51 protein-coding genes and 2 riboswitches (1 of these 53 running past the window's edge) are annotated in these 57671 nt (G+C 42.0%); of the genes, 42 read left to right on the top strand and 9 right to left on the bottom strand.

The genetic code is table 11. The annotated features are described in order from the left end of the window. From AB4Z50_RS11550 to AB4Z50_RS11490, 13 genes are all read left to right on the top strand, one after another. Positions 1 to 444 carry the 3' end of a DegT/DnrJ/EryC1/StrS family aminotransferase gene (locus tag AB4Z50_RS11550; RefSeq protein WP_441878968.1) on the top strand. Its footprint begins 747 nt before the window's first position, so 444 of the gene's 1191 nt are visible here — the last part of the coding sequence; the start codon falls outside the window, past its left edge; it ends in the stop codon at positions 442 to 444. Positions 445 to 574: 130 nt separating this feature from the next. Beyond that, entirely contained in the window at positions 575 to 1789 is a 1215-nt protein-coding gene (locus tag AB4Z50_RS11545) for a nucleotidyltransferase domain-containing protein (protein ID WP_441878966.1), read from the top strand. Next, positions 1786 to 3003: a glycosyltransferase gene (locus AB4Z50_RS11540; protein WP_441878964.1), complete on the top strand. Its 1218-nt coding sequence runs from the start codon at positions 1786 to 1788 to the stop codon at positions 3001 to 3003. The genes AB4Z50_RS11545 and AB4Z50_RS11540 overlap by 4 nt, the downstream gene beginning before the upstream one ends. Further along, complete coding sequence (locus tag AB4Z50_RS11535) at positions 3000 to 4034, top strand: glycosyltransferase (protein ID WP_441878962.1); 1035 nt, start codon at positions 3000 to 3002, stop codon at positions 4032 to 4034. Before AB4Z50_RS11540 ends, AB4Z50_RS11535 begins: the two co-directional genes overlap by 4 nt. Before the next feature lie 13 nt (positions 4035 to 4047). Next, positions 4048 to 5205, top strand: coding sequence for a polysaccharide pyruvyl transferase family protein (locus AB4Z50_RS11530; RefSeq protein WP_441878960.1), 1158 nt, complete (start codon positions 4048 to 4050; stop codon positions 5203 to 5205). Between the two features lie 7 nt (positions 5206 to 5212). Further along, positions 5213 to 6406 (top strand): glycosyltransferase, encoded by a 1194-nt coding sequence (locus AB4Z50_RS11525; protein WP_441878958.1) that lies wholly within the window; start codon positions 5213 to 5215, stop codon positions 6404 to 6406. Positions 6407 to 6415: 9 nt separating this feature from the next. Beyond that, entirely contained in the window at positions 6416 to 7597 is a 1182-nt protein-coding gene (locus tag AB4Z50_RS11520) for a glycosyltransferase (RefSeq protein ID WP_441878956.1), read from the top strand. A gap of 23 nt (positions 7598 to 7620) precedes the next feature. Beyond that, a complete protein-coding gene (locus AB4Z50_RS11515) occupies positions 7621 to 8814 on the top strand; it encodes a glycoside hydrolase family 88 protein (protein ID WP_441878954.1) in 1194 nt (397 codons plus the stop codon). Positions 8815 to 8915: 101 nt separating this feature from the next. Beyond that, a complete protein-coding gene (locus tag AB4Z50_RS11510) occupies positions 8916 to 10496 on the top strand; it encodes a lipopolysaccharide biosynthesis protein (protein WP_441878952.1) in 1581 nt (526 codons plus the stop codon). Between the two features lie 50 nt (positions 10497 to 10546). Further along, the gene (locus AB4Z50_RS11505; protein ID WP_441878950.1) at positions 10547 to 12853 is read left to right on the top strand and encodes a right-handed parallel beta-helix repeat-containing protein; all 2307 of its coding nucleotides are present in this window, start codon (positions 10547 to 10549) and stop codon (positions 12851 to 12853) included. A 103-nt stretch (positions 12854 to 12956) separates the two neighbouring features. Further along, a complete protein-coding gene (locus AB4Z50_RS11500; RefSeq protein WP_441878948.1) occupies positions 12957 to 13859 on the top strand; it encodes a beta-1,6-N-acetylglucosaminyltransferase in 903 nt (300 codons plus the stop codon). Positions 13860 to 13930: 71 nt separating this feature from the next. Continuing rightward, entirely contained in the window at positions 13931 to 14977 is a 1047-nt protein-coding gene (gene galE, locus AB4Z50_RS11495) for a UDP-glucose 4-epimerase GalE (protein ID WP_441878946.1), read from the top strand. 198 nt (positions 14978 to 15175) lie between these two features. Continuing rightward, positions 15176 to 15257, top strand: a riboswitch (cyclic di-GMP riboswitch). A gap of 18 nt (positions 15258 to 15275) precedes the next feature. Further along, positions 15276 to 15437 (top strand): anti-repressor SinI family protein, encoded by a 162-nt coding sequence (locus AB4Z50_RS11490; RefSeq protein WP_339207751.1) that lies wholly within the window; start codon positions 15276 to 15278, stop codon positions 15435 to 15437. A gap of 14 nt (positions 15438 to 15451) precedes the next feature. Here the strand turns inward: AB4Z50_RS11490 and AB4Z50_RS11485 are convergent, their stop codons facing one another. Then, positions 15452 to 15784, bottom strand: a complete 333-nt coding sequence (locus AB4Z50_RS11485) for a helix-turn-helix domain-containing protein (RefSeq protein ID WP_441878944.1) — start codon at positions 15782 to 15784, stop codon at positions 15452 to 15454. Between the two features lie 330 nt (positions 15785 to 16114). Between AB4Z50_RS11485 and AB4Z50_RS11480 the strand changes: the two genes are divergently transcribed. The 7 genes from AB4Z50_RS11480 to AB4Z50_RS11450 all read left to right on the top strand — a co-directional run bounded on the left by AB4Z50_RS11480 (position 16115) and on the right by AB4Z50_RS11450 (position 22787). Next, positions 16115 to 18052, top strand: a complete 1938-nt coding sequence (locus tag AB4Z50_RS11480) for an asparagine synthase-related protein (RefSeq protein WP_441878942.1) — start codon at positions 16115 to 16117, stop codon at positions 18050 to 18052. A 93-nt stretch (positions 18053 to 18145) separates the two neighbouring features. Further along, on the top strand, positions 18146 to 18283 hold the full coding sequence (locus AB4Z50_RS11475) for a paeninodin family lasso peptide (protein ID WP_339207755.1): 138 nt from the start codon (positions 18146 to 18148) through the stop codon (positions 18281 to 18283). Positions 18284 to 18373: 90 nt separating this feature from the next. After that, on the top strand, positions 18374 to 19294 hold the full coding sequence (locus AB4Z50_RS11470) for an aldolase (protein ID WP_441878940.1): 921 nt from the start codon (positions 18374 to 18376) through the stop codon (positions 19292 to 19294). A gap of 3 nt (positions 19295 to 19297) precedes the next feature. Next, a complete protein-coding gene (locus AB4Z50_RS11465; protein WP_441878938.1) occupies positions 19298 to 19612 on the top strand; it encodes a lasso peptide biosynthesis PqqD family chaperone in 315 nt (104 codons plus the stop codon). Between the two features lie 15 nt (positions 19613 to 19627). Further along, entirely contained in the window at positions 19628 to 20083 is a 456-nt protein-coding gene (locus tag AB4Z50_RS11460; RefSeq protein ID WP_339207758.1) for a lasso peptide biosynthesis B2 protein, read from the top strand. Between the two features lie 24 nt (positions 20084 to 20107). After that, on the top strand, positions 20108 to 21913 hold the full coding sequence (locus AB4Z50_RS11455; protein WP_441878935.1) for an ABC transporter ATP-binding protein: 1806 nt from the start codon (positions 20108 to 20110) through the stop codon (positions 21911 to 21913). A gap of 109 nt (positions 21914 to 22022) precedes the next feature. Further along, a complete protein-coding gene (locus AB4Z50_RS11450) occupies positions 22023 to 22787 on the top strand; it encodes a metallophosphoesterase (protein WP_441878933.1) in 765 nt (254 codons plus the stop codon). A gap of 20 nt (positions 22788 to 22807) precedes the next feature. Here AB4Z50_RS11450 and AB4Z50_RS11445 read toward each other — a convergent pair whose 3' ends face one another. After that, positions 22808 to 23695 carry a helix-turn-helix domain-containing protein gene (locus AB4Z50_RS11445; RefSeq protein ID WP_441878931.1) on the bottom strand — a complete coding sequence of 296 codons (888 nt, stop codon included), beginning with the start codon at positions 23693 to 23695 and terminating at the stop codon, positions 22808 to 22810. Between the two features lie 125 nt (positions 23696 to 23820). On the opposite strand from AB4Z50_RS11445, the gene AB4Z50_RS11440 reads away from it, so the two are divergent. Together AB4Z50_RS11440 and AB4Z50_RS11435 are read left to right on the top strand one after the other, a co-directional pair. Next, the gene (locus AB4Z50_RS11440; RefSeq protein WP_441878929.1) at positions 23821 to 24597 is read left to right on the top strand and encodes a phytanoyl-CoA dioxygenase family protein; all 777 of its coding nucleotides are present in this window, start codon (positions 23821 to 23823) and stop codon (positions 24595 to 24597) included. Positions 24598 to 24906: 309 nt separating this feature from the next. Beyond that, complete coding sequence (locus tag AB4Z50_RS11435) at positions 24907 to 26262, top strand: dicarboxylate/amino acid:cation symporter (RefSeq protein ID WP_076267838.1); 1356 nt, start codon at positions 24907 to 24909, stop codon at positions 26260 to 26262. A gap of 171 nt (positions 26263 to 26433) precedes the next feature. Here the strand turns inward: AB4Z50_RS11435 and AB4Z50_RS11430 are convergent, their stop codons facing one another. After that, a complete protein-coding gene (locus AB4Z50_RS11430; protein WP_339207766.1) occupies positions 26434 to 26712 on the bottom strand; it encodes a hypothetical protein in 279 nt (92 codons plus the stop codon). Positions 26713 to 26762: 50 nt separating this feature from the next. Next, entirely contained in the window at positions 26763 to 27059 is a 297-nt protein-coding gene (locus AB4Z50_RS11425) for a DUF3055 domain-containing protein (protein ID WP_179089790.1), read from the bottom strand. 125 nt (positions 27060 to 27184) lie between these two features. Here AB4Z50_RS11425 and AB4Z50_RS11420 point away from each other — a divergent pair, with 125 nt between their 5' ends. From AB4Z50_RS11420 to AB4Z50_RS11390, 7 genes are all read left to right on the top strand, one after another. Beyond that, positions 27185 to 27871: a GntR family transcriptional regulator gene (locus AB4Z50_RS11420; protein ID WP_441878926.1), complete on the top strand. Its 687-nt coding sequence runs from the start codon at positions 27185 to 27187 to the stop codon at positions 27869 to 27871. 156 nt (positions 27872 to 28027) lie between these two features. Continuing rightward, positions 28028 to 29182 carry a Gfo/Idh/MocA family protein gene (locus AB4Z50_RS11415; RefSeq protein WP_441878924.1) on the top strand — a complete coding sequence of 385 codons (1155 nt, stop codon included), beginning with the start codon at positions 28028 to 28030 and terminating at the stop codon, positions 29180 to 29182. A gap of 13 nt (positions 29183 to 29195) precedes the next feature. Then, complete coding sequence (locus AB4Z50_RS11410) at positions 29196 to 30437, top strand: PmoA family protein (protein ID WP_441878922.1); 1242 nt, start codon at positions 29196 to 29198, stop codon at positions 30435 to 30437. Between the two features lie 137 nt (positions 30438 to 30574). After that, positions 30575 to 32791, top strand: a complete 2217-nt coding sequence (locus AB4Z50_RS11405; protein WP_441879428.1) for a helix-turn-helix domain-containing protein — start codon at positions 30575 to 30577, stop codon at positions 32789 to 32791. Positions 32792 to 33053: 262 nt separating this feature from the next. Continuing rightward, positions 33054 to 33947: an ABC transporter permease gene (locus AB4Z50_RS11400; RefSeq protein ID WP_441879426.1), complete on the top strand. Its 894-nt coding sequence runs from the start codon at positions 33054 to 33056 to the stop codon at positions 33945 to 33947. A 10-nt stretch (positions 33948 to 33957) separates the two neighbouring features. Then, complete coding sequence (locus AB4Z50_RS11395) at positions 33958 to 34830, top strand: carbohydrate ABC transporter permease (protein WP_430057668.1); 873 nt, start codon at positions 33958 to 33960, stop codon at positions 34828 to 34830. 88 nt (positions 34831 to 34918) lie between these two features. Further along, positions 34919 to 36541, top strand: coding sequence for an extracellular solute-binding protein (locus AB4Z50_RS11390; RefSeq protein ID WP_441878920.1), 1623 nt, complete (start codon positions 34919 to 34921; stop codon positions 36539 to 36541). Between the two features lie 72 nt (positions 36542 to 36613). Here AB4Z50_RS11390 and AB4Z50_RS11385 read toward each other — a convergent pair whose 3' ends face one another. Continuing rightward, positions 36614 to 37765, bottom strand: a complete 1152-nt coding sequence (locus AB4Z50_RS11385; RefSeq protein WP_441878918.1) for a glycosyl hydrolase family 8 — start codon at positions 37763 to 37765, stop codon at positions 36614 to 36616. 371 nt (positions 37766 to 38136) lie between these two features. Here AB4Z50_RS11385 and AB4Z50_RS11380 point away from each other — a divergent pair, with 371 nt between their 5' ends. Further along, complete coding sequence (locus AB4Z50_RS11380) at positions 38137 to 39135, top strand: HRDC domain-containing protein (RefSeq protein ID WP_430057671.1); 999 nt, start codon at positions 38137 to 38139, stop codon at positions 39133 to 39135. A gap of 43 nt (positions 39136 to 39178) precedes the next feature. On the opposite strand, the gene AB4Z50_RS11375 is transcribed toward AB4Z50_RS11380, so the two are convergent. Further along, complete coding sequence (locus AB4Z50_RS11375; RefSeq protein WP_441878915.1) at positions 39179 to 40189, bottom strand: zinc dependent phospholipase C family protein; 1011 nt, start codon at positions 40187 to 40189, stop codon at positions 39179 to 39181. 166 nt (positions 40190 to 40355) lie between these two features. Here AB4Z50_RS11375 and AB4Z50_RS11370 point away from each other — a divergent pair, with 166 nt between their 5' ends. From AB4Z50_RS11370 to AB4Z50_RS11330, 9 genes are all read left to right on the top strand, one after another. Further along, the gene (locus AB4Z50_RS11370; RefSeq protein ID WP_054028542.1) at positions 40356 to 40817 is read left to right on the top strand and encodes a chemotaxis protein CheX; all 462 of its coding nucleotides are present in this window, start codon (positions 40356 to 40358) and stop codon (positions 40815 to 40817) included. 77 nt (positions 40818 to 40894) lie between these two features. Continuing rightward, entirely contained in the window at positions 40895 to 41668 is a 774-nt protein-coding gene (locus tag AB4Z50_RS11365; RefSeq protein WP_076267828.1) for an SDR family NAD(P)-dependent oxidoreductase, read from the top strand. 25 nt (positions 41669 to 41693) lie between these two features. Beyond that, entirely contained in the window at positions 41694 to 43112 is a 1419-nt protein-coding gene (locus tag AB4Z50_RS11360) for a DEAD/DEAH box helicase (protein WP_441878912.1), read from the top strand. A gap of 112 nt (positions 43113 to 43224) precedes the next feature. Next, positions 43225 to 44463, top strand: coding sequence for an S-layer homology domain-containing protein (locus AB4Z50_RS11355; protein WP_441879424.1), 1239 nt, complete (start codon positions 43225 to 43227; stop codon positions 44461 to 44463). 229 nt (positions 44464 to 44692) lie between these two features. Further along, a riboswitch (ZMP/ZTP riboswitch) is annotated at positions 44693 to 44772 on the top strand. 59 nt (positions 44773 to 44831) lie between these two features. Then, a complete protein-coding gene (locus AB4Z50_RS11350; protein ID WP_441878910.1) occupies positions 44832 to 45545 on the top strand; it encodes an IMP cyclohydrolase in 714 nt (237 codons plus the stop codon). Between the two features lie 254 nt (positions 45546 to 45799). After that, entirely contained in the window at positions 45800 to 46531 is a 732-nt protein-coding gene (locus AB4Z50_RS11345; protein ID WP_441878908.1) for a hypothetical protein, read from the top strand. Between the two features lie 163 nt (positions 46532 to 46694). Further along, entirely contained in the window at positions 46695 to 50369 is a 3675-nt protein-coding gene (locus AB4Z50_RS11340) for an S-layer homology domain-containing protein (protein ID WP_441878906.1), read from the top strand. A gap of 179 nt (positions 50370 to 50548) precedes the next feature. Next, positions 50549 to 51298, top strand: a complete 750-nt coding sequence (locus AB4Z50_RS11335) for an ABC transporter ATP-binding protein (RefSeq protein ID WP_339207781.1) — start codon at positions 50549 to 50551, stop codon at positions 51296 to 51298. After that, complete coding sequence (locus AB4Z50_RS11330) at positions 51298 to 52548, top strand: ABC transporter permease (protein ID WP_441878904.1); 1251 nt, start codon at positions 51298 to 51300, stop codon at positions 52546 to 52548. Before AB4Z50_RS11335 ends, AB4Z50_RS11330 begins: the two co-directional genes overlap by 1 nt. 104 nt (positions 52549 to 52652) lie before the next feature. Here AB4Z50_RS11330 and AB4Z50_RS11325 read toward each other — a convergent pair whose 3' ends face one another. After that, positions 52653 to 53957 (bottom strand): aminotransferase class I/II-fold pyridoxal phosphate-dependent enzyme, encoded by a 1305-nt coding sequence (locus AB4Z50_RS11325; RefSeq protein ID WP_441878902.1) that lies wholly within the window; start codon positions 53955 to 53957, stop codon positions 52653 to 52655. Between the two features lie 206 nt (positions 53958 to 54163). Here AB4Z50_RS11325 and AB4Z50_RS11320 point away from each other — a divergent pair, with 206 nt between their 5' ends. Next, the gene (locus AB4Z50_RS11320) at positions 54164 to 54949 is read left to right on the top strand and encodes a helix-turn-helix domain-containing protein (protein WP_076267819.1); all 786 of its coding nucleotides are present in this window, start codon (positions 54164 to 54166) and stop codon (positions 54947 to 54949) included. A 78-nt stretch (positions 54950 to 55027) separates the two neighbouring features. On the opposite strand, the gene asd is transcribed toward AB4Z50_RS11320, so the two are convergent. After that, complete coding sequence (asd, locus tag AB4Z50_RS11315) at positions 55028 to 55816, bottom strand: archaetidylserine decarboxylase (RefSeq protein WP_441878900.1); 789 nt, start codon at positions 55814 to 55816, stop codon at positions 55028 to 55030. Between the two features lie 75 nt (positions 55817 to 55891). After that, positions 55892 to 56662: a tryptophan-rich sensory protein gene (locus tag AB4Z50_RS11310; RefSeq protein WP_441878898.1), complete on the bottom strand. Its 771-nt coding sequence runs from the start codon at positions 56660 to 56662 to the stop codon at positions 55892 to 55894. 153 nt (positions 56663 to 56815) lie between these two features. Here AB4Z50_RS11310 and AB4Z50_RS11305 point away from each other — a divergent pair, with 153 nt between their 5' ends. Together AB4Z50_RS11305 and AB4Z50_RS11300 are read left to right on the top strand one after the other, a co-directional pair. Beyond that, positions 56816 to 57112 carry a hypothetical protein gene (locus AB4Z50_RS11305; RefSeq protein WP_441878896.1) on the top strand — a complete coding sequence of 99 codons (297 nt, stop codon included), beginning with the start codon at positions 56816 to 56818 and terminating at the stop codon, positions 57110 to 57112. A gap of 116 nt (positions 57113 to 57228) precedes the next feature. Further along, on the top strand, positions 57229 to 57671 hold a 443-nt coding region (locus AB4Z50_RS11300; protein WP_441878894.1), incomplete at its 3' end, for an HAD family hydrolase.

Below are 57671 nucleotides of genomic sequence, written 5' to 3'. Positions count from 1 at the left end.
CAATTAGAAGTTCTGGATGAAAGAGTAATAGCGAGGAGAAACATTTTTGACTGTTATAAAAGAGAATTGGGCCATTTGCCAGGGCTTCAGTTTATGCCTGAGTTAGAGAACACCAGGTCAAATAGATGGCTTACTACGATAACCTTGAATTTGCAAGAATCAGGTATTTCCGTGCATTATTTACTAGAGGCATTTGGTAAAGCGAAGATTGAAGCGCGTCATGTATGGAAACCGTTGCACTTGCAGCCTTTATTCAAAGAAAACACTTATTACTCCCATGAAGAAGGCATTAACGTGTCGGAGCAGCTATTTGAAACAGGTATTTGTTTACCTTCAGGTTCCAGTATGTCGGAGGACGAACAATCGCGAGTGATCAATTGTATTCAATCTGTATATGCTGAAGCTTCTATTCCCTATCAACATAGCAATGTTAACGTTTCATAATTTCACAGTGCCAGGCGGTAAATAGATTGACAACCGACTGTAGAGGTGATAATCTGTACTTGTGTTCGTTTTATAGAACAAAAACGAGTTCTTTGTTCGCTGTGAGTTCATCAATATGAAGGAGAAATTCATGAATAACGACGTCTCACTCCAAAAGGAAGAACTGTCTGACGAATTGAGACTGCTTCTTTCGATCCTTGTTATGGATCATGGAGCTAAAATAACTTTTGATATACAGGAGCTGCTCCATAAGACGGATTGGGACAAATTTATTGAGTTAGCAAGACATCATCGTGTTTTTCCCACTCTCAATCTCAAGCTGCAAAAAATGAAGTCAACCGATATCCCTACTTTTGTAACTCAAATGTTTCATCGTGACTATTATCGCAACACTCTACAGATGTTGGCACTCAGCGGAGAGATGGAACAGCTGGCTAAGGTGTTCTCTGAGAACGGCATTCGTTCGCTCTTTCTTAAAGGGCCAGTCATTGCTGCTGACTTATATGGAGACGTATCACTTCGCACATCGTGTGATCTGGATTTCCTAATTCCAATCAAGGATCTAGAACGTGCTGAAGCTCTACTCGTATCGCTTGGGTATGTAAAAGATGATTATATCGAATCAGTCTTAAATGACTGGAAATGGCGTCATCATCATACGGCCTTTGTCCATCCAGACAAAGCGATCAAGGTTGAGGTTCATTGGCGACTTAATCCTGCACCTGCAAAGGAACCGAAATTTGATGATTTATGGGAGCGTAGAAGACAGAGCTCACTCATTTCAAGACCAATCTATTATCTCGGTAGAGAAGATTTATTTATGTTTCTCGTTTCTCACGGCGCTCGCCATGGTTGGTCCAGACTTCGTTGGTTGCTAGATATTAAACAACTAGTAAATCAAAAAGTAGATTGGCCGAAATTAATTCGATTGCTGAGGAAACATCAATTTGCTCATATCGGGGGGCAAGCACTTCTATTAGTAGCTAGATTAATGGCAACTCCCTTACGTGAAGAAATGAAGCCGCTAATAACGGATAGAAAAGCAGAATGGTCAGCAGAGGACGCAATGTATTATGTTCATCGAATCATAAACTTACATACTCCGCCCATACCGGAGGAAGTAGATCGCTATCATAAAAAATATTTGTTTGGGCTACTTACAACGAGACAAAAGTTTTTTTTTATAGCGAGTTTCCTTTATCCCTACCCAGAAGATGCAAAAACGCTTCCGCTGCCTAAACCGCTGCACTTTCTTTATTTTCCGCTTCGTCCACTTATATGGGGTTGGCGAATGTTGAAAAGGCGCCGCGAGAAAAAGCTGCTATTGAATAGGAGAACGAGATGAGAAATGTATTGATTGCCTCCTATGATATGGAGGTTGGAGGGGTAGAAAGAAGCCTTGCCGGTATGTTGGATGAGTTCGATTATAGCCTATATGATATTGATCTTATGCTGTACCGTCATAAAGGGGATTTTATGAGCTTGCTGTCAGATAAACCTAATTTACTCCGTGAGATTCCTCAATATGCGACATTTCGTAAATCAATAAATGAAACAATCAAGGAAAAACAGCTGAGAATAAGCGCTTCGCGCTTACTTGCTAAAGTGCATTCGACCGTAGTAAGCAAAGTTAAAGGAATACCTGAAATGGGCTATTTCCAGATGCAGCTTATGTGGAAGTATGCTCTTCCTTTTCTGCCTGAATGTAACAAGCAATACGACGTTGCAATAAGTTACTTATGGCCGCATTACTATGTAGCTGATAAGGTGAGGGCGGAAAAGAAGGTAGCTTGGATTCATACCGATTATTCGACAGTTGTAACCAATCGTCAGCAGGATTTGAAGATGTGGGATAAATTTGACTACATAATCGCGGTTTCGGACGCATGCAGAGACTCATTTCTAGAAAGTTATAAGTCTTTAAAAAATAAAGTAAAAGTTATAGAAAATATGATCTCTCCTGATTTTGTCAGAGCATTGGCAAAAGAAGAAGTGATAGGTAATCCAATGGATAATGATTCGAGGTTCAAGCTGCTTTCTGTAGGCAGATTGTGTCATCCAAAAGGGTTTGACCAGGCAATAATGGCATTTAAGCAGCTTGTAGATAGAGGCTATAACAATCTGGTTTGGTATGTGATTGGTTATGGTGATGATGAAGCAATGCTTAGAGCGCTTATCGCTGAAAACAAACTTGAAGATCAGTTTGTTTTACTTGGGAAGCAAACCAATCCCTATCCCTATATGAACAAATGCGATTTGTATATACAACCATCTAGGTATGAAGGCAAAGCGGTTACAGTTACGGAAGCCAAAATTCTTGGTAAACCGATTGTCATTACGAATTATCCAACAGCTCCGAGCCAAGTTCAGCATGAGGTTGATGGATACATTACGGACTTGTCGATTTTAGGCATTGCGACAGGTATTGAAAAGTTATTTCATGATACAACGCTCAGAGAGAGACTGGCCGCTAACTGCGTACAGACAGATTATAGTAATGGAAATGAGATGGAGAAGCTGTATGATCTCATCTCGACTGGAGGGAGGAGCAGTAGGTGAACGTAAAGGTAAGCATAATTGTACCTGTATTCAATGCAGAACCTTATTTAAGGGAATGTATTGATTCCCTGCTGACTCAGACAATTAAAGAAGTTGAGCTCATTTTTATAGATGATGGGTCTACGGATAACAGCGCAGCTATTATAGAAAGCTATCAAAACTTAGAATCACGTATTAGCCTCATTCAACAACAAAACCAAGGTGTCAGTATTGCACGTAATGTTGGTTTAGAGGCTGCAAAGGGACAATTTATCGGATTTGTCGACGCTGATGATTACATTGATCCAGATATGTATAAACGACTCTATACATCAGCTGTTCAGGACAATTGTGATGTCGTGTTATCCAATTTCGAGAGTGAGATTGAAGGCGCTCATGTTATAACGAGATATTCTTTCCCGACAGATATAGTACTAACAACGGAATTTATTCAAAAAGAGGTTTTACCCGCTTTTCTGAAAACAGAAACGTTGAATACAGCATGCAATAAGCTCTACCGAAATGCATTAATTAAAGAGCATGCTATACGTTTTCCTGAACGAGTAGCTCTCGGTGAAGATGGCATGTTTAATATGATATTTTTCAGTTTTGCGGTCAGTATGAAATATCTCGATTATACCGGCTATCATTACCGTGAAGTCAGCGGAAGTGCAACTAGAAATGTGATTCAAAAGGATTATTTTCAGAGAGCATTGGAGGTTTTTGTCTCTGACCCTCCAGTATATTATGCGAAAATATTAGACCGAAACACGATTAAACAACTGAAGTCGATTAAATTAATACATAGTGTAATGGCATATATCCATATTTACTTAAGGCCAACAGAAGATCTAAGCATTAATAAACAGTTTAGCTATGTTCGTAAAATGATAGCAAATGATGATGTAAGAAATGCATTGCCAGTTTACAAGAAGGAAATGGAGCTTGTACTCGGACGCTATCAGAAACTAATTCTTCATCTAATGAATAAGCAATCGATATTAGGCTTGTATTGTCTTACGTCCTACAGCAGATTCAGAAATAAGAAGTAGCGGGGGATTTATTATGAAGATTATGATGTTTGCCCATGAGAGCAGTCTCAATCGAGGGTGTGAAGCGATTGTTCGTTCATCAACAGCCATTTTAAAGGAGAAAATAGGAGGTGCTAAAGTATATTTAGCCTCATCGCAGCCGGAAACTGATACGGTGATTTCCAAGCTGGACGGCATTTATGATGGTTCTACACGTTCCATAAAAAGATACTCATATGATTGGTTACTATCTTCTCTAAAAATAAAGCTGTTTCAAGATGAGTCTTATGCACTTGGAGTCATTCATCATAATATTATTGAAAAAATAAAAGATATGGATGTTTGTCTATCTATCGGTGGTGATAATTATTGCTACGGCGAGCAGCCAGGCTGGTATGAAATAGATAAGCGCGTTAAAGCTCAAGGTAAGAAATTGGTTCTTTGGGGATGCTCGATCGGAGAAGAAGATATGACTCCCAGAAAATTGGAGGATTTGCAGCTGTTTGACTTAATTCTTTCACGGGAGTCGCTAACCTACAACATGCTGGTCAGCAAGGGACTGAAGAATGTTAAGTTATGTGCTGATCCTGCCTTCACAATGGAGAAGGAAGAGCTTGCACTCCCTAAGGGCTGGCAGGAGGGAAATACGCTGGGACTAAACTTTAGTCCATTAGTGTGGAAGAGAAATAAGCAGTCTCAAGCTGCAGTTGATGAGCTGATTCAGCATATTTTGAAAACAACAGACATGACGATCGCTTTAACCCCACATGTCATTATTCAAGGTAATAATGATTACGAGGTGCTTAGCAGCTACTACGAAACTTATAAGCACACTGGGAGAGTGGTGCTTTTGCCAGACAACCTAACAGCTATTCAATATAAAGGGTATATTGCTAGGATGAGATTTTTCATTGGTGCAAGGACTCATGCAACGATTGCAGCATACTCCAATTACGTACCAACGATGGTGCTTGGCTACAGTGTTAAATCAAAAGGCATCGCTCGCGATATTTTTGGAGAAGAAAAGCTCGTTTTAGGCATCGAAGAAATTTCGGATAGCCATCGTTTGATTGGGAAATTCGATGAAATGGTTAGAGAAGAGATAGAACTGAAAAATAGACTTAAACAAGCAATTCCTGAAATTAAGAAAATGTCTTATAAAGCAGCAAATTATCTAAGCGAATTAGCATGAGGTGAAAATGAAAAAAAAACTATTGTTTATAATACCTAGCTTATCTGCCGGAGGAGCCGAGCGAAGCCTGATTAATCTGCTAGCAATCTTAGACTTTAAAAAATATGAGGTTGATTTATTTATGTTTAATCATGAAGGTCTATTTATGGAGTTAATTCCGGAAGACGTTCATGTTCTTCCTTTACCGGAGAGCTACAATCGTTTTGTCATGCCAATACGTTACTCTGTATCAAAATTTTTAATGGATAAAAAAGCTGTACTTGCTTACAACAGAATTATGTTTAGCTACAAAAATAAAGTTTCCAATAACGTAAGCATCGGAGAACAAAAGAGCTGGAAATACATGGCTAGCGCCATTGGGAAAATGAATACGAAGTATGACGCTGCTATTGCTTTTTTGGAGAAAACATCAATATATTTCTGCGCAGAAAAGGTTGATGCTGTCAAAAAAATAGGCTGGGTACATAATGATTACGACAAATTAGGAATGGATCCGTTTTTCGATTTGAATTATTTTGAGGAGCTGGATCATATTGTTACCGTTTCTGAAGAGTGCGGACATATTTTGAAACGCAGATTTCCAAATCAAGATAAGAAAATTGAGGTTATTCACAATATCGTTTCTCCAAAGGTAATTAAACAGCTATCGGAGAAGGGAACCCATGATGTATTCGGACGGAGAGGAAAAGAGACCGTCATTCTTTCTATTGGAAGGCTTCATACGCAGAAGGGATTTGAACTTGCTATTGAAGCCTGTAGTCTATTGAAAGACATGGGCATTCAATTTCAATGGAATATTATTGGTGAAGGGGAAGAGCGACAGCGTCTTACAGAGCTTATTAAAGCAGCCGGGTTGCAGCAGTATGTTAGGCTTTTAGGACTGAAATCAAATCCATACCCCTATGTTAAGCAAGCGGATATTTATGCTCAGACTTCGAGGTTTGAGGGTAAGTCCATTGCGATTGATGAGGCCAAAATATTAAATAAACCTATCTTGATTACTAATTTTAGCACTGCAAAGGATCAAATTGTGGATGGTGTAGAAGGACTAATTGTAGAAATGAATGCAGAAGCAGTCGCGCTTGGAATATCCGAGCTTATTCACAATCAGAGAATAAGCAAACAGATGAGCGAACATTTATCACAGCTGCAATTAGGCACAGAAGAGGAAATAAATAAGCTATATAGCTTGCTTGGATAGGTGGTTGGCATGAAGAAAAAACTATTGTTTATTATGAACAATTTGAATTGCGGCGGAGCAGAGAAGTCACTGCTGTCTTTGCTGCAAACGATAGATTACTCGAAATACGACGTTGATCTATTTTTATTCAAGCATGAGGGGATTTTTCTGAGCAAGCTTCCCGAGCAAGTGAATCTGTTGAAGGAACCGCCCTACTATCAATACTTTGATATGCCCTTAAAAGCTGCTCTTATCGATTGCATATCGAAAGGTATATTTTCTGTTGCAATGTTCAGACTGTTTGCAGGTTACATTTTTTATACAGAGAAAAATGCTTCAAGGCGGGAGCAACGCGTATGGAAGTATTTATCTTACACGCTGCCATCATTATCAGGAACATATGATGCTGCCATAGGTTATTTGGAGAAAAACCCAGTTTATTTTGGAATAGAAAAAGTGAAGGCTACTAAGAAGCTAGGTTATATTCATAATGATTACAATAAGCTTCAAATGGATCCAAGTATTGATAATAAATTTTTTAAGTTTTTGGATCATATTGTAACAGTTTCGGATATTTGCGGTGATGTTTTGGAGCAAAAATTTCCTCAATATAAGAGTAAGGTGCAAGTTATCCAAAATATTGTGTCACCTACGCTTATCCACCAAATGTCTGTTGAGAGCAGCAATTTATACGACAGTAAGAGTACGACAATTGTCTCAATAGGTAGACTGAACAAACAGAAAGGTTTTGAAATGGCTATAGAAGCCTGTAAAAGCTTAGTAGACAAAAACTATGATATTCGATGGTATGTGATTGGCGAAGGTGAGGAGCGAAATAGGCTTGAGCAAATGATTAACGATTACCAACTTCATGATCATTTTTATCTAATTGGGATTAAGGATAATCCATATCCTTATATCAGAGAAGCAGACATTTATGTCCAGCCTTCTCGTTTTGAAGGGAAATCAATAGCAATAGATGAAGCGAAAATCTTGAATAAACCAATTGTAGTTACAAACTTCAGTACAGCAAAAGACCAAATTACACATTATAAGAATGGATTAATTGTAGAAATGAATTCAGCTGCAATATCCGAAGGCATCATTGAAATAATGGAGAGCGATGCTTTAAGACTCTCATTAAAAGAATGTTTGTCGAAGGAAAGTTTAGGAACAGAATCGGAGATAGAGAAATTTTATGCATTAACTTAGGTTAGTACGAAGGAGAGTATAAGATGTTAGAAATTATAGCTATTGTGTTCATCGTTGTAACAATAATCATCGTAGCCATAGATATCATGCCGATCAGCAAGGATTGGATAAGTAGAATTTATATCGGCAGGTATACGAATAAACAGGAATGGAATCAATCCATTACGCAAGTGGGCGTAAAATGGCTTAATCATACACCGAAAATAAAAGTAACCGACAATACAAGGCTAATTGCGATTGACATGCTAAAAGGGAATTATTCCAAGAGTGTGATCCAGCATTGGCAAGAGGCATCGTTATTACTCGGCTTGAATGAGTGTCTAAAAAATGGCGCGGATAAAGACTTGATAATCGGTATTGAGCAATTTTTAAATGCAAAGTTTGATACAAGCGGTAATTGGAAGAACGTACCTTCTAATATTGACTCTGCTATTCTTGCGTATGGTGTCATGAAGCTTGAAGGTATTAATACCGAGAGGTTCAAGCCAGCATATGACAGTACTTGGTCACTAATACAGTCCCATCTTGGTGAGGATGGCACTGTTCAATATCGAAAGTTTATGAAAAATTATCGTTATGTTGATACGATTGGATTTATTTGCCCATTCTTAGTTTCATACGGCTTAAAATACAATAAACCGGAATGCGTCGAGCTTGCAGTAAAACAGATAGAGCAATATCAACAAAATGGCATGCTTGATGAACACTATATCCCAAGTCATGCTTACCATATGGATAATGCAATGCCTCTTGGACTTTATGGTTGGGGAAGAGGTCTTGGTTGGCTAGCAATTGGGCTTATCGATGCTTGGCATGAACTTCCAGAAACACATCAGTATAAGCCTAGACTAGAGCATTTTGTAACAAAGTTTGCTAAGTCCATTCTAACTTTTCAAGGAAAAGATGGGAATTGGAACTGGACAGTTACACGCCGTGAGACACGAGCAGATTCCTCCGCAACAGCAACATTAGGGTGGTTTTTGCTACAAGCCTCCCAAATTGAGGAGATTTCAGAGGAATGTATCGAAGGTACAGAACGAGCGATTCAATATTTAATGAAGGTAACTCGAAGAAATGGTGCTGTGGATTTCTCACAAGGGGATACAAAGGATATTGGTGTTTATTCCATGCTATTTAATGTTCTGCCGTTTACACAAGGGTTTTGTATTCGGATTATAAACCATTATAAACATTCGAGGGTTGTATACAAAGGATGAAAAATGGATATCAACAAAACAGAAACATATCAGCCGTGCAAAGAGATGTTTTGTATCATGTTTTGCTTGGCACAATGGGCTTTGTAAGATAGGAGATACAAATGAGAATAAAAAGTTCACTGCTTAATATTTCTGCTGGCTTAGGTAATCAAATAATTATAACTGCATTAAGTTTTATTTCGCGTACAGTCTTTATTCACAGCTTAGGAGTAGAATATTTAGGCATCAACGGATTATTCACAAGCATTCTCTCTATGCTTACATTAGCTGAGGCGGGTATAGGTTCAAGCATTATTTATAATCTATACAAGCCGGTAGCGGATAATGATCGTCCCAAAATATTAGCATTAATGCAATTGTATAAAAAAGCCTATCAGATTATCGCGGGCGTTGTCTTGCTACTGGGCCTAGGTCTCATGCCATTCCTCCATCTATTTATTAAGGAAACAAACGTTGAAAACATCAGCTTTATTTATGTGCTTTTTCTTATTAATACAGCTGCCCCTTATTTGTTTGTGTACAAGAATTCTTTTTTGAACGTAAACCAGAAAAACTATATCGTAACGATTGTTTTCTCGATTTCTGCTATTATTTCGACTTGTATGAAAATTGCAATCCTCTATTTCACAGAAAACTACATACTCTATTTAATAGTTGAGAGTATACTGTCTATAATTACCTCCATAATAGTAGCCTATATCGTTGATAAAATGTATCCTTTCCTTAAAGAGAAGATAAAAAGCAAGTTGGATTATGAAACTAAAGCTAGTTTTATAAAAAATATGAAAGCTATCGTTCTCCAAAATGTAGGCAATTACTTTATTTTTGGCGTGGATAGTATCCTTATTTCCTCATTTATCAGTATTGCTGCTGTAGGTTTATATTCCAATTATAAAATGCTTATAGATATATGCCGTACATTTTTGAATCAGGTATTTAGCAATATGTATCACAGCCTAGGCAATTTAGTAGCGAAGGAAAGTGCAGAAGCAATTTATCGTATTTTCAAAGTCACCTATTTGCTTAATTTCTGGTTATATTCATTATTATCAATCATGCTTTATTTATTGGTTGAGCCCTTTATTGATATTTGGATTGGTTCTGAATACAAAATGACCAATACTGTACTTCTTGTTCTTGTTATCGCATTCTATGAAAGAGGTATGCGCAATTCATTAAGCGCAGTTAAAACGACAGCTGGGATTTTTCACGAGGATCGGTTTTCTCCTTTGTTTCAAGCCGTAATCAATTTAGGAATTTCACTGGTTTTCGTAAAGTTCTGGGGGATTGCCGGTATTTTTGCAGGATCAGTGTTAAGTGCATTAGCGATCCCTTTTTGGTATACACCTATGTTAGTTTATAAGAAGGTATTCAATCAGCCTATAAGAAGATACTACAGTAGTTATGTTTACTATACATGTATTGGTGTGATTTCATGTTTGATTGCTAGTAGAGCTATTATTATTGTACCTTCAAATACCATAATAGGTTTAATTATTCAGAGTTTCATTTGCTTCGTACTTGTAAATATAATATACATTGTGTTTTTTCACCGTACCGCTGAGTTTAAATATTTGTATGGCGTCGTACTTGCTTTGCTGCATAAGCTCCCTCACTTCACCAGTGTTTACCATAAGACAATTAAGCGCAAGCGTCATATGGAAGTTGGCGGAACTAAGTAACCGTTCTCTGACAAGCTACATATGTTAAGAGTAAAACGGAGGTGAAAGTTATGCAGCAATATGGGTCATACCGAATTGAGCTTGACCGTTTTAATATAAGCAACGATAATTCGAATGCTGCAACAACGACTAAAGGCATAAATGATGCTATAGTATGGGCCAATTCTGAGGGGTATCAGCATATCGTGCTTCCTAGTGGGACTTATTGCGTCAGAATGGATCCTAGTTCCTTAGTTGCTATTAAACTAGTAAGCGGTATTCATCTAGAGTTGGAACAAGGCTGCGCCATTGTAATGGAAACGAATTCATCACCGAATTACTCAATTATTGAAATGAAGGCGATTAGTGATGCCAAGTTGTCAGGTGGGCAACTAATTGGTGACAAGAAGACACATTTATATGAAATTTATGTGAATTTTACTAGAGGCGGCATTAATGCTGACGGTTCATTGAACGATAATCCTAATTGGATCAGAAGCGATGTACTAGATCGTTACGAGCATCCAGGACTTCTAACTAATTTTAGATTATGGAGCATGACTGGTGTAAATGCATCCAGCTATCAGTTTTATCAATATAAAGATACCGTTTCCAAGGTAACTTTTGTTGGTTCTAGGACAAATGGCGCTTTTGCTCCAGCAAATCCAGCCGGAAGAGGTTGGCTTTTAAATGAGGATAAGGATGTAAGTAAAAACAACAAAATGGTATTTGCCATCTTATTACCTACCCCATTGACGGATAGTCAGATTAGCGCGCTTCGAGGTAAGGTTGACAATGTAGCTTATACTCATGAGAAGGGTTACGGGGTTAGTGTTCTCGGTTCTAATCAAATAGAGATAAGCAATATTGAAATTTCTAATTGTACAGGTGATGGGATTTATTCAAGCTGGGAGCAATATTATGATGATCCATCATTGTACACGCAGGAGCAGATGGGTTACCAAATCCTTATTCATGATACCAATATCCATCATTGCCGAAGGCAAGGGATTTCATTGTGCGGTTCAAACGATGTGCATGTTTATCGCAACCATATTCATCATATTGGTATTGATGATGATGGGGTAACGTCAAATTTCCGAACTGGAACATCTCCTATGTTCGGAATTGACATTGAATCGCAGGTAAGTGAAACCAATATACCAGTTAAGTCTGCGACTAATCCGTCAGGATTTGAATTGAATTATAGAATTTATATTACAGACAATTATATCTACAGCAACGCAAGAGGACATTTTGTTAATGTTGATGGTACTGAGATTAACTTGGTTGGAAATAACTTTGAAGGCAAAAACGTTGGTGGAGTAAGCTCATATTCAAATTACCCATTAGTAGCATATATAAACAACTCATTTACGGATTGTGATTTAAGTGTGCAAGGTGATAATTTCGTGAATGGCGCTGTATTTGTTAGGGGTAATTTAAAGCTTAATGATGTCAGAGGGGCAGTCGTACAAAATTGTGTCATTAAAGATGGAATGGTTAGTGGCTCCAGTGTCTATGGCTATTTCGGGACACCTGCAGTTAATGTGACTACAGGAACTTTTACGTATAGTACTCCACATGGCATGGGCAACGGTGCACAAATATCATTTGAACAATGGGTAGGCAAGGTTCCGACAGGAATTAGCATTGATAAATTATATTACACAGTAAATATCTCTTCCGTAGCATTTCAGGTATCTGAAACGAAGGGAGGTCCACCGGTTGTTATTAAAGACGCTGGGCAGCCTGGATTTAACATTAGCAGATTTAATTACGGAAGATGTTATTTGTCCTACATCACAATAGAACGAGACTGGCGCAATGATAATGCTTTAGCACGAAATTTCAATATTTTAGCAGCTGGTGCTGTCATTAGAAATGTTACGGTAAAGAATTACGATGTTTTAATAAACGTACCTCAAGATTATGTAGGACGCCCAAACATGATTAACGGCATGACGGTTATTGAAGGCTCCGCAAAATTTGAGGCTTCTCACATTAGCAATAGTGAATTTATTAGAGCTAAAAGTACAGTTATGGGAGCAAGTGACGTTCAGCTTGGTTCGACCGATGCAAAGTTCACTCGGCAAGTTACGCTGAGATCATCGTTGCTACAAAATTCTGGTATCGCGGTGGATGGCAATTCAATCGTTTCAGGCACTACCTTTTTAAATTCAGCTATTGGCAAGTCGGACAATATGAACAAAGCTGTATTTTCACAATCTTATCTTGAAAACACGAAAGTAAATTTAAATTGGATTCGGCAAAATCAATCCGTAACTATCGCTAAATCTACATTTAGCGGTGTAACAGTAACAGGAACCGCCCCATATGTCCGATTGATTGACAACACTGATCTTAGCAGCAGCTAGCTTTTAACCTTAAAAAAAGAATAGATCCCTGTCACTTACAAGTTGAGGCAGGGACTATTTTAAAATATAATGTTCGTTATTGAGAATTAAGGGGAGTGAACTAATGAAATCAGCTTTACCCTCAACTGCCTACATATTGCAAATTCATAAAAACCCAGCCCAAGTAAATACGTTTATTAGTCAATTGACTGCAACCGATACGGCAGATGTATATGTTCATATTGATAAAAAAAATTACGATGAGGTATCACCTAAAATTAATAGATCCCCACGCATTAACGTGTTGGAAGAAAGCTGTAATGTGAAATGGGGAGATATTAGCCAAGTGGATGCAACGATCATGCTGCTAAGGAAGGTATTAACCTCAAAAGTAGATTATGACTTTGTATGCTTAAGGAGCGGTCAGGATTTACTCGTTAAAAATGGTCTTAAAGTTCATTTAATGGAAAATCCCAATAAAATATTTATGTCTGCGAAATTTATTCATGATCGTGATATTTCTGCTGCACATGTAAATATGAAATGGTTTGATTCAGCAAGAAGACAATACAATACATTCCACCCGCTTAGAGTTTTCAGAAGCATAATGCTGAAACTGTATAAGAAAGGTTTAGTTCTTTTCCCTAACCGCCAGTTAATGCCTAACAATTATTTGTTGTATCATGGCTCCTCATGGTTCTGCATACCAATTGAAGTTGCAAGATTTATCATAGATTTTCTTGACCAGAACAAATGGTATTATCAATATTTCAAAAACGCTCTGTGCCCAGATGAATGGTTTTTTCAAACCTTAGTTATGAACTCGAAATATGCGGATCAGGTCACTAATGATAATTTAACTTATTTAAAATGGGGAGAAGAATATAACAATAGTAATCACCCCATAAACCTAAGCTTTAATGATATTGATTCTATTGAAAAATCGAATAAATACTTTGCGAGAAAATTCGATGAAAGAGAAGATGTAGCAATGATAAATTATTACAGCGAAAAGGTATGCATGTGAGCTTAGCATCGGAGAGGTATTTTTTTGATTTAATTGTTCTTTATTAAGAATAATTGAGAGGGGTAAATAAAATGGCAATCTTAGTAACAGGCGGAGCGGGGTACATAGGCAGTCATACTTGCATTGAGCTTCTTGAAGCGGGATATGAATTAGTGGTTGTTGATAATTTGTCTAATAGCAGCTATATCGCTTTAGAAAGGGTAAAAGAGATTACAAATAAATCCTTTACCTTTTATCAAATGGATCTTATGGATCAAAAGGGACTCGACCATGTATTTTCAAATCATGCTATTGATGCCGTTATTCACTTCGCTGGGTTAAAGGCTGTCGGAGAGTCTGTACAAATGCCTTTATCTTATTATCATACCAATATAACGAGCACTTTAATTCTCTGTGGAGTCATGAAGAAATTTGGTGTTCATAAATTAGTGTTTAGTTCCTCGGCTACTGTTTATGGACGGCCCGAACAAGTTCCGATTATTGAGGATTCACCGCTCTCAGCAACAAATCCATATGGCCGGACTAAGCTCATGCTAGAACAAATCTTACTGGATCTAGCTAGTTCAGATAACAGCTGGGGAATAACGATCCTGAGGTATTTCAACCCTATTGGCGCCCATAAAAGTGGTCGAATTGGAGAAAATCCAAATGGAGTGCCAAACAACTTAATGCCTTACATATCGCAGGTAGCTGTTGGCAAGCTTAAGCAGTTACATGTGTTTGGAAATGATTATCCAACTGTGGATGGCACTGGAGTGAGAGACTACATTCATGTAGTAGATCTAGCAAAGGGGCATGTAAAGGCACTGGAAAACAGGAGTAGAAAATCAAATGTGAATATATATAATCTTGGCACTGGAAATGGCTACAGTGTGTTAGAGATGATTGCAGCCTTCGAGAAGGTAACTGGTCAAAGCATTCCATACGAGGTCGTTAGCCGCAGACCTGGCGATATTGCTGTTTGTTATGCAGATACACTGAAGGCAAATGAAGAATTGAATTGGTTTGCAACAAAAGGAATAGAAGAAATGTGCAGCGATACGTGGAGATGGCAATTTTCAAATCCGAATGGATATGAAGAAGATACACTGTTGAAATCTGAACTTGCAGCAAAATAATATACCGGATAACTCTGTTAATGAAGCAACATTTTAGAGCTCCTAATTTGATCTAGTGGGCTCTGTTTCCTTCCCCTGATCCCTTTAACAATCATTAAATAAATTCGACAAAAAATGTAATTATCTTTCAATTTTGTGAGACAGGAAGCGACAGCATACGCAATTAGAGTGATTTATAATACATCTATAAACGAATGACAAGCATAGGGAGACGTTGAAATGCGTTTAGTATCTGGGCACCTTAAACGCATGGAGTCAGTGGTGCAACCGTCCCAAATTGAATGGGGGACATGGGAAAATGGTACTTACAAAATCAGAGGATAATCAGGATTTAGATATGGAATGGGTAGCATTAATCATGAATGCACGTTCTTTGGGGTTTAGCAAGGAAGATGTTAGAAAGGTATTACTATGTCTTGAAGAAAGCAAGAAAGATGATATACAAGAAACAGCCGTATAAAAGAGAATAAAGCGCTACTCGCGCTTTATTTTCCATTTATTGAATTCTAAAAATTCTTTAAATTGATCTTTGCTTACGCCAGAAGCCATTGCTTCTCGAACTAGATCGGCCCACTCGGTGTCTAGATTGCTAGTTTTATGATCATTATTTTCATCGCTATTTAAAAATTCTTCAACCGTTACGTTTAATACTGCGCCTACCTTTTCGAGAAATTGAATCGAAGGATTTTGCTGGAGCCCTCGTTCAATAGAGCTTAAGTAAGATTTTGCGACGCCTGCCCGTTGCGACAACTCCGTTAGGGATAGGCCTTTTCTCTTGCGCAGCATCTGAATACGTTCTCCGATCATAGCAAACTCCCCCGTTATCTCTTCGTTGTAGACTAACACTATTATAACGAATAATTCTTAATTGCGAAAGCTTGTAAGTTTTAACGAATAAAAAATAAAATGACGTCTAAATTAGAAAAAAATAAGGTTAAACCCATTTCGAAATGTTGTTCTTATAAAAGAACGATGTTTCGTTTTATTTTGTGATATTTTGGTGAAAAAACGATTGACAACGTCTGTTTTCAAGTGTATTATTCAAATATGTTCTTTATTAAGAACTAAAAGACATTCAATGATGCTCGCATCTCGTTCGATTGAAGAACACGCTGGCTATCTAAATCGGAGGCACGAATGAGCGCAATAGCAGTCGTTTATGAAGTTGATCAGACAGCCCATGTGTTAGATCAGGGGAATAGACTGATGCAGCAATTATCTCGGTTTCCTTGCAATACAGCTCAAGCATGGAATAAGAACAATGTGTTTGTTGGATGCCATAATCAATGGATTACACCAGAATCTGTCGGGGAATGCAATCCATACTATGATTCGGAAAGACGTTTAGTCATAAGTGCAGATGCAATTATTGATAACCGTAATGAATTATTTGAATCACTAAACGTACACCTTGATCGTAGAATGCAAATGACTGATGCAGAGCTCATTTTACTCTCCTATGCAAAATGGGGTGTTGAATCACCCAAGTATCTAATCGGTGATTTTGCTTTTGTAATATGGGATGAAAGAGAGCAAAGAGTATTTGCTGCTAGAGATTTTTCTGGTTGCAGAACTTTGTATTATCACTGGAATGGAAATCGGTTAGCGATGTGTACGACGATGAAACCACTGTTAGAGCTGCCAGATGTTCATAAACGTCTGAATGAGCAATGGATGGCACAGTTTTTAGCTATCAGCACAGTAATTGATGTTGTTGACGTTACACAAAATGTGTATAAGGATATTTTGCAATTGCCGCCATCTCATTGCATGACATTGGTTAATGGTCAAGTAAAGGTCATGCGATATTTTAAGCTAACGGCAAATAAGAAACTTCGCTTCAAAACGGACGAACAATATGTTGAAGCATTCAGGGATGTATTTCAACAGTCAGTAAATGCACGATTGCGCACTTACAAACAAATAGGTTCACAATTAAGTGGGGGGTTGGATTCAGGAGCAGTAGTTAGTTTTGCAGTTAAAGCCCTTCGTCCAATAAATAAAGAAATACATACATTCAGTTATGTTCCTCCAAGCGATTTTGACGATTATACCTCTCGTCAAACGATTGCTAATGAATCACCCTATATTAATTCAACTGTCCAGTATGTTGGTGGGTTTCAAGCGAACTATCTTGACTTTAAAGATAGAAATTCGTTTTCAGATATTGATCCATTTCTGGAGACATTAGAAATGCCTTATAAATTTTTTGAGAACTCTTTTTGGATAAGAGGCATATTCGAACAAGCTGCGGCGAAAGACATTGGCATATTACTAACAGGTGCGCGAGGTAACTTGTCCATTTCTTGGGGTGATGCCCTCGAAAACTACTCTCGTCTCTTAAAACGTTTCAGATGGATTCATTTACATAACGAAGTAAAGGCATTTAGTAGAAATATGGGGACTGGGCGTGGACGAGTACTTTCTGTTTTGAGTAAAATGGCTTTTCCAGCACTTAACAGATTACATATCAATCAAGAGCCTTCTATTGGACCTATTATAAATAGCGATTTTGCAACGAAAACTAAAGTTTTTGATCAACTTCGCGAGCATGGAATGGACCAGACAGGTTGGCTAGTCGAGCAGAACATTTATAAAATAAGAAGAGAACATTTTGAGAATCCATTATACTGGAATGCTACCAATACAGTTACATCAAAATTTTCGTTACCTAATGCTTTATGGAGTCGTGATCCGTCAAATGATAGTAGAGTTATCCAGTTTTGCTTATCGGTACCAGAGGATCAATATGTTCATAAGGGATTAGATCGAGCTCTTATTCGAAGAGCAACTGAAAATTATTTACCGGATGACGTAAGGCTCAACCAGCGTGTTCGCGGCGTTCAAGGTTTGGATTGGCTTCATCGTATAAGACCAGATTGGCATTTGTTTATCGAAGAGGCAGAGTCTATGAGCAAAGATGATAGAATGATGTCTCTTGTAGATGGCAACCTGGTTAAAGGAGCATTGTTACGTTTTAAAAAAAAGGCGGATTCAAATCTAGCAGAGGATGAAGGTTTGCGAGCCCTTATGAGAAGTGTAATTGTGTATCGATTCCTTAAACGACATTTTTAACCATCTACTCATAGCATCACTCTAATTTACTAGGAAAGCTAGATTGGTTTCATGGATACAAAAGTGATAAACATCATTAAGGAGGTGATACATATGTCAAAGAAGCAATGGATCAAGCCAGAACTACAAGTTCTGGAAGTCAAAATGACTGAAGCTAGTCCTAAAGTGGGTACTCGTTTGGATGCAACATTCCCAACTGGAACTCCCGTTCCAGACCTCCGTTATAGCTAATCGCAATTGTGTAAGTTAAACTTCAAGCCCTTGTATGTTTGTTATATAAGGGCTTGAATGTTAATTATCTTTTTATGGAGTGGATGTCTGTTGATTACAAAGGTCAGGGAAGGTTATAAAGCATTTGGTTTGAACATATCTAGTGAAATTCCATTTCCTGAACTACTTAGGATGAATGATCTTCAAGTGTGTAATGATGTTGAAGTTGTGATAGACCCCAGCTTTAAGGAAGCGTTTAATTTATCGCCTTATGAAGTTATTGTTGATGGAGAAGCAGTAACGATGAGACTACCTGATGCCGGTGTTTTTAGTATTCAAAATGGCAATAAGATCATTGTGTCTCCATGCGCTGAAGCAGACGAGGATGTAATTCGATTGTACCTTCTTGGTACCTGTATGGGGATCATACTTATACAAAGATCGATTTATCCACTTCATGGGAGTGCAGTTGTTATTAATGGTAATGCCTATGCTTTTATAGGTGAATCAGGGGCCGGCAAGTCAACCCTCGCTTCTGCTTTTGTAGGACGGGGACATAAGCTTGTAACAGATGATATTGTTCCTATTTCATTCTTACCAGCAGAGCATCGCCCTATCGTTACTCCCTCCTATCCGCAGCAGAAGCTATGGCAGCAGAGCTTGGATGCTTTCGGAATGAATAACGCTGAGCTTCGTTCCATTCATGGTCGGGAAACGAAGTTCTGCATCTCGGTTGAAGATAAATATTATACGGATCCTATACCACTAGCAGGGATTTTCTTATTAGAAAAATCAGATGTAGACGGAATAAATATTCAAGCAGTTAAGAAGCTGGAAAGACTGCCTTTATTATTTCAACATACATATAGACATTTTTTAATTCCAAAAATGAACCTTATGAGCTGGCATTTCGGTTTCTCCTCAAAGTTGGGAGAGAGACTGCCTATCTATCATTTACGGCGTTCGGAAAATGGATTTTCGGCTCCACAATTAGTCGATCTTATATTAAAAACCATTTCGTTGGAGGAATAAATGATGACAATAGAAACGAACAGCCTAACATTGAATCAGGCAAATCTAGCACAAGCGAGTATTGTTCGAGACCAGGAGAATATCGTTAGTGATATGGGCGGTGAAAAAGTTATTTTAAGTATCAGAAACGGGAACTATTATAATCTTGGCATTATGGGGAGTCAGATTTGGGAGCTAATACAGGAGCCTATTCCTGTCATGCAACTAATTGATAAGTTGATAGAACAATATGATGTCGATCGGATTACTTGTGAAGAGCAACTGCTGCCGTTCCTGCTTCATCTGTCAGAAGAAAAATTAATTCACTACAGTCTATAACGTTAAGGTGAGAAAATGGGGATTATAGGAAAATGTAAAACAGTTTTTTCTTTGGATATGAAGACGCTGCTCCTCTTTATCGAGACAGGTTTATATTTGGGAAGGATAAGAATGCAGCTGCTTTATTTTCCATTCTCACGGATAGCTCCTACACTGGGCGTTTATTTGAAGGAAACCGACTCTGAATATAGTCAGCAAAATCACGAGATAATTTTCAATGTTTATCAATCGATAGAAATAATGGGAAGAAATACGTTTTGGGAGACAAAATGTTTAGTTCGAGCGATTACTGCTATGAAGATGCTGGAAAGACGTCAAATTGAAAGCACCTTGTATTTAGGAACAGCAAAGGACGAGAACGGGAAGTTAATCGCTCATGCTTGGCTTCGGAGCGGTTCTTTGGTTGTCTCAGGTGCTGAAGAAATGAACAGATTTACCGTAACGGGTATGTTCGCTAAGTTCATTCAATGAAAAAGAATGGAAAGTGATGAGGTAATGAGTCACATTATATATTTCACTAAGAAGCTACATAGTTACTCTGGCAAGGTGCTTTATTTCAATTTATTCGGCATGATGCTCATTGGTTTGTTAGAGGGCGCTGGAATGTTATTATTAATCCCTTTATTATCTATTATCGGTATTATTGATTTTCAAATCCACGCTATACCTGGCCTCGCCTTTTTTGAATTTTTGCAAGTTATGCCTAAACTGCAAGCCTTATTGATCATCCTTTCCGTATATTTAACATTAGTTATCGGTCAAAGTTTTGTAACTCGAAATCTTAGCATACGCGAAACGCGAATTTTGACAGGGTATGTTAATAGTGTGAGATTAGAAATATATCGAACATTATTGCAAACACAGTGGGCTTTCTTTTTAAAAAAACGAAAAACAGATCTCATCTCATCTTTGACCGATCAATTATGGCGTGTGACTAATGGCGCTTACCTTATTCTTCAACTTTTGACATCAATCATTTTTACAATGATTCAAATAGGTATTGCATTTGTAATTTCGGCTAAGATGACGCTTTTTGTGCTTGGCTTTGGTTTAATTGTCATTTTTATATCTCGTCGATTTATTAAACAATCAAAAGAGCTTGGAAGTGAAGCTATTGAACTTTATCAAGGTTATATGGCAGGCATTACGGATCAGTTCAATGGAATGAAGGATATTAAGAGTAACTCTTTAGAGACATCACGTTATCGTTGGATGCTGGGCTGGACTCGAAAACAAGCGGAAGAGCGGAATAGCAATAGTATTGTTAGTAATAATTCTCAGCTTGTTTACAAGTTGACTTCTTCGCTTATGATCGCTGTATTTATTTTGTTCTCGGCGACAATGTTCCAACAAGAAGGCGGGTATTTATTGCTTATCATTGCTATTTTCGCTCGTCTATGGCCACGATTCACAGGAATTCAGTCCAATGTTGAACTAATTGCTTCCTCCATACCCGCTTTCAAAACATTGATGAACCTTCAAGAAGAATGCATGCAAGTTCAGGAAGTAACAGATATCATTCAATACGAAGATGAGAATGTTGGCAGCATGAAGTTCGAGCATCAGCTTGAATGCCGTCAAGTATATTTCCGTTACGATCAAGATCAGGTAGACTATACATTAGAAGCTATTAATCTTCGTATTCCTGCTAATGGTATGACTGCAATTGTTGGTCAATCAGGTGCAGGTAAAAGTACATTAATTGATATGATTATGGGCATGTTGAAGCCTGATCAAGGTTCTGTGCTCATTGACGGCAAGACGCTTACAGATGAGGATCTGTTGTCGTTAAGAAGATCAATCAGTTATGTCCCGCAGGAGCCGTTTCTGTTCCATGGGACGATTAGAGATAACTTAATATTAATCGATCCGAATGCGACGGAAGATCAAATATGGGAAGCGATGGAGTTCTCTTCTGCGGCTGAATTTGTTCGCAAGCTTCCGGATGGCATCGATACGATTATTGGTGATCGTGGAATACGTTTATCAGGCGGGGAGCGTCAGAGACTCGTTTTGGCTAGAGCAATATTAAGAAAGCCATCTATCCTTATTTTGGATGAGGCTACAAGCGCACTAGACAGCTTGAACGAGACAAAAATTCAAGAAGCCATAGAGCGGCTTAAGGGAAAAATGACCGTTATCGTCGTTGCTCATCGCCTATCGACCATTCGGAATGCAGATCAGGTTATCGTGTTGGAAAATGGGAAAATCGTGCAAACGGGCCATTTTATCATGCTCGCTGAGGATAAAAAAGGACTGTTCAGCCGTTTGTTAGGCAACCAGCTGCAAGTAGCTTTATAGTCGTAACTTTACTATACTAATTAGAGTAGTAAAGTTCATGACAGGGACAGGCATTTACTCCTTTGGATAGATTAACTCAGAATTGGTTTCAATGATTAGGAGGACACATTTGGCTATTATACTAACGCTCGGAATAACCGTGCTTCTCTTGTACCTGCTCTTTATCTTCCCAACCCAGTGGTTGAAAATCGAAAAAATTACACATCCCATTGGCATTAACAAATGCATATTGCAAATAAGCGATTTGCATGTAGACAGGCTGCGCATAAGCACAAAGCGAATTCAGCATGTCATTGCCTCCGTGCAGCCTGACTACATTTTTCTGACCGGCGATTATACGTATAAAGAACACTATTTGACGCGGGTAGGCTATTATCTTAAAGCTATAGCAGACAGCGGAATACCTGTCTATGCAGTGCTCGGAAACCATGATTATGAGCTTCCGCGTTTAAAGAAATTGCTCGATCTATTTGGCGTTTATGGGATTAAGGTGCTGCGTAACGAGAATGTCATGCTCGATGATTTTCAGCTTGTCGGAATCGACGATGACTGCTCTCATCATAGCCGAATCTTACCTTCATTTAGAGGTATGGATGATAGCAAGCCTGTCGTCATTATGACGCATGATCCTAATGTCGTTCTAAAAATTAATCGTCCTTTTCAATATTTGATGGCCGGTCATCTGCATGGGAAGCAGCTGAACGTGCCGTTCTTTTTTGCATTAAAGCCAAAGGGCCCGTTGTCCGTGAAAGGAATCTATAAAGGCCTTCATCACAATAAGGATGGCACCTTTTACATTTCCAAAGGCATTGGTCAAGCAGGCGTTAACGCAAGGTTTATGGTCAGAAGCGAGATTACGATTCATGACCTATAATCAATGAACTAGAGTTACAACTAGTCATCATCGGTATTTCTGCGGCTGGCTTCTCGAAAGGCAGCTGGAGGAATGCCTTTTGCTTCGGCAAACGTTCGGGAAAAATAATGTACGGATGAGAAGCCGCAGCGCTCAGCGATGGTTTTAATCGGCGTTGCTGTTTGTGATAGCAGCTGCTCCGCCACGCGGACTCGCTCATGTCTAACAAGCATGGAGAACGATTCATGAACGCTTTGCGAAAAAAGCCTAGATAGATGGCGCTCCGACACATTAATGTAGCGGGCAACCTCCGATAAGCTCAAATTAGCGCCTAAATTATCGCGTATGTACAGCTTTGCGCGGCTAATGAGGATAGCTGCATTGGATGCGGGCAAAATGATTTCTGTATTTTTGTTCCTCCCACCTACAATTGTAGGAAACGTTAGGATCAAGGCATGTGCCAGCTGATTCAGCAAGGCGATTGGCACAGCGAACATTTCTTCGCTTGGAATGAGCAGCGATTTCCAAATTTGAGCTGTTGGAGAATGCTGCTGGTTTTCAATCCAAATCGTGCCGCTGTTTAAAGACTGATTGTAATATTCGAATTCATCCGGCTTAGAAAGCTTCTCATCGAGCTCGTAGGCAACATATAATAAATCCAATTGATCTACATCTCTTATTTGATGACGGATATTTGGCCGCGAGCAAAAAAGCACGCCTTCATGCAGAGGATAAGCCGTTCCGCCTTCCTCATAAATACCGGTACCTCCAGCCACGTAACAAACCTCAAAAAAAGAATGCTTATGAACAGCATTTGCAACAAGCTTTGGTACCGCTCCCCAATAATAAACATGGATGGTCAAGCTCTCACCTTGCAGCAATCTTGCATATCTATTTAAGCGTTCTTCGCTTTTTGACCAAACGTACATATGAACGATCAGCTCCTATGGCGTAATAATGCAAAATTATGTCGTTAACAGGTAAATACGATTGCACTATATCCTATCTATAATTAAACCATATTCACATTAATTATACGATAAGGGGAATGAACATGATCACTAATGAAGATGTGCAATTTTATAAAGAAAATGGTTACTTGCTTGTTAGAGGCGTGTTTAACAATGAAGAGGTAGTAGAGATGAGAGCGGCTGTTGAGCGGGTTATTCAACGAGCGGCGCTTGCTCAGGCAGATCATAACCACGCATGGCAAGGAGATTTCCTCCCGCCAGAGCAGCTTAAGAAGCTCGTTCTGAAAGGCTTCCATGATGTGCATTATCATGATGCCTCCTTTACTAAGGCAGTCATTCATCCGAATATGGTATCCGTACTGAATGGAATCATCGGTCCCAATGTACAGCTTCATCACTCCAAAATGCTTGTGAAGCCGCCTGCGAATGGAGCAGCATTTCCTATGCATCAAGATTATCCATATTTCCCTCATAACGACCATTCGATGCTTGCTGCAAGCGTTCATCTTGATGATGCCGATTCAGAAAATGGCTGTTTAGCGGTTATCCCAGGTTCTCATTTGGAAGGACCGCTGAATCATGTGGGAAGACATTATCTCAACCATAAGGAATATCCAATTTCATCTGGAACGCTTTGCCCGGCGAAAGCAGGGGATGTGCTGTTCTTCAACTATTTGACGATTCATGGATCGGATGTTAACCGCAGTGACAGAACGAGAAGAAACGTTTTGTTCCAATATCGTGATGCAGCCGACAAGCCTTCTGTAAATACTCATTTTGATTGGGGCATGGGCCTTATGGTTAGTGGAGAAAATCTTGATTTCAACAATGTTAAACCAAAATTTGAAATTACGGAGTAACTAATTATACTGAAGTTACGCCACTAAGAGACGTATACAACCGGATGCAAAAGGTTGTTATACGTCTCTTTTTTGTGCGAAGTAATACTTGAAAGAGCTCTACATATTTATAGTATCGAAACTCCAAAAAGCTAAACGAATATTTCTCTGGAAGCTGTGGAAAAATCATATTGACATAAGTTTGAGAACGATGATATATTTGTTTCTGCAAAGTAGAGTATTCTTATCGGAATTAAAACGAAATTGATTTTAAGAGTTAATTTTTGCTATTAATCATAATGTGTAGACAGAAAGGATGATTGTTGTATTATGGAAAATAATTTATTGACAGCAATTGAAACGAACTGGATCAGTTTAGTTGTATCAGCAATAATACTTGGCGGTCTTTATTTTATGGCCAAAAAACGTGTAAGCTTCGGAACGAGGGTATTGGTCGCACTTGGCCTTGGCCTTGTAGCAGGTATCATTTTTAACAACTTTAAACTAGATACTGAGGGCGTAGGTACGATCGGCTCCATCTACATTAATTTAATTAAGATGATCGTTATTCCGCTCGTATTTGTTCTCGTTATTAACAGTATTATCTCGATTACGAATCTTGAGTTTCTACGCAAGCTTAGCGTTAAGACGATCAGTTGGTTTCTTGCAACGACAGGTGTAGCCGCAATTATCGGACTTCTAGTAGCATCTGCTATTAATCCGGGTGCAGGCTTCGAGCTTAAAACACCTGAAAATTTTGAAGCGCGTGAAGTTCCAAGCTTTTTCAAAGTGATATTGGATCAAGTGCCTTCGAATCCGATTAACGATGCTGCAGAGGGTAAAGTAGTGCCAATTCTTATTTTCGCACTATTCATTGCTATCGCAATCGTTAAGGTAGGAGCAAAAAATCCGGATTCTGTTCAACCGTTCAAAGCGTTCATTCAATCGGCAACAGTGATTATGCACCAGGTTGTTAAGTTCGTTCTTCGCTTTACACCGTATGGTGTGTATGCCTTGATTGCAGTTATGGCTGCTAGATATGGTTGGGAAACACTCGAACCGCTTGCCATGTTAATTCTTGTAACTTATATCGCATTGCTCTTGCATTTTGTATTCGTCTTTGGCGGCCTTGTATCTTTTGTCGCTAAGGTTAATCCTTTGAAATTTTTCAAAAAAGCATATCCTACGGTAGCGGTAGCGTTCACAACACGCAGCAGCTTTGCAACGCTTCCGGTCAATCTTGAAGTCATTACGAAGCGCCTTCGCATTTCACCAAAAATCGCGAGCTTTGTAGCACCGCTTGGCGCTACAATGAACTTTAACGGCTGCGGCGGGGTTTGGCCGGCTGTTGTAGCAGTATTTATCTCACAAGTTTACGGTGTATCGCTTACTGCAACAGATTATGTACTTATCGTACTTGTTAGTGTAATTTCATCAATTGGTGTAGCAGGCGTACCAGGTCCAGCTTCCATTTCGACAACAGTTGTATTGACAGCAGTTGGCTTACCACTAGAAGGTATTGCACTCGTTGTTGCTGTTGAATCTCTAATTGATATGGGTCGTACGGCTGTTAATGCTACGGGTACTACGGTTACTGCATTGCTTGTAGCAGATTCCGAAGGCGAATTCGATCGTGAAGCATTCAACCGCGGTGACGAAGATGACCTAGAGCTTAATCCTGCATAAATCAACGTATAAATAAGATTGGAAAAAAGCCCTTGGAAACACGTGATATGACGTGTTATCCAAGGGCTTTGTTTAAATATAAGAAAGTATATAATTTTCTCATACTTATCTTATATTTCACCGTCAAAGCTACTTCAGCGTCTAAGGACGCCGAAGGCGTTTTTGCTTGGTTTAAGGTTCATCATGTACTTCAGGAAAATCATGGTCGTATTCATCTTCACCTGGATAGTCACGAGGCATTCCTGCATGAAGCGCTCGATTCTCATAAGCGAAGCGATTGGATGGTCGCTGATCCACTCTCCAAGGCGTACTTTTTCCTAGCGATTCCATCAGCAGATCAGAGCCATACGGTCCATCCGGAAACTCCTCCGGAATGAGATCGTTGCGCTGCGATTCTACTGTTGATACATCTGTATAGGGCTGGCGATTTTCAGGAACAAATCGATCCATCAGCAGACTCCTCTCAAATGGTATTAGTTTACCATTTCAGTGTACCCTGATTAATCGGTAAAATGCACCGTTCCAACAACAAAGTATAAGAATTGAGCGAGCTCAGCCGCTTCTTCTTCTGTCAGCTTAAACGTATGTTCAAGATAACCTTCCTCTTCAAGGTCATCAGGACCGATAATCGCTGTTTTGCCAAACTGAAGGTCAGTAATTAGTTTTTTGCCGTAAAAACGGCTAGTGGAAGTAATAGCAAGGTCGAATCGCTTCAAGCTAGGTCCAATAAAAGTGACGTATCTTGTAGACGTTTCTTCCGTGGAATCGGACATAAAATCAAAATCAGGCAACAGCATAAAGTATAGCCTCCAATTCATTAATACAATCATTATACAATATTATGTTCTGCTTTGGCTTATTGCAGTTTATACAAGCTATGGTACATTAGTAATAGCAGTGCCATCAGGAGGGATACAATGATATGAACTACAATTCCGAATCGTCGCGTGATGCAAAAGGATCTATTCGTGACTATGTATATGATAAGTTGAAATCAGATATATTGGATTTGAAACTGGAGCCGGGTCGTTTTATTTCAGAAAAAGATATAATCGAGATGCTGAAGGTGAGCAGAACACCCATTAGAGAGGCATTCGTTAAGCTTTCGCAAGAGGGACTTATTGAAACGATACCCCAGCGAGGTTCATTTATTTCTCTTATTGATCTGGATATGGTGGAAGAGTCACGCTTCGTGCGGGAAACGCTGGAAAGTACAATCGTCAGGCTGGCATGCGAGCAGCTTAAGGCTGAACAAGTGCTGCAGCTGCTAAATTTGATTGCCCTGCAAGAGCTCTGTATCGAAGAAAAAAACTATAAGCGATTGTTTGAGCTCGACGATGAGTTTCACAAAACGATTATCATCGGATGTGGGAAGCTCCGCACATGGAAGCTGCTTCAAGAGCTTAGCGCCCATTACCAGAGGGTGAGGATGCTGCGCCTTGCTGCAAACGATGATTGGCACATCATTTTGAGCCAGCACCGTGCAATCGTAACGGCAATTAAGGACAAGGACGCAGATGCGGCGGAAAAAGTGATGCATGAGCATTTGAATCGTTTTCAACTGGAGAAGGATGAGCTGAAAGAGAAACACCCCGCGTATTTTAAGTAATCATGTACAATGAAACGGCAGGCATCCTCATAGGAGGTGTCGGCTGTTTTTTTGATTTTGCTATATATATTCATATAAAAAAGGCATATGCACTTGTCTGAATTAATTGTATACTAGTATTATCAGTTAAGAAAATGACTAAGGAGATGGAATTATATGATTCGTGTTGCGATTATTGGAACCGGCTCAATATCGTCTGCTCATATCGAAGCTTATCTGGCACTTGGGAACCGCTGCAGTATTGTTGCTTTATACGATATTAATGATGCAAGCGCGCAGGACAAAAAAAAGAAGTTTCAATTGAATTGTGAAATTGTAAACGATTACAAAAATTTGCTGTCGCGTGATGATATCGATTTGGTTTCGATTTGCACGCCGCCCTATACACACGCTGATCTTTCCGTAGACTTCCTGCAAGCAGGAAAACATGTCATTGTCGAGAAGCCAATGGCATCTTCACTGGCTGAATGCGATAGAATGAACGAAGCCGCTGCCGCATCAGGAAAAATTCTTTCTGTCATAAGCCAGAATCGATTTGGCGATGCGGTCATGAAGCTTAAGAGCGTGCTTGATTCTGGGCTTGCAGGACGAATCGTGCATGCGCAGGTTGATTCCTTTTGGTGGCGAGGATATACATATTACGATTTGTGGTGGCGCGGAACTTGGGAGAAGGAAGGCGGAGGCTGTACGCTCAACCATGCCGTACATCACATCGATATGTTCCAATGGATGATGGGTATGCCTGATAAAGTGACGGCCATTATGGCTAATACTTCCCATGATAATGCGGAAGTTGAGGATTTGTCGGTAGCGATTTTGTCCTATCCGCGAGCGATTGCTCAAATCACAAGCTCCGTCGTTCATCACGGACAAGAGCAAAAGCTTATTTTCCAAGGTGAGAAAGCGCGGGTATCGATGCCATGGCAGGTGACCGCTTCATCTGCACAGGAAAACGGTTTTCCTATTGAAAACCCGGAATTGGAGCGGCAAATTGCAGCTGTTGCAGATGGTACAGCTTCCTTAACCTATGTAGGGCACAAAGGTCAGCTGGATAATGTTATAACCGCGATAGAAAACGGCAGCGGTGAAGTACTCGTAACGGGAGTGGAAGGAAGAAAAACGCTTGAGCTTATTACTGCTATTTATCAAGCTTCCAGCACAGGGACAACTGTTGAGCTGCCTATTCGACCAGACAGCCCTTTTTATACACGGGAAGGGATTATGGCGTCAGCGACTCACTTCTATGAGAAGAAAAACTCCGTTGCAGCGTTCAGCAGCAATCAAATTACGGTAAGCGGAGAAAGCAAATAGGAGGGGATCCGATATGACGTTCGACGAATCGCTGGAGCTTTCCATTCATGCAGGCACTCCGCTGCCAGCCGTTGTTCGAGTAGAAATGGAAGAAACAATGTTTAAGCGGCTTTTGGAATGGTCAGGAAATTGTAATCTATTCGCAGTTAATCATTCGGCAGGTCTTTCGTTTGCATGTCAGTTAAGCCCGTATGCCATGTCAGCAGGGCCGCAAGGTGCAATTGCTGAATGTGCGCTTTATATACTGGTACAGGACGTTTCATTGCCGCTGGAGACCCATTTGTTATTTGAATTAAAAGCTGCTTCAACTGCTGCTCCAGTAGACCTGAAGCATAATCCTTGGAGCGAGCTGCCTGGGGTGTATCTCGATCATCAGGAAGATAATGCGAGAGTTGTCGTAAGCATTGAGGGTAAACTTTTTACTCGGTACCTATATGCGGCTACGAGTGCGAAACCTTACTTTTACCCCTTAATCGGACCGCATGGAAAGACACTGATCCATGATGGGCCGGACGATCATCTTCATCATCACGGGTTATGGTGGGGACACGATGATGTGAACAGTCATAAGCTGTATCACGAGTTTCGCGGTGAAGGCAGGCAGGTGCACCGGACATTTGTTGTGCTTGCAAGCGGTCCTGTTTTTGGGCAAATGACGGCACTGATCGACTGGTTGGATGAGAATGGACGCCTTCTTCTAACGGAAGCTCGAAGTGTCCGCATTTATAATCTGCCTCCAGAATCGAGATATATGGATCTAACAACACAGTTGTATGCCGTGAACGGCGATGTCCGGTTCGGAGATACCAAAGAAGGCGGATTTCCATTTATTCGCGTTAACGAGCAAATTAGCGGACACCATCGAGGTGGCCTCACGTCTGCCGAAGGGAAAAAAGGTGAGGCGGACATTTTTGGTTCTGTGACGGAATGGGTCGACTACAGCGGTGAACTGTTTCTCAGCATGCAGCGAGACGGAGATGAAGTGGTCAAGCAGTACACCGAGGCAGGTATTGCGGTTTTCTCCCATCCGGAAAATGAAACTTTTGCTTCTCAATGGTTTGTTCGTGATTATGGCCCTTTCACACCTGCGAATTTCCATTTCTGCGGCGGTAAGCTTTTGCCAGGTGGAGATGCAATAACGATGAAGCACCGTATTTACATTCATGAGGGGAACACAGAAAAAGGCGGAGTAAAGGACAGATACAGTGAATACGCCGAACATGACCGGCAGCTAGCTTCATGGTCTAAGGCATAATCAACAACTGCATGGAGGAGGCCGCGTATTCGCGGTTTCTTTCCTTTGCAGGTAGAGGTTGGCTAGAAGCAGAAAATAGAAACATCTCTCTAATTGTAAGCGCTTCATAAATGGACGGGAGGTTGGTTCATTTGAAGATGAACTGGTATTACCGGATGATGCTGTCGTATACACCGATATTTTTCTTTGTTATTTCATCAGTTATCTTTTTGTTTTTTTCAACGTTAAATCATTCGTCGGAGAAGAAGTATTTAGAAACGAATCAAGCGATCGTGGAGCAGACGATGCAAAATGTGGACGCCAACTTGCAACTGATTGAGCGCAATGTGGTAAGGGAAATGCAGACGGACAAAACGCTGCAAGCCTTTTTTAATGAAAAGCCCAAGTCACTGTATGATTACTTCGTAATTCAAAAAAAGTTAGTTGAAATATCCTCATCTTTGCCGTTCGTTAATTCCATTTATATTTACAGTGATCATATTGGAAAAGTATTATCCGAAGCAGGGATGGTCAAGCTCGAGGCGTTTAAGGACAAACCTTTTTTCGATTCGCAACAATCAAGATCGGCTGCAATGGGCTGGACGAGCCCAAGAGAGTATAGTCAATCTATCCTTGATGATTCCACTCGCAAGGTTGTTTCACTCGTAAAGACTTACCCGTTCGCGTCTGATAAGCAGGGAGCGGTGGTCGTCAATCTTAATGTAAGCTCCATCATCGATTTTATGAATCAATTCAATGGATACGGCGGCACGATTCAACTTCTCGATTGGGAGAAGAAGCCGTTTGAGTCCGCTCTGCCTTCTGCCAAGGAAGGCGGTATTTATGCCAGCTCCCCATACACCGGTTGGCAATTCTATGCAGACAGCGTGCATGCCAACGAATTTTCCGCCCTCTCTTTGTTTTCCAACATGTGGTTTATTATCGTATTTATCATCATCATACTTGCCTTAGTATGGTTTACTTTTATTACGCATGTCTCTTACAAGCCGATCCAGACCATCATGGGTAAAATCGACGGATATGCGGCTCGCAAAAGCCAAGAGCTTGGCATTAAGATGCCCCGAAATGAGTTCAAATTCATCGAAACTGCCATTGATCATTTATTAAAGAAATCGATTGATTATGAGCATCTGCATAAAGAGGATTTGCTGCTCCGTCAACGGAATCTCCTTCAGGAGCTGCTTGTTGGACGATCCATGCTGACCGATCAGGAATGGAAAAAGCAGGCATCGGCACTTGGCTTGCCGCATTCCTATGAATGGCTTGGCGTCATTGCTCTAGAAATTGACCATTTTGCCGCATTTACCGATAAATATAAAGCCAGTGATCAAAACCTGCTGAAATTTCTTATTGAATCCGCTTTTCGAGAGCTTATGCAGCAGAAGGAATTTCAGATCCCACACGTATGGACAGAGCCTCAGCGAATGGCTTTTGTTGTCCTTCTACAGCAAAGCTCAGAGTCCATTCAAGATAGGCTGGTACAGGTATGCGAGGAATTCCGCAAGTGGATGAACGAGCATTTGGAGTTAACCGTATCTTGTGGAATTGGGAACTTCGTCCATTCCATTCATGATATTGCGGCCGCTTACCGCAGTGCTTCTGAGAATGTATCCTACAAAGCTGTTTTTGGCACAAACAGCGTAATTGATAGCCGGTTAAGATGTACAAAACAAACTGGAGAGACACTTCTTTGCTTTCAATCCATATTGGAGCTGTCACGCTCTTGCCGGATGGACGACGGGCAATCGGAGATTAAGCTGAGCCGAATTTTTCTTAAGTTGAAAGGCATGTTAATCTCGCGCGCGGATATTGAAGCGTTCATTCATAATCTAATCCGCCAGCTAGAGAAAGATATGGAAGCATTGCCAAATGATATCGGGACGATATGGAGCAGCGAATACCGAAGCAGGTTCAGGCAAATCGCCCAGCATGCTGAAACGATCGACGAACTTGAGATTCAGCTTACGGCTGTTTTGACTGAACTTGCGGGCGATAGGGATAAGAAAAGGCTGAATGGCAAAAATCATACGATCGCCCTCCAAACGAAGGAATACATCGACCAGCATTACACTGATCCGAGCTTGTCTCTCGTTCAAGTCAGCGAGAAGTTTGGTCTAAGCGCGAGAAGCGTTAGTCATTTGTTTAAAGAGGAGCTTGGCGAAAATTTTATCGATTATTTGCTAAAGGTAAGATTCACACATGCGAAGAACATGCTGCTTGAAACAGATGAGCCTATCCAATGGATTGCAGAACAGGTGGGCTACACACACGTCATTTCCTTCCACCGCGCTTTCAAAAAATTGTTCAATCTACCGCCAGGTGAATATCGAACCATTTATCGGTTAAACGAATGAATGGCAACAAATCTGCCGAATTAATCGGCAGATTTTCTTTTTACTTCCGTAAAGGTTAATCGTCGGAAAATGGTAAAGTCCGCGTGAATAGCGGGATTTCCGATTATGTTAAGCCTCTGATTCTTGTTAATATCCGATTTCTTAATCGCGTGTTACATTTGGAACCAAGCCGAAATATTTGCTTCCAATAAGAGTTAGGAGGTCATCCATGCAGATTGCAACGGAACGCCAGAGGAAGGTCAAAAACGTGCCGCGCGTTCGCATGAAAGCGCTGTACAGGGATTGGCAGTTATACCTGCTGCTGCTTCTGCCCTTGGCGTATTTTATTATTTTTAAGTACACACCAATGCTGGGCGTCGTAATTGCATTTAAGGACTACAACATGTTTCAAGGCATTTTCGCAAGCCCTTGGGTCGGTTTCGAAACGTTCCGGGAAGTATTTCAGATGGATGGTTTTTACAATGCGCTCCGCAACACCTTTCTACTCAATTTCTTGGATCTTGTCGTAAGTTTTCCGATTCCAATTGCACTAGCGATACTGTTAAATGAGCTTCGTATAAAATGGTTCAAAAAAGGCGCGCAGACGATTCTTTATTTGCCTCATTTTATATCATGGGTCATCATCGGCGGGATGGCTATTCAGCTGCTGGCGACCAATAACGGTATTGTCAACAATCTGCTGAAGTCGTTAGGGATGAAGGTCATTCCTTTCCTTACGGAGCCTGTATACTGGGTGCTGACATATTTAGGCATAGGTATTTGGCAGAGTGCAGGGTGGGGAACGATCATTTATCTCGCTGCTTTAACGGGAATTAACAAGGATCTTTACGAAGCGGCAGATGTAGATGGTGCAAGCCGAATGCGTAAAATCTGGCACATCACGCTGCCGGGCATCAAGCCGACAATTATCATTCTTCTCATTATTAATATTGGTCATATGGCCAGCATTGGATTTGATAGACCTTTTGTACTTAGCAATCCTCTCGTCACCGATGTGTCTGAGGTCATCAGCACGTATGTATACAAAATCGGAATTCAGTCCGCACGGTATACAATAGCAACGGCTATCGGTCTTTTCCAAGCGGTTGTAGGTCTTATCTTCCTGCTGTCGGCCGATTATATTTCCAGAAAAGTTAATGATCAAGGCATTTGGTAGGAGGGCAGATATGAGAGCGTATGGAAATGACAAAATCGTAGATGCAATGATCATGGTCGTAATCATAACGGCGGGGCTCTTCTGCCTACTGCCGCTGCTTCATATTTTCGCCTTATCGTTAAGCGCCAACGGGCCGATTCTATCAGGAAAAGTTACGATACTACCCGTAGAAATCGATTTTTCCGCTTACGAGGCTGTTTTCGGCAATGCAGCGATGATCCATTCCTTACTTTTTACTATTGGACTAGTTGTTTTGTTCACGGCTATATCGATGTTGATGACGATTATGGCAGCCTATCCCTTGACGAAGCCTAACCTAAAGGGAAGAAACTTTTTTCTTCTCCTTATCGTCCTGACGATGTTTTTCAGCGGAGGAATGATACCGGAATATTTGCTCGTAAAAAATTTGCATTTGCTTGATTCGATCTGGGCGCTCATTTTGCCGGGGATGGTTAATGCCTTTTATTTGCTCATCATCAAGACCTTTTTCTCCTCCATTCCAGTAGAGCTGGAAGAGTCGGCGCGGATGGACGGAGCCAACCATTTTAAAATATTGTGGCATGTCATCCTGCCGCTGTCGCTTCCGGTCATGGCCACACTTAGCTTGTTTTACGCAGTGGGCAGATGGAACGGATTTATGGATGCCCTGTTGTACATTACCAACTCGGAGCTTTATCCACTTCAATTGAAGCTGTACGAAATGGTCATCAACAGCCAGGTTAACGACATGGCGATAGCAGAGGGGCTTAATGCCTCGGTACCGATTCCGGAAAGTCTTAAAGCTGCCTCGATCATGTTCGCAACCATTCCCATTTTGCTCGTATATCCGGCGCTTCAGCGTTACTTTATTTCGGGTATGATGATCGGTGCCGTCAAAGGTTGATAGTCACTCCCGGACAGGCTGGAGCCGAATGCTCCCGTTTCATGGAGTTGCTATAGATTAAAAAAATGATAAAAGGGAGTTGAATGCGATGAGGAGAGCAAGGCGTAAATTCACGATAATCTTTATGGCAGTGCTGTTGATCACATCCATGCTGTCTGCGTGCAGCAGCGGAAACGGAAATAAGGAGCCTGTCAAAGAAAAGGAAGCTGCAAGCAATAAACCGAGCAATTCAGGCTCTGAAGCAACCGAGAAGCCGAAGGGAGATCCAATTAAGCTTCGAATCGAGCTGTTTGACCGAAACAATACACCGGCAGGCACTCCGAAAATTACCGATAACGACATGACAAAATACATTCAGAAAAATTTTGGTGAACCGAATAATATTACTGTCGAATTCGTTACGGTTCCTCGCTCAGAGGAGGTAGACAAGCTGAACGTGCTTATGGCTGCGAATCAGGCTCCTGACATCGTATTTACGTATGACCAGCCGACGGTACAGCAATACGTAAAAAACGGCGGTCTGACAGATCTTGGTCCGCTTCTGGATGCGCATGGACAAAAGTTGAAGGAAGTATTGGGTGAGGAGCTGCTCAGCTACGGTGTATTCGATGGCAAGCAGTATACGATTCCAGCTAAGCGCGTTCTTCAGCCTCAGAGCTCGACTTTTATCCGGCAGGATTGGTTGGATGAGCTCGGGTTGCCGCTGCCGAAAACAACGGAGCAGTTCTATGAGACGATGAAGGCTTTTAAAGAGAAAAAGCCTGGCAAATCCGGTGATAAAGCGATTCCGTATGGGCAGATCGACTATTTCCATATGCATCCGATTCAATATTCGTTCTGGGAATGGGACAAAATCGCAGATGAGGATCTTTATGCATCAGCTGAGTGGCTCATTCCGGGCAATAAGGAAGCGTACCGCTTCTTGAATAAGATGTACAACGAGGGACTTATGGATCCGGATTTTCCGCTCCATATGGGCAAGGATACACAGCAGTTTCAGAAGAACCTGCTGAATGGGTATATTGGTTCGGCAACAACAAATACCAACGAGCCGGTCTATATGGGCTATTATGCTGAGCTGCAAAAGAATGATCCGAATGCAAAGCTGGCGTTAATCGACCCGTTCACAAGCCCGGATGGCAAGACACCAAAGCCTATTTATTCGCCTAATGGCATATACATCATGGTACCAAAAGCAAGTAAAAATGCTGAAGCGGCCATTAAATATTTGAATTGGATGGCTGAAACGGACAATATTATTGCCCTTCAGAACGGTACGGAAGGCGTAACATATGAGATGAAGGATGGCGTGCCTATCACGCTTGATAACGATCAGGCGAAGCAGACTTTATATAACTATTTTGATTACTGTATCATTCTTAACGGAAAATATGTCAGTACAACCGATGAGCTGCTGAACATTACAGCAAATGCGTCCGATCCGAATTTCAAGGATTTTACGGTGGAAAGCATCGCGACTGGATCGAAGGATGGAATCATTAAACCTCGTGTGGTGACGCCGATTCAATCGGAGATCAAGTATGCTACAACGCTGAAGGAAAAGGACGACGAAATATTTGTTAAAGTGTTAACTGCGAAACCAGCGGATTTTGACAAGGTTTACGATAAGGAAGTAGCGGATTATATGAAAATTGGCGGCAAGGAAGTAATGGAAGAGAAGCGAGCAGCGTTTAAAGCTGAGAATCCGTAAGGAGAAAAAAGAACGGCTACCCTCCATTAAGGAGTGGTGGCCGTTCTCTTTCAATTACGATGAGAAAAAACGCTATACAGCTGGCATATAAATTTTAAAGCTGCCGCTAAGCGCAAGCATGGCAAACAGATAGAGGCAGTTGTCGTAATAGCGGCGGTCGCCTGTGCGAAGTGGCGTGTTCCAAAATAAATCAACGCAAGCTTTGGCGTGCGGTCCTTCGAAACTGGCAAGCGAAGCCATCGCGTTTGTGGCAAGCAGCCCGACGGGATGAAGTGATTTTTCCTCAAATGGTTCGCCAGCTATCGTATAACGTCTATAATCAGACGGATCAATACCTGAGAAAAACGATTGAATCCGGTTCGCCTCATCATACTGCCATGGATCGACGCCGAACCATTCCGTGTCAAGGCCGATATTGGCGGCCACACGGTACGAGTCGCTGTAAAAATGACCATATCCGCGCTCGTTGTTTGGTGTTCCGTCGTAATAGGCGTACTCGGGTGCTAGTCCAGTAACCGGATGGCATGACAGCTTCAAATAATCTCTGCTCGCAGCTGCAGCTTCTTTCCAGAACTTGCGGTCTTCTGGATTAGCCCACAGCGCAAACAGCTCATAAAAGTGCGGCAAATGGTAGGATGGATCGGAATAGTCACAATTTGGAATAAATTTGATTAATTTATTGGCAGGCTCCCACATCGGGTAACCGTCGTTATTTTCACCCTTATGCACACAGCTGTGAAGCAGGTTCCGAGCTTGCGCTCCGTAATTAAAAGGAACAGAGCCATCGCCCCATCGGTGTGATGCGAAGAAGAGAGCAAGCGCAAAATATTCCTCGCCATCGGGCGCCGGACCGTATGATCTTTTGGTGCCATCGGTATTGCATGACCAAGCGAAATAACCGGCATTCTCACCTTCGCTCATATACATGTAAGTCATCGTCCATTTCCATATGCGGTCAAAGATATCTTTGCGGTTCATCTGCACAGCCATCATCATGCCATAGGACATGCCTTCGGTGCGAACATCGATATTTCCGGTATCTAACAGATACCCCATATCGCTGCCAGCCTCGTAATAGATTCGCGTATCTTCATTACCGCCGAACAGGTTGTCCCAAGTATCCTCGACACGTCTCTCAATTTCTTCTTGGCTGTAACCGTACAGCTTAAACAAATTTCGGTAGTTTCCTGTGAAAAAAGCACCCGTTCCCAGCTTCGTCGACATCTTGTATTACTCCCCTTATATTAAAATTTCACTGCATGGAAATGTCTGAGAAATTGACTTCACCAAAACTTTACCTTGTATCGTTCAGAGTTCCTACCCTATAAAGTTTATAGAGTACTGTAATTATTAAAGGATTGGTCATATTAAAGAAGTTTGAGAGCATGATTTTGCAGCAACAAAATGCTTGTAATAAAGAAATCAATATGATAGCATGAAAGCAATCGAATCATTAAACGTGAGGAAGCACCTCCTTTGCCGCAGGCAGAGGAGGTGCTTTTTGTTGTTTTCCGACATTCTCCTTAATTGTTCGGACGCTTTCCTTGCCTTCAACCGATTCGCGACCACATCTATTTATTGGAGGAATGAGAAACATGCAAATCGTATTTTTGAACACGTTCGAGAAGCTTGGAGAAGGCCAGCGCATTGATAGCGCGCAGCTATCTATCTGTGAGAATCAAGGCATTTGGGCAGTGCTGTGGGTGGAGCTGAATGAGGAGAGCGAAGATCCGATCACTTGGTTTGAAGGAACGTCATGGGAGGAAATGATTGTGGCATTCCGTCATGGCATTGCAAGGGTCATGGGTGAAGGGTACGCGCCTATTATCGATGGCATGCTGGACGATCGCCGTTCTACAACTGGCAGCTTTGTAACTATGCTTCAATGCTACGGCGAGCTTCATGCCAATCAAGAACTTTTTCAGAAGCTTCGTGAATGGCGGCGTACGAAAGCAATTGCTGAGAAGCGTTCGGCTTATCTTGTCGCTACTAATCGCATGTTGTGGATGATCAGCGCCTTCGTTCCGAAGACGGCAGATGAATTAGCACAAATTCCCGGTTGGGGAAGCGCCAAGCATGCATCCTATGGATTAGAAGTGCTGGAGATTACAAGTGAAGCTAACCGTGATACTGAGTTTCCACTGCAATGGGTAAGTGACAAATTAGACTCAATCGCCTATACACAATGGCTTTATAAACAAAAGGAAACAAAATATAAATCTCAGATGGATCGCCAACAGGCAAAAAAACATATTTTGACGGCGGTACAGCAGGGTGGATCGCTTGAACAGCTTGGCGTGGAGCTAGAGCTGTCAAGGCGCGAATTAATGGATCGAATCGAGCAATTAGAACAAGAGGGTTACGATATGGAATCACTGATTACGCGGGAGCTCGTAGAGATGCCAGATGATGAGCAGCAGCTGGTCTGGGATGCTCTCTCGCTGGTCGGCGATAAATATTTGAAGCCGGTATTGCAGCAAGTATATGGCACTTTGGAAGCTTCGCAATTGAATAAGCCTGTTGATGTCCTTTATGAGCGCTTGAGGCTCATAAGGCTGCGTTTTAGAAGAAGCCTGACAAGTAAGGCTGTATAGTTTTTTTTGGGAAAAGAAAGACAAGAGAAGGCTCCTTCATTACTCAAGGAGCCTTCATAATTCCGATTTGGTCAGTCCAAACCGTGTCTGCAAAACGGATCGTAGTATTAAAGTCGCAATGAAGTCCAGTTTCATAGGAACGATTGTCTATAAGGGCGATGGCGTCTTCTCGCAGGAGACGTACATGATAACGCTCCTCTTTTGTAAACTGCGGCTGCTCATAGGCTCTTAGCCAAATGAGGATAGCGCTTACAACCTCAACAGCATCATCTAACGCTTGATTCCATAGCTGCCAAACGCTCTCATTGTGATAGGTGGCGCCGTCCACAGGATCAAGCCAAGGCTGCTCTTCTACATTTAATACGTCAAAGGGCATAGCCCCTCTTTTATAAGTAAAAGGCTCGATTTGTCCAAATGTTAATATTTTTCGCATACCAGTCGGATCATGAAATAAACGCTGCGCGGTAGTGAAATCACGATTCGCTTGGTTCCAATCCTCACGTTTAATGAGCGGGGCCAGCTCTTCATAATAAAGGGCAGCTATCGACTCGAAAGCGTCCACTACGGTTGTTGGAAATGCTCCCTTCGTATCGATATGCTTCCAGACTGGAGTTTTCCACGTTTCAATTCCCCAAAGCTCACGCGCTATTATCGTATCCATCATAATTTCAAAACGTTGATGATCCCATTTGCGAAAGCCTGATTTGCTAAATACATAAGGATGAAGATTACGATCAAGAATGTGATGCAATACGAATCCTAGTGTGTATAGGATAGAAGAATCAGGACGTTTAGGGCAGGCGGGTCTGCCGACGACACTATCCAGCATTTCGACAAGTACCGGTCCGCAATTGCGGTTATGCATTTCCGTTCCTAAACGATTTAAGGCTATGCTGCGCTGCCAAGGGAAAAAACGATGATAGAACAAAAAGTCAGGTCCTTGGCATCCCATGTTAAATATATTTTTTTTCTCATCTGATTCAATTAGTGCGCATTCGCCAAGCCGCTCGAATACAAGTTGTCCAAAAATGAAGTGAGCCCATACGTTAGGCATAGAAGAGGACCTCCATTCCTATCAATATTCTACAGATTTCGTTTTAAAATATAGTTCTAAAGATACATATATTTTATTTATAGTATACTTGTCCTAGTGAATTAAGTATAATATAAATTAAACAAGACAAAGCGCGAATTTTGTCGAAAAGGAGCGTATCTTCATTATGAAGGCAGAGTACATTAACCCGTTTCTTGAATCTGCAAAAATCGTGATTGAGCAAGTCGTTCAAATACGTCCAGCGACTGGAGAACTAGGTCTCAAGGATATCAAGTTTGTAGAGAACTATATTTGGATTCAAATTGGGCTCAACGGACAGATGAACGGTGACATTGTATTCGGGCTTAGCGAAGAGGTAGCTATGAAAATGGTTTCTGCGATGATGGGCGGATACGTAATTTCTGAAATCGACGAAATCGTGAAGAGTGCTATTTCTGAGCTTGGCAATATGATTAGCGGAAATGCGAGTACGATGCTGTTTAATCAAGGGGTGAGAGTAGATATTACACCGCCGAAGGTTATCCAGTCTGCTCAATCAGCTGGCTTCACCGCACAAAAAGCGTTGACGATTCCACTGATAATGGAAGGCATTGGAGAACTCGACATCCAAGTTTTAATCGCATCTTAGCATAGAAATGGCTCCTTAGGGAGCTTTTTTTGCGTCTGCAATACCAATCAAGTAAAATTGTAAATGGGTGATGATGGATGTTAAGAGGCAAAGTGATTTTCATCTCCGGTGCATCAAGCGGAATCGGAGCGTTAATGGCTAAAATGCTGGCTGAGCGGGGGGCGATCCCAGTTTTGACTGGACGCAACATCTCGAAGCTAAAGGAGATTTCCGCTGCAATAAAGGGGAAAAGCTCGTTCTATCAGATGGACGTGACCGATAATGAACAGGTGAAGCGAACAGTAGAAGCTGTCATTGCGGAATATGGTAAAATAGATGTATTGCTGAACAACGCTGGCTACGGCAAATTCGAGAATTTTATGAGCATGAATGTGGAAAGCTTTGAGCAAATGATGGACACGAACTACCTAGGCATCGTACGCTGCACGAAGGCAGTTGTTCCTCATATGGTGAAGCAAGGAAGCGGACATATTGTAAACATAGCATCTTTAGCAGGCAAAATAGGCACTGCCAAATCAACCAGCTACACAGCCACAAAGCATGCTGTGCTTGGCTTTACTAATGCACTTCGCATGGAGCTTCGGGAGCAGGGAATTCAGGTATCTGCGGTTAATCCAGGTCCAATAGATACGCCTTTTTTCTCGCTGGCTGATCCTTCCGGCTCTTACGTTAAAAATGTCAATTGGTTTATGATGAAGCCAGAATATGTAGTCAAAAAAATCATTCGTTTAATCGAGCGGAGAAAAGCCGAGCTTGACCTGCCGAAAACCGCAGCTTTTGGTATTAAACTATATCAATTGCTGCCGCGAACCATTGATCGGCTATTCGGCGGTATGTTAAATCGAAAATAAAGGTTTAAATGAGAGAGGATTAAAAATGAGTAAGCACACATGGTATGAAATAGGAATTAATGAACTGCTGTCGGATAAGCTCACAGCAAATGGAATTATTGAACCAACGGATGTACAGGCAAATACGATTCCGATATTGCTTGGAGGCAGCGACGTTTCAGCGAGGTCGCAGACGGGCACAGGTAAAACGCTCGCGTATTTGTTGCCGCTTCTTCAGAAGCTGAATTCGCATTCAAGCGCGATTCAAGCGATTATTTTGGCTCCAACACAGGAGCTTGCGATGCAAATCGTTCGTGTAGCAGAAGTGTACGCGGAGCCGCTGAACATTCGCGTTCAGCAATTGATTGGCGGAGCAGCATTAAAGCGGCAGGTAGAGAAATTGAAGCTGCGCCCGCAGCTGGTTATTGGAACACCAGGGCGAATTCACGAATTGCTTAAGCTGCGCAAGCTCAAGCTGAATGATGTGAAAAATGTTGTAGTTGATGAAGCGGATCAAGTATTTCAGCTCGGCTCGACAAAAGAGGTCGAGATCATTTTGCATAGTGTCGGTAAAGAGCACCAAATTGCTTTTTTCTCCGCGACATATCCGGATCAAATGGCTCGTTTTGAAGGACGCTGGATGAAAAACCCAGAACGTATTCAGGTTACGCCGGAGCATACCGTATCACAAACGATCGATAATTATTTTATCGTTAGCGATAAGCGTGATAAAACCGATACGGCAAGAAGACTTGTTCGCTTGCTGAACCCGGCCTCTGCGCTGCTTTTCCTAAATGATACCGACAACATTTCCAACTGGGAATCGAAGCTAAGTTATGAAGGCTTTACTGTTGAGGCTTTGTATGGGGATGCGGATAAACAGCGCCGTGCAGCAACATTAACACGTTTTCGCGAGGGTCGCTGCCAATTGCTGCTAGCTACGGATGTTGCGGCTAGAGGCCTTGATATTGAAGGTCTGCCGCTCGTCATTCAGCTTGATCCTGCATCGGATGCGGATCATTATGTGCATCGAGCAGGACGAACGGGCCGTATGGGACGTCCTGGTACAGTCGTTTCCATTGTTACGCCGCAGGAGCTGTTTATTATGGAGAAATTCCGCAAGCAGCTGGGCATCGAATTGACAGAACGGACAATGTTCAGAGGAAAGCTTCTTAGCGAGGAAGAGCTGCGAGAAGCAACAAAACCGTTTGCGGCTCGCCATGAAGCGAAGCTTGCAGATCGCTCAGAAGCGTTGCAAACGAAGCGAGCTGCAGAGAATAAAAGTGCAGCTGCTGCTCCGAAACAAACGAAGCTTGTAGAGACGAAAGCAGTAACTGCTCCGCCGAAACCAAAGCCAGCAGCGAAGCCTGCTCCTAAGAAAGTGGAGCGAAAGCGCGAAGGCAAAAACAAAGGTGCTCCTAAGTGGTTGAAAGCTAAACGCGAGGCCGATAAGGAACAATCATAAAAATTTATTTTGAAAGCCACCCTCTTAAATCGATCTGCCTCTCCCGAAACGTATGGGCGAAGGTAAAAAATGCGGCAAAACCCGCAATCGAAAAAGGAGTGTGGCTTTCTTGATGAAACAAACCATGTGGAAAAAGACAGCAATTTCTTCGCTTGCGCTGCTAATGCTTGCAGGCGGTGCGACGTCAGCTTTTGCAGATGGCGGTAAAGGCAAAGGGCATGATGGCGATCGTAATGATGATAAAGGCCGTCATGAGGACAAGGATGACAAGTATGACAAGGACGATAAACATAAAGTAACATGGCAATTTCAAGATGAGGACGATCTGAAGTGGGCTATGGAATACATTATGCGGTTAGCGTCGAAGGGCGTATTTACTGGCTACGAGGATGGTACATTTAAGCCTAATCAGAAAATCAACCGTATTGAAACGTTGACTGCTGCTGTCAGATTGATGGGTCTTCGCTCACAAGCGGAATCAGCAGATAAAATGAAAACGGATTTGCAATTTAATGACGGGGATAAAATCGCAAAAAAATACCCTTGGGCTGTTGGTTACGTTGCAGTAGCGCTGGAGAACGATCTATTCTCTGAGACTGAATCGGAAGTGAAACCGGAAGCAAACGCGACAAGACTTTGGTCTACGATTCTTCTCGTAAAAGCGCTTAAACTGGAAGACGAAGCGAAGGCGCTCAATAATACGAAGCTTGACTTTAAGGATGCAAAAGAGATCCCTGCTGGATCTGTAGGTTATGTTGCTCTTGCTTTGAAGAAAGGTATTATTACCGGCTACAATGATAAGAATGGAAAAACGTTCCGTCCTAATCAACCAGTAACCCGTGCAGAGCTGGCAGCGCTTCTCGATCGCACAGATACGGAAATGCCTAATCATGATGCACAAGCCATTACTGGCAAGCTAAAAGCAGCTCCTGCTGATGGCAAGTTGACGGTTGTTAAAGGAGATAACACGGAGGTTTCACTAGCATTAGACTCGAATGCGTTTATTTTCCGAGATGATAAAAAATCGCCAGTGAGCTCACTCCGAGCAGGTGATGAGGTACTCGTTCGTACGTATCTTAATCGTATCGTATTTATTGAAGTAACGAAGTCGGCTCCTGTTAGTACAGCTTTCTCGGAGAACGGAATTATTAATACATTAACGTTCAACAATCAGGCGAAATTGACGACGGTTTCTCTCATTACTCGATATGAAAACTCACAGGCAGTTGTCACAACATTCAGCATTGATCCAAGTGTAGTCATCACAGGTGACTCCTCGCAGCTGAAGGCTGGTCAATATGTACAAGTAAAAGGCGACAATGGTACAGTTAAATCAATTGAAGTGAAATAAGGTTTATATAAGTGAAGGGCTGTCCTGAAAGTAGATTTTTCTACTTTTGGAACAGCCCTTTTTTCATTGCTCAACAATCAAAAATATAGCTTGCGAATCCAGCAGCGCTTAGTTTTCTGCATAATAAGCACGATACAGTTCGTTAGAAAATATACGCGTTAACTTTCATAGTTAGTCTGTAAAAGAGCTTGATTTCAATTGCGATATCGAACTATAATAAATGTAAATTTTAGGTAGGTGTAACTGGCGTAAACGTGGATGACCACGAGGGAGCACCTATTTCATATGTCGTGCGCCTGGGCAAAGTATTTGATCGATGATCAAATGCTTTTTTTATTTTCAGATAAAATAAAAAGGTTGAGGTGAGTATGTTGCAATCCTATGAAGATCAGTTATTTAATAATCCGTATCCTGGTAGAACAATAATCGTGGGGATGAGCCCGTCAGGAAAACACTTTGTTCAAGTGTATTGGATAATGGGCAGAAGCGTGAACAGTCGCAACCGAATCTTTGAGCATAATGATCAGTTTGTAAAAAATAGAGCATATGATGCGGCAAAAATGGAAGACCCTTCATTGATTATTTATGATCCGATAAAGAGTATAAATGGGATGCACATCATTTCCAATGGAGATCAGACTGAAACCATCTATGAAGCTTATGGCAAAAAAGAAACGTTTGAAGATGCATTAAAAAGCAGAAAGTTTGAACCGGATGCTCCCCATTATACACCGCGTATTTCCGGTATTATTGATACTGAATCAGCTGTATACAGCTTGTCCATTTTGAAAACAAGGCAAAACGATCCGTCATTTTGCATTCGTCATTTCTTTCATTACGATTCTTTTACAAAAGGAATAGGTCATTGCATTCACACTTATAAAGGTGAAGAAAATGGTATTTTGAGATCTCTTGAAGGTGAACCGCTGGAGGTTCCTTTATTTGATTCAATGGATGAAACGGCTCAATTTTACTGGAGCAGCATAAACGCAGATCATAAAATTTCATTGCTTGTGAAGTTTATTCATACCGATGATCGTAAGGTGGAATTTAAAATAATAAATAAAAATCAGACGTTTTAGTGTCTATATAATTAATTCCGACAAAAACGATGGGAAAAATTTAAATAATCGTTGACAGGGTCGTTTTTGAGGAATAATATAGGAATATATTCAAAGTGAGTTGAAAAACCATTTTGTAGGATGACAAAAGAAGATAATCTACTGGACCACCAGAGATTCAATAGGAGCGCAGTTCTGCGCCTTGTTGGGTCTCCTTTTTTTATCCAAAAAAACAAAAAAGCTCAAAGAGCGAAGCGAAAGGGATGTTTACAATCATGAAAAAACTAACACTAACATTAATTTCTGCAACAGTAGCCTTCTCAGCCCTAACCTATGTTGTCGTATCTGCCAAACAGGCGCAAGGTGCGCCTGCGGTGAAGGACAACGCTGCAATTGTTACCGAAGCAAAGGAAGAGAATCAATCCAAAATCATTACCGTTTCTGACACAGAGAAAAAATCAGAAGTAAACACAGCTGCAGCAGAAGGCGAAAAACAACCACAAACAAAAACGGCGGACACGATAGAGGCAAATAAACCTGAAGCAGAAAAAGCAGATGCGAAACAAGAAGATAAATCCAAAGTTACTCTTGCTGTAGATAAGAAGGAAGAGGCACCTGCAGCTAAAGCGGCAGCAGCAAAGGAAGAGCCGGCGGCTAAAGCAAATACATCGGTTGAAAAAACAGCAACACAGCCGAAAGAAGCTGCCCAGCCTAAAGCAGCAACGACCGTAAAAGAAGAAAGCCAGCCTAAAGCTGCAGCCGTTGTGAAAGAAGAGCCAAAAGCAGCAGCACCTGCTGCGAAAGAAGAAACACAATCGAAACCAGCGGAGTCAGCTGCGAAAGAAGAAACGAAACCATCTAAATCGGTCTCATTTGTGAAAAAAGATACGGTACAGCCGAAAGCACCATCATCCTCAGAGGCTCCTGCTTCATCCTCTTCATCATCATCATCGTCTTCCGAAGGTCAACAGCCAGCACCATCGACAACGGAAGAAGAAATCTGCTAGAAACAAGAAATACGTATTCATGAGTTATGAAATGGGGGTGGTCATAAGAGGCAGATCAGCCTCTTATGACCGGCTCCCTGCACGAGATCTTGAAGCGACTAGTGGAGTATACATATTTCACACTTGGCACATCGACAAAATTTGATGAAAACGAGGAATGAACATGAAATTACAATTTAATACATCCAAAAGATGGTTAGCTCTTATATTGGCTGCGTTATTAATTTTGCCAGCTGCCAATATCGTTAATGCCAATCCAGCTTCGGAAACTCTAGTAAATAGCGGCGCCAGCCATTATAACTATTTTAATAATGTGTATGATCATTTGGATGATGAGAACCATATTCTTCAAACGGTAACGTATGAAGATATTATTAATCTCTTTGACAGCGAAGGCACGTATGTTGTGTTGTTTGGCGGAGCTTGGAGCGATAAAACACAAGCGAATATTGGCTTTATTAATCAGGTGGCGAAGCAATATGGCGTAAAAACCATCTATAACTTTGATACGAGGTTAGATGGGAAATCACTAGAAATTGCGGAAACGCAAACGAAAGAAATCAAAGTTGGCAACAACACTTTTGATTTTGCAGAAGCGTATGTCGAGCTGGTCAAAAAATATTTAAAGAACCTCGATGAAGTACTTCCAGCAGGAGATATCGTTAGCTATACAAAAAAAGACAGCAAGGGCACAGTAATTTCAGAAGGCTCAGCGAAAAAAATTGAAGCACCATTCCTGTTTGTGTATAACAAAAAGAAAATTGTTTCCTCTTTGGCTTCAACGAATGTATGGAACGATTACTTAACAAATGGTGTTTTGGACACGGGCAAAGTAGATGCTTACAAAGCAAAAGTGAGTCAAGTGTTTGAAGGAATCACTTCATTTGATACGATTAACCGTTCAAATTCCATCAAAGCAGCTTTCAATAGAAACGGATCAATCATCAACAAAAAAGAAACGGTTATTTTTGACGAATCGGATGGCGAGCTCGTATTTGAACATGTAACCTATCACCAATTGACGAAGATTCTCGAGAGCGAAGGGAATTATACGATCTTGTTCGGCGGCTCTTGGTGCCCGAATACGCAAGCAGCCATTAAGTTTATTAACGAATATGCGAAAAAAAATAACATTGATAAAGTTTATTTCTGGGACACCAAGCTGGATTCGGGAATTTCGATCCTGGATCTTAATAAAGACCCGAACGCTGACCCGCATAACGGCATATTCTTTCAAACGAGAGATACGAATCATCCAAATGCCAATCTGTATGTAGATTTGATTAACAAATATTTGCCTGATATCAAAACACAATATGTAAAAGCAAGCAACAATGTAAAGTATACGAATGAGAACGGCGTAGAAGTAATCGCAAGCAAAGCTCAGGTTCCATACCTCTTTCAATATAACAAAGACAATAAGGATGCTGATGGCAACAGAGCTCCGATTCTTGGGCATATTGAATTGATGTATTCTTGGACCAATATTCAACCTGATTATGTAAGCAGCGGGCTTACTGGTGTGAATTACAATAACTATACGAATGCTTTGAACAGCCTATTCGCAAGAGTTGAGGCCAAACCTACAGGGCTGACAGCGGTTAAACCAACCTCATCCGATGAAAATGATGGTCAAATTACAGGAACGAAAGGCAAAGCGCTAGAATACAAGCTTGAAAGTGAAACGGATTACAAGGCTGTAACTGGTGATGCAATAACTAACTTAGTGCCAGGCACTTACAATGTTAGATATGCATCCAAGCTTGGATACAATGGTCCTCATACAGCAGGAATTCCCGCAGCTGTTTCGTACAAAGCGGGCGAAGCTGTGAACGTAGTGGTTCCATCCTATATTCAAGACCAAGCTGCACCAACAGGGCTGGCAGGCGTTGCACCAACGACATCAGCTAACAATGACGGTAAAATTACAGGAACGACGACAGCGCTTGAATACAAGTTGTCTAATTCGTTATCCGATTATATTCGTGCAACAGAACCGTCTGTTACAGATCTTGTTTACGGTACTTATGATGTTCGTTACGCGGCAAAAGAAGGATATCGCCCAAGCCCTAAAGTAGAGGTTGTTATTCCGGCTTACGGCGAGGAAGCGCAAGAAGCGCCGACTGGCTTAACAGGCGTATCACCGACAACGATTGCTAATAACGATGGACAAATTACAGGAACGACTGCAGCTCTAGAATACAGATTAGATGGAACGGATGCTTATCAAGCGGCAATAGAACCAGCGATAACTGGTCTCGTAGCAGGCACCTACAATATCAGATTTGCAGCTAAACCTGGATTCAGTGCAAGCCCAGCAATTAATATCGTTATCAAAGCGTTTGCTCTACAAGAGCAGCCGGAACCATCAGGCTTGACGGGTGTAGCTCCTACCTCTTCAGCTAATAATGATGGACAAATTACAGGAACAACGACAGCACTTGAATACAAGCTGTCAGGAGCTGAGTCCTATCAAGCGGCTACAGCGCCATCTATTACTGGTTTATCATCAGGCACTTACAACGTGAGGTTTGCGGCTAAGGAAGGCTATAATGCCGGCGCAGTGCTAGATGTCATTGTACCTAATTATGTATCTCCTCCAAGCGGTGGAAACAATGGCCCAAATCCAACGCCAACACCTACACCTCCAGCAGGCGGAGATAATGATGGTACAGCACCAACAGCAACGATAACAGCAACAACCGATGCTGCGACAGGAGCAACCGTAGCGAAAGCAACCGCAGCTTCTATTACAAGCCTGGTTGAGCTTGCTAAGAAAGCGGAAGCAGCAGGCAAAACCTCTGTCGTTGAGCTTAAGGTTGAAGCTACAGCTCAAACTAAATCTGTAGAGCTGAGCATTCCTAGAAAATCGTTTAATGAAGTAGCTTCAAGCACAAATGCGGGTGTGAAGGCCAATCTTGGCGTTGGCACTGTCGTTTTTGACGCAAAAGCAATTGAAAGCATCAGCAATTCGGCTGAAGCGGGTGATATCAGCATTATTATTACGAAAGTAGAGCTGACGGACGAGGGCAAGGAAGCTTTGGGTGACAGACCGGTTTATGATTTCTCCGTATTCGCAGGAACTACCCAGCTTACAAGCTTTGGCGGCAGCAATGTGCAAGTTAGTGTGCCTTATACTTTAAAAGCCGGAGAAGATGCAAATGCTGTAGTGGTCTACTATGTAACGGATGGCGGCAGCTTGGAAACGATCCGCGGGAAATACAACGCGGGTACAGGAACGGTAAACTTTGTTACGACACATTTCTCCCAGTACATTGTAGGATACAATAAAGTAAGCTTTAAAGATGTATCGGATGCAGCTTGGTACAAGGATGCCGTTGGATTCCTTGCGGCAAGAAGCATTACAACAGGTACAGACGAGGACCATTACAGCCCGAATGCGACAGTGACGAGAGGCCAATTCATCGTCTTGTTATTGAAAGCATACGGCATCGAGCCAAATGAGAAAGAGACAGCTAATTTTGATGATGCAGGGAATACCTACTATACGAATTACTTGGGAGCTGCTAAGCGCCTGGGTATTACGAAAGGTGTAGAAGGCAATACGTTTGACCCTAATAGCAAAATTACACGTCAAGATCTATTTACACTTCTGTATCGCGCACTTGAAGTGTTTGGTGAATTGCCTAAAGCAGAGACAAATGTTGCGGTGTCCAGCTTCAGTGATTCCGCTCAAATTGCAAGCTATGCAACTGACGCTTTCAAGGTGCTAGTTGAGGGCGGCATCATTACGGGGAACAATTCAAAGCTGAGCCCTAAAGATGTTTCTACGAGAGCTCAAGTGGCACAAGTGCTTTATAATCTGCTTTCAAAGTAATACGATATGAAGGCAAATCATAGTGTTTAAAGAATGGGCGGCCAACGGCTGCCCGTTTTTTTCGTATTTGTGCATGCTTCTTGCTTTTGTACACAAATCATTGCTTTCTTTGATATTAGTCCGATAATTCGGTATGCTGTTTACTAGATAAACTAATTTACATAGTTGAAGGTGATAGGATGGATTCTATTTTACAGGTGAATGGTTTAATTGGCGGTTACAGCCCACGAAGACCAGTACTGCATGATATCTCCTTTGAGGTAAAAGCGGGCGAGATGGTAGGATTAATCGGTCTGAATGGCGCTGGAAAAAGCACGACCATTAAGCATATTTTAGGTTTAATGAAGCCGCAGGCGGGGGAAGTAAAGGTTGATGGCGTTACGCTGGAGGAAGAAACGGAGCGTTACAGAAGTGCATTTGCTTATGTGCCGGAGACGCCGGTTCTATTTGATGAGCTGACCGTTGAGGAGCACTTGCGCTTAACGGGGATGGCCTATAGCGTAAAGGACAAGCAGTATGGTGATCGTGAGGACGAGCTGCTGAAGCAGTTCCAAATGACGCCAAAGCGTAAAGCCTTTGCAGCCCACTTATCCAAAGGCATGAAACAAAAGGTCATGATTATGAACGCGCTGCTCGCTGAGCCGCCGCTGTACATCATCGATGAGCCTTTTCTAGGGCTTGACCCGCTTGGCATTCGTTCCTTGCTGGAGCGGCTGGTTGAAGTAAAACAAAAGGGAGCAGCCATCCTAATGAGCTCGCATATCCTCTCAACTGTGGAAGCATATTGCGATCGTTTTATCGTCATGCACCACGGTAAAATCGTTGCGATCGGCACGCTCGATGATATTAGACAAGCAGCAGGCATGGACATGCGCAGCGGTTCTCTGGAGGATGCCTTCTATAAGCTCGTTACTGGGGGCAATGTTTGATGAGCAATGTTAGCAAGCTGGAGCTGATGTGGCAGCAAAGAGCAAAGGCATTCCGCGGGGAAACCTTGCCTTATTTTCGGTATATGGGGCAAAGCGGCTTCCCAGCTTTCATGTCTTTAATCTTGATCTCCTCCACGATTGGATACATAAATTTAATTCGTCATATGCCAGCCAGCTTTCCCTTTGCGACTGTTGGTGTGATTGCATTAACGTTGGTGTTGTGTTGGAGTCCGCTTCGTACGTGGCTTGCGGCCGGAGACGTCGTCTTTATGATGCCGCGTGAGGCAGAGATGGCCGGTTATTTGCGCTTATCGTTCCGTCATACTTCAATTGCTTGTTCGATACTAGCTGCCATTGTGTTTCTTCTTTATTTGCCGATCTATAACCAAGGCCCAGCCATTAACGGCGCATTGCTTCTTGCAGTCGTGGCTGCCGCTCTGAAGGCGGGCAATGTATGGGGAGCATGGAAAGAGCGCCGAATGACTTGGGCTGGCATGCGACGTCTCATGCGTGTGCTGCGCTGGGCAATGACAGCATTGACGCTGGTAGCTTGGCTTACTTGTACCGCTTGGCAGGCTGCGGGGTTTACGCTGCTCATCGGTATACTGTCTATGCTGCTTTATCGTCTTCCAACAAAACATCCTTTTCCTTGGGAGAGGCTGATTGAAGAGGAAGCAAGGACACGCAAACGGTATTATGTTTTTTTTGGATTGTTTATCGATGTACCTACACTCCCATCGAGTATAGCAAGAAGATCGTATTTAAGCTGGATTCTGCGTACGATACCATATTCGAATCGCAATACATTCGTTTATCTCTATACGGCATCTATGCTTAGAACCGAGATGGGCGGAATTATACTAAGGCTGCTTATTCTCGGCTGCCTCATCACCTATTGGTTTGCTGAAGCCGTATCGCTATCTGGTTATGGCAGTGTTCTCGTATTTTTTATTTTTATGGGACTCATTGCAGTTCAATTAGGCGGCTTGCGTCATATCCATCGTTATTCGGTTTGGAAGCATGTGTACCCATTGCTGGAAAAACAGCGAATAGAGCAATATTTGAAAATCGATCGTTTGGCGATGGTGCTGTGCACGCTGCTGCTGTGGCTGTTTGTTGCTTTGCCGCTGGCTTTGGCGGGCGGCGTTTACGTCCCTTCGCTCATAGCTATTGTACTTGCCGCCATGTATATCGCCATTCGTCCAGCGCGTCTGCGCAAGAAGCTTGCGAAAGATGAGGATGAAGACTAAGCAGGGCAGACGTTACAAAAAAGAACCTCTGAGAGAAGCATTCGTAAAGAAATGCTGACTCAGGGGTTCTTTGCAATTATTCGCGAATGAAGTGCGAGTGTTTATTATACTTTTTGAGCAATCAAATCGTTAACCGCTTTGAAAATCGTATCGAACAGCTCTTCAAGATTTTCTTCCTCGATGCAAGAGAAAGCAACGCGAAGATCTGTTTCACCTAGAGCAATCGTACCGATTCCGTATTGGTTCAACAGGTGTGCACGTACGGACTCAGCTGTAACGCCGCTTAGTGTTAGACACATAAAGTAGCCGGAGTTGAATGGGTAATAGCCCCATACATCGCCATAACGGCCGCTGTCGAGCAACGATTTTACGCGATTGGCGCGGCGTTTCATAATATCGTATTTCTCCGCTTTTTGAGCTTCGAATTCAGGTGAAGTCAAAGCGCGCAATACGAATGTTTGTGATGGATGCGGGCCGCTGGAAATCGTGGCACGAATGATACCAATTGTTTTTTGCTCCAACGCATTCAAAGTAGCCGCAGAAGTTGAACCATACGTAATGAAGCCAACGCGGAAGCCCCATACGTACTCTTCTTTGGTCGCACCGTCAACTTTAACGGCAAGCACACGCGGATGCAGATCAGCAAGCTTGGAGAACAGTGATTCTTGCATGGAATCTTCGAAAAATAAACCAAAATAAGCATCGTCTGTTACAACAACTACATTGATGCCAGCTTCCGCTGCGTCGTGAATGGCAGCGATGATTTCATCGCCTTCCTGTGGACCAGGCGTGTAGCCAGTAGGGTTGTTTGGAAAGTTCAGCACAACGATGGCTTTCCCTTTGTCCTTCTGAGCTAGCAAGGCTTCGCGAAGGCCAGCGCTGTTGAAGCGAGTTTGGTCGTTATACAGCGGGTATTCTACAATTTCAGCACCGCGGCGGATTCCGAATGTCAATTCGTAGTTTTCCCAGTTTTTATTAGGGATGATTACAGCGTCACCCGCATTAGCGAATAGGTCAGCTACGATGCTAAGACCGTGGGTCAATGCATTTGTAACGACTGGCGTACCAAAGCCCTTTGTTTCAAGGGAAGGGTTGTCTTTGATCATTTTTGTACGCCAAGCAGCACGAAGCTCAGGCTTTCCTGCAGGAGGCGCATATTCATATATATCTTTCGGATTGTAAGCAGAGAGGGTATCTTGGATGACCTTTAGGTGCATCGGTTGTCCGCCTTCTGTTGCAATTCCAATAGTAGCATTAAATTTAGTTGCTTTCGTTTTCGCTTCGGCGGACTGACTGAGAATGCCCTCCTTCGGGAAATAAATCGCTTTGCCTAAGTCTGACAACATCGCATAAACGTTAGGGCTTTCTGCTTGTAACGTCTCGTTTAATTGCTTAGCAAGTGGGTTCATGGACTTTATTCCATCCTTCCGAAATCATTCATTTGAATGTAGTATAATTAGGCGTTAGCCGTTTATTCTTGTCGGGTGCTATTATAACATTTTTTTTGAGATGGAAACCATTCACAAAGCAAATTTTTTCGTAACTTCATGTGGCTTGCGCAATAGTTTCTCCCTGTTGTATGATGACGGCATAGATTTGTACAGGAGGTTTCCTTATGCTGCACATTTCGCCTAATTCGTTCATCCTGTTACCTGCGTTTGCCAAAATTGTATGCGAGCCGGGTTGGAGATGGGCTAGACGCGAGAAGCCGATGGCCAATTTTGATTTATTTTATGTTTGGAGCGGAGAAGGGGAAGTTGAAGTCAACGGTACTCACTATGAGGTTGGACCGGGAAGCTGCTTCTTGTTTCGTCCGGGTGATTACACAAGCTCCACTCATAACCCGCAGCGTCCGCTCGTATTATCCTATATTCACTTTGCCATTAATGAAACGATAGATGCTGTGCCGAGCCGGTATAGGCAATTGAATGACACGGTCGACTTTGAATATATGCTCTCACGCTATGTAAGGCTGTTTCTTGTAAAAACGTATGCAGCGGAAGAGGAGGCGCAGCTTGTTCTTAAGCAGTTGATGATTCATTTGCTTAGAGAGGACAAGCAGCTGCCAGTTGAGAAGAAGGCAAGCAATCAATTGACGGAGGCCATTCATGAGGTAGCAAACTTTGTTCGGCAAAATCCAAGTATTGCGCACCGTGTAGAGGATCTAGCGATGCGGGCGCAGCTATCGCCCCGATATTTTTCAATGAAATTCAAAGAGCTGATCGGCATGTCGGTGCAAACCTACATGATTCGCACAAGAATTGAACGGGCGCAGCATTTGCTCATGCACGCCGGGATGAATGTGACCGAGGTAGCAGATGCACTGGGCTATCGGGACATCTTTTTTTTCAGCAGGCAGTTTAAGCAGTATACGGGGCGAAGCCCCTCGGAGATCAGATAGGCTAATAAACGAAAAACCCCGAATTCACTCATCGCTGAGAAATTCGGGGTTTTTCGTTTTGAGCTAAGTCTGCTTCAGTTAGTTTTTCTGGAGTGATCCGAGCTTCTCACCCATACGCACATTCGATCCAAGCATGTGGTTGTCACGTGGAGTAAAGGTTCCATCTTCAAGCAGCAGCACTACAGTAGAACCGAATTCAAAGTAGGCGAGCTCTTCACCCTTGAACATTTCTTCCTTAAGGGGCTGTACGTACTGAATACTGCTTACGTTCATTGCGCCAACTTTGACAACGGCCGTTTCCCCTGCATGATGCTGCATATAGGTAATCAGCCGCTCGTTGCGGCTAAGCACTCTGCGCATATGGCGAAGACCAAAGTCATTAACCGGATAAACTTTTCCTTCAATATGCTCACGCTCTACAACACGACCGCTGACTGGCGTATGTATACGATGGTAATCGGTTGGGCTCAAATAAAGAACGAAATAATAGCCGTTCATATAATTGGAAGTTCGCGGAGACCGATTAAGAAGCTCCTCAATCGTATAGTCCTGCCCCTTTACGTTAACAATCGTGCCGCTGCTTATTGGCCCAGCTCCGGTTATGAGAGCATCAACAGGACTGACAAGCGAGTCCTCATCTGCATGCACATCACGCAGACCGGGTTTTAATCGCCGTGTAAAAAACTCGTTTAACGTTTTATATTGGGCTAGAGGTTTCTCAGCTTCCTCAGTTTTAATGCCATATGTCGCAGCAAAACGGGAAATAAATCGACGGCTGGCAGCCGATTGAGCGAATTTTCCGGTTATGCGAGATATCCATTTGCGCGAGCTTAATTCTGTCATGGAACGAAGCAGCCATTTTATCATACGTGAACCGTCACGACCTTTCCTGCAAGGAGGCTTTCGTCCTCACACACATCAAACAGTGTGACATATCCGGTTCTATTTTTCAATATGCAACTGCTTTCCTTTCCTTGCCTGAACCCAAATAACAATGGCTGCAATCATTAAGATAGCAGCAGCGATGCTGGCTGAGAGACTAACCTCGGGCTGCTGATCCTGCTTTACGGCAATAGCTATAAACGACCAAACAAATACAAGAACAAAGGCCGGGTCCAAAAATCTAAAACCGATGACAACAGCAAGCAAACTGGCTGCAATCAATAAAATAATGGTCCAAGCAGCATCAGATAAACCAAAGCCATTCCACTCGGCAGCGTACAAAACGACAGCTACATTAACAATAGAAGCTACGCAGATCCAACCTAAGTAAATGCTGAAAGGCAGCCGTACAAGCCATTGTTCCATAGGAGCAGGAGGCTGCTTATCCTTTCGAATTGCGCTATAAATAACGATTAGCGAGATCAGCAGAGCGAACATAATGAATACGCTGCTGGTTAGTTTCTCATAGTGCCACAGGAGAATCCAAGCGACGTTGAACAGGCAGCTTATGATGAACCATGGGCCGATGTTCTGTACATTTTTGCTTTTGCCAGCACGTGGCTTGAACTGATAAATGACGAAACCAATCAGCAGCAAATAAATAAAAGACCAAATGGAGAAGGCATATGGCGCAGGAGTGATAAGCACAGGGTACTTAGCGGATATTTCTCCAGTCGTTTTCCCGTTGATAGGAAGCCACTGTGCAAGTCCATTAACTGCAAGCACGGCGGCGAGACCGGCAGCATTTAACCAGCGAATAAGATTTTTCATACAGCATTCCTCCAAAATGTTACTTTTATTGGACTTCTTTATCATATGTAAACAAGCTTGGTCGCTTTTATTCGCTATATTCTCATTCCATCCAAAAATGTGAGGTTTAAGTATGCATCAAATGACCGAACCTATCACAAGAGGTGATGGCAAATGATGATATTAATTGGTGCGGCATTAGCTGTTGGCGCAGTTCTCATGGGCTGGTTGAGTCGAATGAGTGGAACAGTCAGTCGAGTTTTGGATGGACTTGCGGTTACGGCCATCTTTTTATTTTTTGTAACCGCAGCGGATGCCATAACACAGACTCTCATGGATGATACGGTGTTTATGACGGAAGTGCATCGTGTACTCAAAAATTTCGTTTTTTTAATAAGCGGCGCTTATCTTGGCCCTTATGCGCTGGCAAGAATAGCGCTGCAGTCTTCCGCTATGCATAGGCGAAATTGACGAAAGAATCTCTGTCGTTGACGAAGCAAGTGATTAACGGTTAACCTTCATCAAGCCTTGCGATCATTTCCTATATTCCGTTATGATAAGAGCAGACTTTGAAGGAGGTTTCAACTATGAGCGTACATAAGCTGCGAAAGCCTGAGGCTGTCATATTTGATATGGATGGAACGTTGTTTGAAACGGATAAATTGCTGGTGCCTGTTCACCACCGCGTTTTTGAGACGCTAAGGGAAGAAGGGCTTTACGAGCATGAAACGCCGCCTGTAGAACGGCTGCTAAGCTGCTTAGGCATGCTGCTGGAGGATATTTGGCGGCAGGTTATGCCAGATAGTACAGAGGCTGCTCGGAAGCGGGCTGATGTCTTGCTGCTTCAGTACGAGCGCGAAGGCTTGGAAAGAGGCGAAGGCGAGCTGTACCCATTTGTGGAGGAAACGCTGCGTGAGCTGCATTCACGTGGGATTAAGCTGTTTGTAGCCAGCAATGGGCTTGAGGAATATGTGAAGGGCGTTGCTGAATTCAAAGGCATTGCGCCTCTATTTGACGGCTTATACAGTGC

The sequence above is a fragment of the Paenibacillus sp. 2TAB26 genome, from assembly GCF_052115145.1.
In the GTDB taxonomy this organism is placed as follows: Bacteria; Bacillota; Bacilli; order Paenibacillales; family Paenibacillaceae; genus Pristimantibacillus.
Note: the sequence above shows the minus strand (reverse complement) of the source record. Positions and strands in the feature narration are given on the sequence as shown.

Excerpts from the sequence above, each read along its gene's own strand:
- AB4Z50_RS11545 (WP_441878966.1), top strand. The coding sequence starts at position 575 with ATGAATAACGACGTCTCACTCCAAAAGGAAGAACTGTCTGACGAATTG.
- AB4Z50_RS11540 (WP_441878964.1), top strand. The coding sequence starts at position 1,786 with ATGAGAAATGTATTGATTGCCTCCTATGATATGGAGGTTGGAGGGGTA.
- AB4Z50_RS11530 (WP_441878960.1), top strand. The coding sequence starts at position 4,048 with ATGAAGATTATGATGTTTGCCCATGAGAGCAGTCTCAATCGAGGGTGT.
- AB4Z50_RS11525 (WP_441878958.1), top strand. The coding sequence starts at position 5,213 with ATGAAAAAAAAACTATTGTTTATAATACCTAGCTTATCTGCCGGAGGA.
- AB4Z50_RS11520 (WP_441878956.1), top strand. The coding sequence starts at position 6,416 with ATGAAGAAAAAACTATTGTTTATTATGAACAATTTGAATTGCGGCGGA.
- AB4Z50_RS11515 (WP_441878954.1), top strand. The coding sequence starts at position 7,621 with ATGTTAGAAATTATAGCTATTGTGTTCATCGTTGTAACAATAATCATC.
- AB4Z50_RS11510 (WP_441878952.1), top strand. The coding sequence starts at position 8,916 with ATGAGAATAAAAAGTTCACTGCTTAATATTTCTGCTGGCTTAGGTAAT.
- AB4Z50_RS11505 (WP_441878950.1), top strand. The coding sequence starts at position 10,547 with ATGCAGCAATATGGGTCATACCGAATTGAGCTTGACCGTTTTAATATA.
- AB4Z50_RS11500 (WP_441878948.1), top strand. The coding sequence starts at position 12,957 with ATGAAATCAGCTTTACCCTCAACTGCCTACATATTGCAAATTCATAAA.
- galE (WP_441878946.1), top strand. The coding sequence starts at position 13,931 with ATGGCAATCTTAGTAACAGGCGGAGCGGGGTACATAGGCAGTCATACT.
- AB4Z50_RS11490 (WP_339207751.1), top strand. The coding sequence starts at position 15,276 with ATGGTACTTACAAAATCAGAGGATAATCAGGATTTAGATATGGAATGG.
- AB4Z50_RS11485 (WP_441878944.1), bottom strand. The coding sequence starts at position 15,784 with ATGATCGGAGAACGTATTCAGATGCTGCGCAAGAGAAAAGGCCTATCC.
- AB4Z50_RS11480 (WP_441878942.1), top strand. The coding sequence starts at position 16,115 with ATGAGCGCAATAGCAGTCGTTTATGAAGTTGATCAGACAGCCCATGTG.
- AB4Z50_RS11475 (WP_339207755.1), top strand. The coding sequence starts at position 18,146 with ATGTCAAAGAAGCAATGGATCAAGCCAGAACTACAAGTTCTGGAAGTC.
- AB4Z50_RS11465 (WP_441878938.1), top strand. The coding sequence starts at position 19,298 with ATGACAATAGAAACGAACAGCCTAACATTGAATCAGGCAAATCTAGCA.
- AB4Z50_RS11460 (WP_339207758.1), top strand. The coding sequence starts at position 19,628 with ATGGGGATTATAGGAAAATGTAAAACAGTTTTTTCTTTGGATATGAAG.
- AB4Z50_RS11455 (WP_441878935.1), top strand. The coding sequence starts at position 20,108 with ATGAGTCACATTATATATTTCACTAAGAAGCTACATAGTTACTCTGGC.
- AB4Z50_RS11445 (WP_441878931.1), bottom strand. The coding sequence starts at position 23,695 with ATGTACGTTTGGTCAAAAAGCGAAGAACGCTTAAATAGATATGCAAGA.
- AB4Z50_RS11440 (WP_441878929.1), top strand. The coding sequence starts at position 23,821 with ATGATCACTAATGAAGATGTGCAATTTTATAAAGAAAATGGTTACTTG.
- AB4Z50_RS11435 (WP_076267838.1), top strand. The coding sequence starts at position 24,907 with ATGGAAAATAATTTATTGACAGCAATTGAAACGAACTGGATCAGTTTA.
- AB4Z50_RS11430 (WP_339207766.1), bottom strand. The coding sequence starts at position 26,712 with ATGGATCGATTTGTTCCTGAAAATCGCCAGCCCTATACAGATGTATCA.
- AB4Z50_RS11425 (WP_179089790.1), bottom strand. The coding sequence starts at position 27,059 with ATGCTGTTGCCTGATTTTGATTTTATGTCCGATTCCACGGAAGAAACG.
- AB4Z50_RS11420 (WP_441878926.1), top strand. The coding sequence starts at position 27,185 with ATGAACTACAATTCCGAATCGTCGCGTGATGCAAAAGGATCTATTCGT.
- AB4Z50_RS11415 (WP_441878924.1), top strand. The coding sequence starts at position 28,028 with ATGATTCGTGTTGCGATTATTGGAACCGGCTCAATATCGTCTGCTCAT.
- AB4Z50_RS11410 (WP_441878922.1), top strand. The coding sequence starts at position 29,196 with ATGACGTTCGACGAATCGCTGGAGCTTTCCATTCATGCAGGCACTCCG.
- AB4Z50_RS11405 (WP_441879428.1), top strand. The coding sequence starts at position 30,575 with ATGAACTGGTATTACCGGATGATGCTGTCGTATACACCGATATTTTTC.
- AB4Z50_RS11400 (WP_441879426.1), top strand. The coding sequence starts at position 33,054 with ATGAAAGCGCTGTACAGGGATTGGCAGTTATACCTGCTGCTGCTTCTG.
- AB4Z50_RS11395 (WP_430057668.1), top strand. The coding sequence starts at position 33,958 with ATGAGAGCGTATGGAAATGACAAAATCGTAGATGCAATGATCATGGTC.
- AB4Z50_RS11390 (WP_441878920.1), top strand. The coding sequence starts at position 34,919 with ATGAGGAGAGCAAGGCGTAAATTCACGATAATCTTTATGGCAGTGCTG.
- AB4Z50_RS11385 (WP_441878918.1), bottom strand. The coding sequence starts at position 37,765 with ATGTCGACGAAGCTGGGAACGGGTGCTTTTTTCACAGGAAACTACCGA.
- AB4Z50_RS11380 (WP_430057671.1), top strand. The coding sequence starts at position 38,137 with ATGCAAATCGTATTTTTGAACACGTTCGAGAAGCTTGGAGAAGGCCAG.
- AB4Z50_RS11375 (WP_441878915.1), bottom strand. The coding sequence starts at position 40,189 with ATGCCTAACGTATGGGCTCACTTCATTTTTGGACAACTTGTATTCGAG.
- AB4Z50_RS11370 (WP_054028542.1), top strand. The coding sequence starts at position 40,356 with ATGAAGGCAGAGTACATTAACCCGTTTCTTGAATCTGCAAAAATCGTG.
- AB4Z50_RS11365 (WP_076267828.1), top strand. The coding sequence starts at position 40,895 with ATGTTAAGAGGCAAAGTGATTTTCATCTCCGGTGCATCAAGCGGAATC.
- AB4Z50_RS11360 (WP_441878912.1), top strand. The coding sequence starts at position 41,694 with ATGAGTAAGCACACATGGTATGAAATAGGAATTAATGAACTGCTGTCG.
- AB4Z50_RS11355 (WP_441879424.1), top strand. The coding sequence starts at position 43,225 with ATGAAACAAACCATGTGGAAAAAGACAGCAATTTCTTCGCTTGCGCTG.
- AB4Z50_RS11350 (WP_441878910.1), top strand. The coding sequence starts at position 44,832 with ATGTTGCAATCCTATGAAGATCAGTTATTTAATAATCCGTATCCTGGT.
- AB4Z50_RS11345 (WP_441878908.1), top strand. The coding sequence starts at position 45,800 with ATGAAAAAACTAACACTAACATTAATTTCTGCAACAGTAGCCTTCTCA.
- AB4Z50_RS11340 (WP_441878906.1), top strand. The coding sequence starts at position 46,695 with ATGAAATTACAATTTAATACATCCAAAAGATGGTTAGCTCTTATATTG.
- AB4Z50_RS11335 (WP_339207781.1), top strand. The coding sequence starts at position 50,549 with ATGGATTCTATTTTACAGGTGAATGGTTTAATTGGCGGTTACAGCCCA.
- AB4Z50_RS11330 (WP_441878904.1), top strand. The coding sequence starts at position 51,298 with ATGAGCAATGTTAGCAAGCTGGAGCTGATGTGGCAGCAAAGAGCAAAG.
- AB4Z50_RS11325 (WP_441878902.1), bottom strand. The coding sequence starts at position 53,957 with ATGAACCCACTTGCTAAGCAATTAAACGAGACGTTACAAGCAGAAAGC.
- AB4Z50_RS11320 (WP_076267819.1), top strand. The coding sequence starts at position 54,164 with ATGCTGCACATTTCGCCTAATTCGTTCATCCTGTTACCTGCGTTTGCC.
- asd (WP_441878900.1), bottom strand. The coding sequence starts at position 55,816 with ATGATAAAATGGCTGCTTCGTTCCATGACAGAATTAAGCTCGCGCAAA.
- AB4Z50_RS11310 (WP_441878898.1), bottom strand. The coding sequence starts at position 56,662 with ATGAAAAATCTTATTCGCTGGTTAAATGCTGCCGGTCTCGCCGCCGTG.
- AB4Z50_RS11305 (WP_441878896.1), top strand. The coding sequence starts at position 56,816 with ATGATGATATTAATTGGTGCGGCATTAGCTGTTGGCGCAGTTCTCATG.